Genomic DNA, 56127 nt, shown 5'->3' on the forward strand with positions numbered 1-56127 from the left:
GGTACGGGACGGGCGGACGGTGGCCGCGCGGTCCGTACCGGACGGTGTGACCGGCGCGGCCGCGGCGGGAACTTCGACGAACATCACTGCACCGCGGCGGTGGTGAGCTCTGCGATGGACTCCCGGATCTCGTCGGCACTCATCTCGTACACGGTGGGCGACACCTCCAGCGGGACCACGGTGTGCAGGACTCGGTCCCGGTAGACGTGCACCATGTTGAACCCCTGGGCGCCGTCCAGGCCGCGGAGTCCGCCCTGGTCGACGAGCAGATCCTGCGTGTAACAGGTTGCGGACGCCACCGAGACGGGGATCCCGGCGAACGTGCACGTCGTCGAATAGTGCAGGTGGCCGGCGAGGATGCCGCGGACGTCGGTGCCCGCGAGCACCGTCTCGAGCCGATGCTGATCCTGCAGTTCCACCTGCTCCATGGCAGTCAGCAGGCTCGGCACCGGGGGGTGGTGCAGCGCGAGCAGGGTACCGTGCGGCGCGGGCTCCGCGAGCACCTCGGTGAGCCACGCGAGTTGCTCGTCGCTGATCAGGCCGTGATGGAACCCGGGAACCGTGCTGTCCAGCACGATGATCCGCAGCCCGTTCACGTCGACGACTGCGTCGACCGAGTCCTGCGTGGGTTCGGCGTCGAGCAGGCCGCTCCGGAAGGCCGGGCGGGCGTCGTGATTGCCCATCACCCAGATCACCTTCGCGCCGAGACGCTCCGCGGCGGGCTCGACGATCCGGCGCAACCGCACGTACGCCTCCGGGTCGCCCATGTCGGCGAGGTCGCCGGTGAACACGATGGCCTCGGGGCGCTGCCCGGTCTTCTCGAGCCGCTCGAACAGCCGGGAGAGGTTGGCGTCGCTGTTAACGCAGTCGTGCAGCAGGTCACCGTCGGTGACGAAGTGGGTGTCGCTCAGATGCAGGATGTAGTGGTCGGGTTCGCTGTACTGGGACATGTCGGTGGTTCTCCTCGGGAAAAGTGGGTCAGGCGACGAGCGCGGCACGCAGGTCGTCGAGTTCGGCCGCGGTCATGCCGTGGGCCAGCAGGTACTCGCGGACGCCGCCGTGCGAGTCGGTGATCGACTCCAGCGTCGCGTGCATGAGTGCCGCAGGGCTGGCATTGATCACGTGGTGGTCGATACCGTCGGGAAGACCGCGGGTGCGCATCTTCTCGATCATCATGGCGGTCCAGTCCCCGGCCAGCAGGATCTCCGTCATGGCGTAGTCCGCGACGATGTCCCGTTTGTCGACGCCGACGGCCGCCAGCGTCAATGCGACGACGATCCCGGTGCGGTCCTTGCCCGCGGTGCAGTGCACGATCGTGGGGTCGTCACCCGAGGCAGCGATGGCGCGGACCGCCCTGGTCAGGCGGGCGCCGTACCGCCCGACCATCTCCCGGTACACGACGGCGAGATCGAAGTTCACGTTGTCGAGATCGAGGGTGCCCTCGTAGACGGGCAGGTGCAGAACGCGGTGTCCGACCCCGGTGAGCGCGCTGGGGGCCTCGTCGAGTTCCTGCTGTTCGCGCAGGTCGATGACCAGGGCCAGGCTTCGCTCACGGAGGGCGACGCGTGCCGCGTCGTCGAGTCGGTGCAGGGCATCCGAGCGGAACAGCTTGTTCCACTTGGTCGCGGTCCCGGGGCCGGCGGCGAAGCCGCCGAGGTCACGGAAGTTGTAGGTGCCGGTCAGGTTCAGGCGTCGATGGTTAGCCGGCGCCGGCAGGGTGCTGGTCATGATCGGTGGTCTCGTTCTTCTCGAGGAAAGGTGGCTACTTGATGAGTTCCTGCACGCGCTGCTGCGCGGCCGCCATGGTGGGCGCGGGGTCCTTGCCGTAGAAGACGGAATCCTCGATCGCCTGGCCGAGGATGTCGTCGGCCTGCACGTAGCTGTTGCCGGGGTAGGACTTCCACGGCTCGAGCCGATCGAGCTGGCTCAGGTTGGGGGCGAGAAGCGGATTGCCGTCGGCCCACGATTTCAAGGCTGCGGGGTCCTGGGTGAGGGACGGGCGCAGCGGCAGGTAACCGATCTTGCTGGAGATCTGGGTGTAGGCGTGGTCGCTCGTCATGAATTTGATGAACTCCCATGCCGCCCGCTGCTTCGCAGGGTCCTGGGAGAAGGTGAACAGTGCCGACCCGGAGTTGGTGGGCACCGCCTGCCGTCCCTCGAACGCCGGCATCGGGGCTGCGCGCAGCTCCCAGCCGCCCGTCGTCGCCGCTTTCATGAACATGCCTTGCACGGCCGACGTCTGCAACTGGATGGCGACATCGCCCTTGGCGAAGCTCTCGGCTTGCGCCGCCGAGCTGATGTTGGCGAGCACGCCGCCGTCGTACAGCTGCCGAAGCATCGCCACCGCCGACACGGCCTCGGGTTCACCGAATTCGATGGTCGCGCGGTCCTGCGACAGCACGTCGCCACCCGCCGAACGGAACAGCGCCTGCATGCACCAGTTGCCGCCCTTCACCGAGCACGACACCGACAGTGCGGGCTTGCCCGTCGCCGCGGTGACGGCCTTGGCGGCGGCGGCCACCTTCGGCCAGGTGGACAGGTCGACGTCGGCGGGCAGGCCCGCCTTGCCCAGCACGGTCGCGTTGTAGAACAGGGTGGGTGTGGAGAACACGTAGGGAATGCCGTAGGTTTCGCCGTTCCAGTCGGCGAGCGTCGCCGCCCGCGGGTGGAACGGGTGCGCGCCGGCGAAGTTCGCCTGGACGGCATCCCTGCCTGCCACAGCGTCGAGGGACTTCGCGCCGAGCTGGTTGACGGCGAAGTCGAGGGTGTCGAAGGTCAGCTGGGCGACGTCGGGCGGCGAGCCGGCCAGCATCTGGGTCTGGACGCTGCTCGCCGTGCCCGAACCCACGGTGCCGCCGCCCTGCGGCGGCTGTCCCTTCACGTGGATGTTCGGGTGCTCGGACTCGAAGTCGGCGATCAGCCCGTTGATGGTGTCGGACCACAGGCCTGCCTGTGCCAGGTTGTAGGACTCGAAGACGATGTCCACCTGCTGGTTCGGGTCGAGTTCGGGCACCGGCTGATCGCTGCCCCCTGGCCCGGCGGCAGCCCCGCCGGTGGCACAACCGACCAGGGTGGCCATGGCCACGGCCGCCACCAGGACGGCCGAGAATTTCGATCTACGCATCGCGCTGCTCCTGTTGCAGAAAGGGTGTCGGGAGTTGGGGCCCACGGCGGAGTGGCCGGTGGGCCGGGTCGATCACGTTCGAGTTACACGGAGCCCATCACGCTGACTCCGTCGCGAAAATTGCTGAGGTAGAACGACTTGTCGCGAGATCGCTGCCGAGCTCCGCTTCGGCGGACTCCGGAACCCACTCGAGACGCCGTCCGGTCGCGCGGTCGAACAGGTGCAGGTGCGCAGGGTCGGCGGTGAGGACGGCGGATCGGTGCGGGCGCAACGCGATCGGCCGCGGTGCCCGCACACAGATGGTGGACCCACCCACCTCGCAGTAGGCGACCTGCTCGCTGCCGAGGTTCTCGACGGAGCTCACGTCCACCGACAGTCGCACCGGCATGTCGGCGCCCGGGACTGCCATCCGGAGGTGTTCGGGGCGGATCCCCAGGACGATGTCGCGGCCCTCGGTCTGCCCCGGCCACAGCGACGCGTGGACGCCGTCCGTGGCGGCGACAACGGCGCCGCCGACGGTGCGGACCCGGGCGTCGATCAGGTTCATGGCCGGGCTGCCGAGGAAGCCGGCGACGAACACCGACGCCGGCCTGTCATAGACGTCCTCCGGCGTGCCGAGTTGTTCGAGGGCACCGTTGTTCAGCAGGGCGATCCGGGTCGCCATCGTCATCGCCTCCACCTGGTCGTGGGTGACGTACACGAAGGTCGCACCGAGACGCCGGTGGAGTTCGGTCAGTTCGCGGCGGGTCGCGGTCCGCAGTTTGGCGTCCAGGTTCGACAGCGGCTCGTCCATGAGAAATGCCTTGGGATTGCGGACGATGGCGCGGCCGACGGCCACGCGCTGCCGCTGTCCGCCGGACAGTTCCTTCGGCTTGCGGCCCAGGAGGTGAGCGATGTCGAGTTGCTGCGCGACAGTGTCGACGCGTTCGGCGGCGTCCGCTTTGCGCATCTTCTTCACCCGCAGCGGGAACGCGAGGTTCTTCGCGACGCTGAGATGGGGATACAGGGCGTAGTTCTGGAACACCATCGCCACGTCCCGCCTCCGCGCCGGCGCCATTGTGATGTCCTCGTCGTCGAGGAGGATCCGGCCGCTGGTGGGTTCGAGCAGGCCCGCGAGCATCCGCAGCAAGGTGGTCTTCCCGCAGCCGCTGGGCCCGAGTAGGACCAGGAAGTCGCCGTCCCGGATGTCGAGGTCGATGTTGTCGACGGCGGTGACGTTCGCAAATGTGCGACTCAGGTTCTCGATCCGAATCCTGCCCATGGCCTTCTCCCGATGAAATGCTGTTACCCGATCACGTTGAATCGGGAATTTTGGTTTCAGCGGAAGTTAGCCAGGCTAAAGTGAACGCGGGCCGAACGGGCCGCCAAGCATCGGTAATGCTTGGCGCAACGTCCGGCCGATCACGGATTGATCAGCGGCACAATCTGCTTGAACGTCGCCGCCGCCGCCTCCTCCGAACCGCCACGAGCACGGCAGACCGCGATCTGCAGCCCGATCAGGAACGCCACCTGAACCACCGGCGACATCTCGCCCGGCCCGGTCCACGGCCCGCTGCCGCCCCCGACGACCAGTCCGATGTCGGACAGCTCCACGAGTGTCGACCGGGCGTAGCTGGTCACGCCGATCACCGTGGCACCTGCCGCCCGTGCCGCCTCGGCCGGCCGCAGCGTGACCTGGTTCAGTCCGCTGCCGCTGATCGCGAGCAGCACGTCGCGCGAGGTGAGGTGCCCCGCTGTCAGCTGCTGGATTACCGCGTCGGCCGGCGCCTCTGCGGGCCGGCCGTTGGCGAGGAACCTGATCGCGACGGCCGCCGCGGACGGGCCCGAACCGCCGTTGCCCACGACGAGCACCCGGTCGGCGGACGCCAGCGCATGGACCGCCTGCTCGAAGGACTCGTCTTCGAGAGGTGCGAGTGCACCGGTGAGGTCGTTGGCAAATTCGGTGAACACGGCTCGGAGCAGCCCGGCTCCGGACTGTGCGCCCGGTTCCGCATCCGTCGTCGGCGTGTCCGCGGCACCGAGGTCACGCAACAGCAGCATCCGCAGGTGCTGGAACCCCTTGAATCCGAGGTTCTGGCACGCCCGGACCACGGTGGCGTTCGACGTCCCCGCGTGTTCCGCGACGTCGGCTGCCGACCACCACGCCACGTCCCGGGGGCGCTCCACGCACACGTCCGCCACTCGGCGCTCGCTCGGCGCGAGCTTGGGCGCGACGGCGCGGATGGCGGCCAGGGTGGCACCGACGGGCGGATCGACCAGTGACGTACTCATGCCCTTGAATAGCACACGGTGGTGAACGCCGGGAGCGACCGGACTGCGGTGCCGGCGCCGCCGAAACACGTGGGCGAAGCGCACCTCACGTCGGTGGGGGTCGCCTATCTCACACTCACGCAAGTTCAACTTTCAACTTTAGTCGTGTGAAGATCGAGTGACACGGAGGTCGCGAAGTGGAGTGGCCCCGGAAATTCCCAGGGGAGAGGACGACCATGTCCGTAGACGAAGAGCGACGTCAGGTCGAGTTGGTCGTCGACCGGCTTGCCGTGGAGCACGCCGGCGTCCCACGACACACGGTCGAGCAGATTGTGCACGACGTGCATGCGGCCTTCGACGTGGGGGTGGTGCGCGATTTCGTTCCGCTGCTGGTCGAACGGTCCGCGAAGCGGAAGATCGCCGCTCTCACCAGTTTCTGACGCACGATCTCCGCGCTGTCACGGGTGCAGCGGTGCCTGCAGGATGGCGGTGTCGTCGCCGGGTGCGCTGACGCCGAGCATGGTGGCGTCGGACATCGGAAGCGCCACGGCGAGGTTCATCGACATCTTCCGGTCGCCGCCGGCGATGAAACTTCCTGCGTTCATGCGACTTCCGTCGGGTCGTTGCAGCCAGACGTTGTACGTGCTGCCCTGGGGGAGTCCGGTGACGTCGAGGCTGATCCCGGTTCCCCAGGCGCGGTTCTCCACCCGAGCGGACGCCTCCACACCAGCGGCGGGCGCGGTGAAGGCCACCGGCTGTCCGGGCGGGGCGCTCGGGACGAGGGTGCGGAGGAAGAATCCACCGGTGAGCAGGCCGAGAGCGGTGACGGCGGCCGCGGCGACGACCGCGATCCGGCGGTGACGTTGCCGGCTGCGTTCGCGGTCGAGCGTCGCGAGGATCGTGCCGGGCAGTGCGGGGGACGGCGCCGGCGGCGGCTCGAGGAGCCGGTCGGGGTCCGCCTGCCCCAGGACCGAGGCCACCGGGGTCAGCTGGATCAACTCGGCCCGGCAATCCGGGCATCCGTCCAGGTGGGCGCGTAGCGCCACGGCTTCGTGGTCGTCGAGGCGCCCGAGCGCGTACATGCCCAGCAAGGTGTGCATCTGTCGGCAGCGATCACTGGTCACCGTGCCACCCCATTTCTTCCAGTACGAGTTTGAGCGCCTTCAGCCCGTAGTACACCCGACTGCGCACGGTGCCCACGGGGATGCCGAGTTCGGCTGCGACCTCGCTGGTGGGCCGGTCGCGCAAATGAATCTCGACGAGTACGACGCGGTGCTGTTCGGACAGTCGCCGCAGGGCCTCCTCGACCTGCAGTCCCACCAGCAACTGTTCCAGCGGGCGCTCGGGCACGGGAACGTCGGGTGGCTCGGTGTCGGCGAGCTGTGGCCGGGAGGCCCGCGCCCGGCTCGCGTCGATCACCACGTTGCGGCAGATGGCATACAGCCAGGTCCGGACGGTGGAACGCTGCGGGTCGAACCGGTCCGCGCCGCGCCAGGCGCGGAGGAACGTCTCCTGCACCACTTCCTCCGCGCGTCCCCGGTCTCCGAGTGAGCGGTAGGCGAGGGCGAACAGTTCGCCGGCGTGATCGTCGTAGACGGTCCGCAACACCGCGTTGTCGGCCAAATTCCCGACCGACTCCTCCGCCCGCTTGCGCGACATGCGTAGCCGCACGACCTCACCTCCTGCAACACCGGAAATGTCGTCGGCCCGTCCGACGTCCGCCAGGGTGTACGGACGTGAGTGCCGCGGCGTTCACCGTCGATTCTCACACCAGCGTCTTCGTGAAAGTTCGCGGCCGTCGTGAACGCGGCCGGCCGGCGGTCCGTACTCCCCGGCGTCGTCCGCGATCGGCGGGCGGAAACAGAGGAGAACGGAGATCTGATGATCGCGAAGCACACGATTATCGCGGTGGCCTGCGCGGGCGCTGCGGTTGCCCTGATGTCGGGCTGCAGCCAGGCGACCGAGGCCCCGGCCGCTGCGGCGGATGCGCCGACGACCGCTGCCCCGGACACAGCGCCGGCGACCGGCGCATCGGATGCGGCGACGACGCTCGGCGCGCGGGAGACCGCGCTCGGCACCGTGCTGACCGACGGTGACGGCTTCACGCTCTACCGCTTCGACGAGGACACAGCCGACCTGGTGCGGTGCGTGGGCCCGTGTGCCGAGATCTGGCCGCCGACGCCCGGCACACCGTCGCCCCACCCGGACGCCGTCCTGCCGGGCACGGTGGGCACCACGACGCGCCCGGACGGCGTCGAGCAGGCCACTTATGACGGTCATCCTCTCTACCGGTTCGCAAAGGACTCCGCCCCGGGGCTGACGAGCGGCGACGGGGTCAAGGGCACGTGGCACGTGGTAACGGTCGATGCCGCGCACGGGTGACGGCCACGAACCCTCCGTCGGTGGTCGTTCGGGCGCTACCGTCACCCGGCGCAGCGCCCTGATCGGTCTGGCGGCGGTCGGTGCGATCGCCGCCGTGGACGTCGGCGGGTTCCTGTTCGCCGGCGGCCGGCTGACCCCGCACACCGTCACCCCGTCGCGGTTCGTCGATCGATTCGAGCAGGTCTTCGGCCGGCACGAGGGGTTCCGGCGCAACCACGCGAAGGGGGTGAGTGCCACCGGGTGGTTCACGGCGACCGGTGCGGGGTCCGCGGTGTCCACGGCGAGCGTCTTCCGGGCCGGCGGCCGCTACCCGGTCACCGGACGGTTCTCGTTATCGGGTGGGTTGCCTACCGCTGCCGACGCCGTCGACACCGTGCGCGGTCTGGGGTTGGTGTTCCGGTTGCCCGGGGGAGAGCAGTGGCGGACCGCGATGATCGACAGTCCGGTGTTCCCCGACCGCACGCCGGACGGTTTCCGTGATCGGCTGCTCGCCTCGAAGAAGGTCCCGGGCACCGGCAAACCCGATCCGGCCGCGATGGCCTCGTTCCTGGCACGCCATCCCGAGACAGCGGCGGCGATGGACATCATCCGGCGACAGCCTCGCACTTCCGGATTCGGGGACAGCACATTTCACGGGCTCAATGCGTTCCGGTGCACCGACCGATCCGGCGCCACGGTTCCGGTGCGCTGGAGGCTGGTGCCGGAGCAGCCCGTCCGGCATCCCGGCACCGAGGAGGGCGCCGGCCGCGACTACCTGTTCGACGCCCTCCTCCGCGAGGTCACGCGAGGACCCCTGCGCTGGCGGATGATCCTCACGCTCGGGGAGGCGGGGGACCCGACGGACGATGCCACCAGACCGTGGCCGGCAGGCAGGAAGTCCCTCGACGTCGGCACGCTGACCGTCGACGCGATCGACACCGAAGCACCGGGCAACGCGCGGGACGTCAACTTCGATCCGCTGGTACTGCCGAACGGCATTGCACCGTCGGATGATCCATTGCTCAGTGCACGGTCCGCGGTCTACGCGGAATCGTTCAACCGACGGTCCGGTGAGCCGAAATCGCCGAGTCGAGTCAACGTTTCGGAGGTGCCCGATGAGCGATAGCCGGACCGAGCGGCCGACCCGGTATGCGTTCACGTCGCGGTTGCTGCACTGGACGATGGCGATCCTGGTGATCGCCCAACTCTTCCTCGGCGTCGCGATGGTGGCGTCGTTGGACGCCTACCACCTGTTGCGGACGGTGCATCAGCCGCTGGGGTTCGCGATCCTCGTCCTCGCGGTCGTGCGCATCGGCAACCGGATCCTCCACCGGCCGCCGCCGTCCGCCGGGATGCGGCCCGCCGAGCGGATGGTCGCGACCGGGTCGGAATACGTGCTCTACGGACTCCTGGTGCTGCAACCGGTCACCGGGTGGGCGATGCTGTCGGCGGGCGGGTTCCCGATCGCCCTCACCGCGCAGCTGAGTCTGCCCGCGATCGCTCCCCGCGATCCGGATCTGTACGCAGTGTTGCGGCAATCCCATACCGTGCTCGGGTACCTGCTGTTCGCCGCGTTCACCGCGCACCTGTGTGCCGTCCTGTTCCACACGTTCGTCCTGCGTGACCGGATTCTCGGCCGGATGACGATGGGGCGCCGAGCCCGGCCCACCCAGCCGCCGCAACGACAAGATCAAGAGTTCAGGGTTTCCTGAATACAGGGATCGCTGTATCRTCGGGGCATGGAGATGTTGATCCATCGCGACGCGCTGTCCCGGTTCGGCTACGCGCTGTCGGACACGACGCGCACGCAGATCCTGCTGAGCCTGCGGTCGGGGCCCGGGTATCCGTCCGAACTGGCCGAACAGATCGGGGTGTCGCGCCAGATCCTGTCGAATCACCTGGCCTGCCTGCGTGGTTGCGGCCTCGTCGTCGCGGCGCCGGAGGGGCGGCGCACGCGGTACGAACTGGCGGATCCGCGGATCGGGCGCGCGCTCGACGACCTGATCGGCCTGGTGCTGGCCGTCGATCCGTCCTGCTGCCCGGACGCCGAGACTGACGGATGCTGCTGATGGCGTCGGAACTCGGAATGCCCGCCACGCGTCCGGCTCTCACCGCGGGGCGGCGGCAGGTCCTGGGGCGGCGGATCCGGTGGTTCGTGGCCGCGACGATCAGCTACAACGTGCTCGAGGCGATCATCGCGCTGAGCGAGGGTGCGCGGGTGTCGTCGACCGCGCTGATCGGGTTCGGTCTCGACTCGGTCATCGAGGTGTCCTCCGCGGCGGCCGTCGCCTGGCAATTCGCAGGCAAGGACCCGGAATCGCGGGAGCGGGTGACGCTGCGGATCATCGCGTTCTCGTTCTTCGCGTTGGCCGCGTACGTCACGGTCGACGCCACCCGATCCCTCTTCGGCATCGGCGAGGCGGAGCACTCGGTCGTCGGGATCACGCTGGCGGCAGTCAGTCTCGCGATCATGCCGGTGCTGTCGTGGGCACAGCGGCGCGCGGGGCGCGAACTCGGTTCCCTCTCGGCCGTCGCCGATTCCAAACAGACCCTGCTGTGCACTTACCTGTCCGCCGTCCTGCTGGTCGGCCTGCTGCTCAACTCTCTGCTCGGGTGGTCCTGGGCCGACCCGATCGCCGCCCTGGTCATCGCCGCGATCGCGGTCAAGGAGGGAATCAACGCGTGGCAGGGCGAGACCTGTTGCCCGGCGCCGGTCACCACCTCCGGCGCCGGTCCTGCCTGCGACTGCTGCGACGACTGAAAGGACCCGACGACCGCGTCACTTCCCCCCGACGATGCCGCTGTCGAGGAGTTTGGCGACGTCGGAGTCGGAGCTGCCGAGGAGGTCGCGGAGGACGCTGCCGGTGTCGTCGCCGACGGCGGAGGCGGGTGCCACGGTGGCGTGGTGTCCGTCGAAGGATGCCGGGTGGCCGGAGGCGAGGTAGGTGCCGATCCGCGGCTGTTCGAGGGGGGTGAACATCGGGTTGCTTTCGAGTTCGCCGGATTTCACGAGTTCCTCGAACGTGCGGTAGCGCTCGGCGAGGACGGACGTCTTCGAGAGTGCTTCGGCCACTTCGGCCGCGGTGTGTTCGCGGAACCAGCGGGTGAACAGTGCGGTGAGGACGTCGCGGTGGGTGAAGCGATCGGCTTCGCGCGCGAAGTCGGCGTCGAGTGCGGTGGCGAGTGCCTCCACCGCGGCGGTGGTTCCGGTGACGGCAACGAGGTCGCGGAAGTGCCGCGGGGTGAGGGCCACGATCATGAACCGGGCACCGTCACTGGTGGTGAAATCCGTTCCGTACGTGCCGTAGACGGAGTTGCCGGTCCCTTGCCTGCCGGTGCCGTTGATCTGCACCTCGGTGAGGTATCCGAGGGTGCCGGCGGTGGCGAGCGCGACGTCCTCGAGCGGCAGGGAGATGCGGGTGCCCTCGCCGGTGGCGTCGCGGTGGCGGGCCGCGGCGGCGACGGCCAGCGCGGCGTACAGCCCGCACGCCACGTCCCAGGCGGGGAGGACGTGGTTGACGACCCCGGCATGATCGGCGGGACCGGTGATGGACGGGAAACCGAGCCCGGCGTTGACCGTGTAGTCGACGCCGGGGGAACCATCACGGCCACCGAGGATTTCGAGGGTGATGACGTCGGAGCGGAGAGCATGCAGTGTGTCGTGGGCGAGCCAGTCACGACCTCCCGCGTTGGTGACGAGAATTCCGCCGCCCGCGCCGGGGGCCGCGACCAGTTGCTGGACGAGCCGCTGCCCCTCGGGGTTGCGCATGTCGACGGCCACGGACCGCTTGCCGCGGTTGAGTCCGGTCCAGTAGATGCTCTCGCCGTCGCCCGTGATCGGCCAGCGGTTGTAGTCGGCGGCGCCGCCGATGGGGTCGATCCGGATGACCTCGGCCCCCAGCTGGGACAGGGTCAGTCCGCACAGGGGGGACGCGATGAAACTGGAGACCTCGACGATCCGAAGTCCGGCAAGGGGAGTGTGGGCGGTCACGAGAGATGCTCCTTGAGGGTGGAGGTCAGGCCATGAGGGCGGTGAAGCGCCAGTCGAGGACGGGGACGTCGGACGCTGTGGCGTTGTGCGCGAACACCAGTGAACGCAGATGCAGTATTCCGCCGCCGCCGGGCAACTCCTCGGCGCTCTCGATTTCGAGTTCGCTGGTGAGGGTGTCGCCCTCGTGGACGGGACCGGTGTGGTCGCAGGACTTCCAGCCCAGGACCGTGACGAGGTTCGGCAGGGCGCGCGTGGCCTGCCCGAGCGCGATGCCGATGGTGTGCCCGCCGTAGACCAGTCGTCCGTCGGCGCCGACTCGTTCGTCGTGGTGGGTTGCCGCGATGTTGAGGGTGAGGCGCGCCAGTTCGGGGGCGCTCGACACCACGTCGCCGCTGCTCCGCAGCACGGATCCGGCGAGGTCGGCCGAGAAGTGCTGCCCCGGAACCTTGTCGCGGTAGCGGGCGAGGTCCCAGCCCTCGGGGGCGGCGAACGACTGCTCCGACTGCGGCCCGATCGCGGACAGGTCGTCGGACTTGCGGACGCGGTCCTCGTCGGGGTTCGCGCTCAACGGGAGCATCGCGCAGCGGTAGAAGTCGAGGACGGTGCGGCCGTCCTGGTCGGTGGACGTCATCCGCAGAGCCGCCAGACCGGTGGGTTTGCGTCCCGGTTTCGCCGAGTTCTCCCGCAGTCCCACCACTTCGGTGCGCGTGTAGAGCGTATCGCCGAGATGCGGGAAGTGATGGAAGCGGAGGCCGCGGTAGAACAGGTTGGCCTTCACGTGGTGAGTGGCCAGCGTGGACTGTCCGATGGCGACGTCGGTGACGAGGCCGGGGTTTGCGACGGCGTCCGCGGACCCGGTGACGGCCCGGGACAGGTGCGCGTCGAGGGGCAGCCGCAGGCGGTCGCCGAGGATGGCTTGATGGGCGGCGGCGAGGCCGCTGGTGAGGGTGACGGCGGGGGCGGTGTCGAATTCCTGCCCGACCTCGAGTTCGTCGAAGTACGGGCCACCGACATACGTCTGCGTGATCGTCACTGTGCACCTACCTGGGCGAGAACGCGTCGTGCCGCGACTGCGACGGCCTCGTCGAGCATCTGCCCGTCGAGTTGCGCCGCCCCGGCGCCCGCTGCCTCGGCGGCAGCGAGTGCGTCGATCACGCGTCGCGCGTCCTCGACCGCGGTGTCGGTGGGGGTGAAGGCCGCAGCGGCGGACTCGACCTGCGCGGGATGGATGACCCATTTTCCGTCGAATCCGAGCGCGCTCGTCCACGCGGCCGAGTGGCGGAAGGCGTCGTCGTCGGCGATGCCGAGGAACGGGCCGTCGATCGCCTGGATGCCGGCGGCGCGGGCGGCGACGAGGATGCCGTCCTGGATCGCGAGCCAGTGTTCGGGGAGGGCGGTTCGGGATCGGCCGAGGGCCGCCCCGAGGTCGGCGTAGCCGATGATGACGGACTCGAGTCGGTCGACGGCGCGGGTGATGTCGGCGATGTTCTGCACGCCGACCGGGGTTTCGACGAGAGCCTGCAACCCGATGTCGGTACCGGCGAGAGCGTGATCGGCGCGGACCAGATCCTGCGCCGTCTCCACCTTGGGAACCACGATGCTCGTGAGCGCGGCGCCGAGGGAGGCGCACAGGGCGAGGTCGTCCTCCGCCCACGGCGTGGTCAGCGCGTTGATGCGGACCGCGACGGCCCGGGAGCCGTCCGATTCGAGCACGAGGCGGCGCACGAGGTCGCGGGCCTCGGCCTTCTTGGCGGAGGCGACGGCGTCTTCGAGGTCGAGGACCACCTCGTCGGCGGTCGACCGGAGCGCTTTGAGGGCCTTGCGCTCGTCGGATCCGGGGGCCACCAGAACGGCGCGCCTGCGGGTGAGGTTCTGCACGATGCTTCATTCCTAGGGTCCGGGAGCCCGGGTCGGGCTGGATATGTACGGCCAGCCTGATGCGGCTGCGCTGCTGATGCTGGCAGCGACGCAGCGGTCATGTCAAGACCGATCGTTGACTTTAGGCAGACATTGTCGGATTATGGCCGTACAAATGTTGTGGAAAGTGTGAGGTGGATTCATGGCCAAGCTGAACGAGGAAGAGGCGTACCTGGTAGAGACGGTGCGCGCGTTCATCGATCGCGACGTGAAGCCGACGGTGCAGGCGGTGGAACACGCCAACGAGTACCCCGAGAAGTGGATCGAGCAGATGAAGCAGATCGGGATCTACGGTCTGGCGGTCCCGGAGGAGTACGGCGGATCACCGGTGTCGATGCCCTGCTACGCGCAGGTGACGCAGGAACTGGCCCGCGGATGGATGAGCCTCGCCGGTGCGATGGGCGGGCACACCGTCGTCGCGAAACTGCTGTCGCTGTACGGCACGGAGGAGCAGAAGCAGCAGTACCTGCCGAAGATGGCGACCGGCGAGATCCGGGCCACCATGGCACTGACCGAGCCCGGCGGTGGCTCGGATCTGCAGGCCATGTCCACCAACGCCAAGGCGGACGGTGACGACCTGGTGATCACCGGTTCCAAGACCTGGATCTCCAACGCCCGTCGGTCGGGGCTGATCGCGTTGCTCTGCAAGACCGACCCGCAGGCGACCCCCAAGCACAGGGGCATCTCCATCGTCCTGGTCGAGCACGGCCCCGGTCTGACGGTGTCGCGGGATCTGCCGAAGCTCGGCTACAAGGGCGTCGAGACGTGTGAGCTGTCGTTCGACGGGTACCGTGCCCCCGCGTCCGCGATCCTCGGTGGCACCCCGGGCCAGGGGTTCGGCCAGATGATGAAGGGCCTGGAGACGGGACGTATCCAGGTGGCGTGCCGGGCGCTGGGTGTGGCCACGGCGGCGCTCGAGGATTCCCTCGCCTACGCGCAGCAGCGGGAGAGCTTCGGTCAGCCGATCTGGAAGCACCAGTCGATCGGCAACTACCTCGCCGACATGGCGACCAAGCTGACCGCGGCCCGGCAGCTGACCTGGCACGCGGCGGAGCAGTACGACAGCGGCGACCGGTGCGACATGGAGGCGGGCATGGCGAAGCTGTACGCGTCCGAGGTGGCGATGGACATCGCCCTCAACGCCGTCCGTATCCACGGTGGCTACGGCTATTCCACCGAGTACGACGTGGAGCGCTACTTCCGGGACGCCCCGCTGATGATCGTCGGCGAAGGCACCAACGAGATCCAGCGCAACGTCATCGTCTCGCAGTTGGTGTCGCGAGGCGGCATCTAGTCGGCAACCTGCACGTAGGATCGGTGCGCGATGAACGGTAGAGAACGAGACACGGAGCCGGCGTACCAGCTGGTGTCGAGGCAGCTCCGCGAGCACATTGCTGCGGGCAAGTACAGCGGCGGGATCAAGCTGCCCACCGAATTCGAGCTCGCGGACCAGCACGGCGTCAGCCGGCAGACCGTTCGTCGCGCATTCCAGGACCTGGTGGCCGAAGGCATCGTCTACCGGGTCCCGGGCCGGGGCACGTTCGCCGCCGAGTCCGACGGCCGATACCTGCGGCAGCTGGGGTCGATCGAGGATCTGATGAACCTGTCGACGGACACCACCATGGAGGTGGTCACGCCCCTGCGCCGCCGGGTCGACATCGAGGCGGCGAGCAGGCTCCGCCTCGACACCGACCTCGTCAACACGGTCGTGTTCCGGCGACGCCACGACGACACCCCGTTCGTGCTGACCACCGTCTATCTGCCTGACGAGATCGCCCGGTTCGTCGCCGACGCACCCGAGATGTCCGAGGGCGCCGTCAGCTCGCACACGATCATCGGCCTGCTCGAACCGCACCTGCGGAGCCCCATCACCGAGGCTGCGCAATCGATCACCGTTGCGCCGGCGCCGGCGGACGTGGCCCGAGAACTCGGCTGCTCCGAGGGCCACTCGATGCTGCGGGTGGACCGCCTCTACTCCGACTCGGACGGGCGGACCGTCGAATTGGCGGTCAGCTACTTCCTGCCCGAGCATTACACCTACCGCGTGACCCTCCGCCGCGGCGGACGCTGACCTCGCTGCTCAGTCTCGAACCGGAGGAATCCGTCTCCTGGGCTCGACGATTCACGGTCTACGTGTCGGCCGGGGCGGTGCCCGAGCCCCAGCTTCCGAACTGCTCCACCACGCCCCACAGCGGGTCGGTGGGGCCGATGTCGTACGTGCACTCGGCGGGCCGGGGGTCCGGGACGAACGCCCACAGCAGCGCCCCGGCCGCGCCCGCGTCCCGCTGCCCCTGGATCTTGGCGCCGATGTGCGTCGCCCGGTCCGTCAGGCTGGCGCACGATCCGGCGAGTTCGCCGATCTCACCCATCAGGAGCGGTTTGCCGAGCGCCGCAGCCTGTTCGAGGCGCCGCGCGAGCCCGTTCCACTGATCGCCGGGCAGCGGAACCCCGTCGGCGCCGTAATCGTGGTACTGCACGACGTCGACATACGGTGACGCCGAGACGAATTGGTACTCGTCGCCCTGGGTTCCGCACTGGCCGCCGCCGGTGAATCCCGCCGTGATCAGCGTGCGCGGATCACGGGCCCGCACCTCGGCGCCCGCGGCGTCGAAGAAGTCACGCAGCACCTGTGCCGCACCGGGCTCGCACGACCGGGTCCACCACGAGCAGTCGGCGTCGGTGCACGTGCTCGTCTCCGGCTCCCCGACGAGTTCCCACGCCGCCAGCGACGGCGATCCCCGGAATCGGTCGACGGCGGTCCGCGTCCAGTCGCGGAAGCTCATCAGCGTGCGAGGCGCACCCGGCGTCATCGTCGTCCAGCCGTCCACGTACCACTGCCTGCCCTTGAACACCCCGTCCTCGCACGCCCCGTCCTGGGGTGCGAGAACCGGGATCAGCATCTGGTCGTGCGCCTCGGCCGCCGCGAACACGGCGTCCATCGGCCCGAAGTCGAGCTGTCCGGTGAAGCGGTTGATCGCCAGCGCCTGGAAGAGGTTGAAACGGGTCAGCGAGTGCGGCGGCAGCGCGGAGAAGTAGGAGTCGAGGTCGACCATCGCGCCGCAACCCCAATTGACCGACCAGTTCGTGGCCAATTGGTAGGCGTTGAACCCGGTCGGCCACCACGGTTGCCCGTCGAGCGCGAACCCGTCGGGCGAGGCGGTGACCCTGGCCCCCGGCGCGGGAGCGGCAGCCGACACGAAGCCCCCTCCCAGCGCCGTCAGAGCGACGGTCGCGATCACCGCGGCCAGTTTCGTGATGCGCGTCACCGTCATGGATGAATAGTAGGGACCGGTCGGTACGAATGGAGGTTTGTTTCGCCCCTCGAGCGACCGTCCAGTCCCGCTGACAGGGGACGACGCCTCGAACTTCACCCCCTCGACCCGATAGTGTGCACGGCGGGGGCAAGCGCACGTCATCACCGAGAATTCGCAGAGGTTTACATTGTCGAGTCCCGAAAACGACGCCGAGCTCGCAGGCCGCGTCCAGCGCCTGCTGCAGTTCCTGCGTGAGATCGTCCGGGCTCGCACGAAGCCGGTTCTCCGCGTCGACCAGCACGAACAGGTTGAATGGCTGCATCAGGACGGCCGGACCATCCAACTCGATTCCGACGCCGCGCAGGGCGACATCGTTCTGCGGGTGCCCCTCATCGGCGTCGAGGATCCGCCGGAACTACCGACCGTCCTGGCCGGCTGGGTGGATGCGTCGGCCCGGGCCGACAGCTCGCGGTCCGACCTCGAGCTGAACGCGTCCGACGCGTACGCCGAGGACTCCGACGAGGAATACGACGTGCGCCGCGCGTACGACGTCCGGCAGGCGTTCGACGCGTACGTGCCGCGCTGGCAGGCGTGGGCGAAGGCGGATCGGGAGCGTCGCCCGCACGCCGATCTGTACCAGTCGCTGCAGCGGATGCTGCAGGAGCTGAACGCCCGCCCCGAGTCGATCGAACTCGTGCTCGCGTCCGGACTGCTGACCCTGGCCGGTGCGGGACCGGACGGCGGTGTCCAGACCCACCTGGTCACCCAGTCCGCGAGCATCCACCGCGATCCGCGGACCGGCGACCTGCTGGTGCGGCTGATCGCGGGCTCCCAACCCCGGCTCGAAGACTCCCAGTTGTTCACCGGACTGGACGTCTACGACAGCGCGCACGCGATGCCGCTGCAGAAGCAACTGCAGGACACCGTCACGTCGCCGCTGGGCGACGGCGTCCGCACACTCCTCGCGGAGTGGGCTCCGAAGTCGCTGACGGCGTACGTCGATGTGCGCGACAACGTCCGGCAACCGGCCGACGACGCGAACGGCACCGTGACGCTGTCGCCCGCCCTGGTGCTGCGCAAGCGCAGCGCGTTCGCCCTGGTCGAGTACTACGAGCAGATGATCTCCCACCTCGACGGCGACGGCGCGACCGTCCCGCTCGGGCTCGCCCAGCTCGTCGAGGCGATCGAACCGGCGGACCGGCTGTCGTGGCTCGAGCGCACCGGCGCCGCCACCTCCTCCACCCTCGCCGAGGACCCGCTCTTCCCGCTTCCGGCCAACGCCGAGCAGTCGCAGATCATCGAGCGGCTCGGCGGCGACAGCGGAGTGGTGGTCGAAGGCCCGCCCGGGACGGGCAAGACCCACACGATCGCCAACCTGGTGTCGGCGCTGCTCGCCCGCGGCCAGCGGGTGCTCGTCACGAGCGAGAAGGCGCAGGCGCTCCGCGTCCTGAGGGACAAGCTCCCGCCCGAGATGCAGGAGCTGTGCGTCTCGATCACGGACCTGTCCCGCGGCGGCTCGGACGAGCTCACCCGCAGTGTGGCGACCATCGCCGAACGGAAGTCGTCGTTCAACCCGCACAGCGAGGGCCAGAAGATCGCCGACCTCCGCGCCCAGCGGGACGAGGCCGTGCAGAAGCGGGCCGTCGTGCTCGAGCAGGTGAAGGCACTGCGCGAGTCCGAGACGTACCAGCACGACGCCGTCGCCGACGGCTACGAGGGCACCGCCGCCACCATCGTCCGCAAGGTCATGGGCCTGCAGGACGCGTTCGAGTGGCTTCCCGGACCGCTGCTCAGCGAGCAACCGCCCCTCACCGGCACCGAGGTCGAGACCCTGCGCCGGCTGTGTGTGACGGCGTCCCCCGAGCGCGCGCAGCGTGCACGTCAGACGCTTCCCGCGTTGGACTCCCTGCTGCCGAACCGGGCCGAACTCGAACGGCTCTGCTCGCGCGCGTCGACCAGCATCCCCATCGACACCCCGCAGTCGGCGCACCTGCTCGAGGTCCTCGGTGGCGTCGATCCGGAGACCGCGTACTCCATCCGCAGGCACTGCAAGGAACTGCAGGCCCGCGCGCACGACGTCCTCGACCTGGACGGCCAGTTCCAGAGCCTCGCCGACACCGTCCTGTCCGGCAGGGCCACCCATCTGTGGGGGCGCCTGGACGCGCTGCCCGCGATCGTCGAGGCGGCCGCGGCCGCCGACCGCTACATCGGTGCGCAGGACGTCCAGTGCGCCGTCATGACCCGACCCGCCCTGCAGGCGGTGGGTGCGCTCGCCGTCGCCCTCGAATCCGGCGCCGTCGAGTGGAAGGCCCGCTTCCGTCGCAGCGAGGAGCAGAAGGCCTTCGAGGAACTCGGCCTCGACGCCACCGTCGACGGCGTCCCCGCCACGACCGCCGCCACGGTGCGGCTGGTGACCGAGCACCTGCGCGCCCACGACGCCGCGCAGACCGCCGCGACCCTGCTGGCCGATCTGCGGATTCCGGTGGACATGAACGGGTCCCGTGCCGTTCAGGTCGACAGCCTCAACATGATCGTCGGCCGGGTGGCCCGCGTGCGCGCACTCCTCGTCGCCCGCGACGCGCTGGCCCGTGAACTGTTCGCGCTGTCCCCGAACGCGCCGCGGATCCGTAACCTCGCGGACGCCACCGCGGTGGCCGGGGCCGCGGAGGCCATCACCACCCGCGCCGACGTGGACAGTGCGCGTGCGGAACTCGACACCATCGTCTCGGCCGTCTCCACCGAGGTCGACGCGGGACCCTCACCCGAAGGCGCCGCTCTGGTGGCGGCGCTCGACCAGGCCGACAACGCCGCGCTCTCCGAGGCTCTCACCCGGTACGCGATCGCCCGCGTCGAACAGCAGGATCAGCGGCTGTTCGACGAGTTGTCCGACCGGCTCTCACCCGTCGCGCCGGCACTGTACGACCTCGTGCGCAGGACGGCGGCGCTCACCGAGTGGGACGAGATGAGCTGGCAGATGTCGGAGGCCTGGGCGTGGCGCCGCGCCCGCCAATGGGTCACCGAGCAGCACCGGGCCGGTCGTGAGCAGGAACTCGAAGCCGAACTCAACGCCGTCGACGCGGATCTCGCCCATCTGACGGCGCGGCTAGCGGCCGCCACCGCGTGGCGCGACTGCCTCGAACACCTGACGGCAGACCAGGTGCGGGCGCTGCAGACGTACCGTGAGCACATCTCGAGCATCGGTGCAGGCGCCGGAAAGTACGCCGAGAAGTACCGCAGCGCAGCACGATCCGCGATGGGGGAGGCGCAGGGCGCGGTGCCCGCGTGGGTGATGCCGCTGCAGCAGGTCCTCGCGTCCATCCCGCCCGTGCCGGGCAGCTTCGACGTCGTCATCGTCGACGAGGCGAGCCAGGCCGACATCACCAACCTGTTCCTGCTGTGGCTGGCGCCGCGGGTCATCGTCGTCGGCGACGACAAGCAGTGCGCCCCCGCCGACATCCCCACCAGCGGCACCCTCGACGACGTGTTCACCCGCCTGGACGCGTACCTGCCCGACCTCCCCGAGTACGTCCAGGCCACGCTCACCCCGCGGTCGAGTCTGTTCTCGATTCTGCGCACCAGCTTCGGGCAGGTCGTCCGGCTCCGTGAGCACTTCCGCTCCATGCCCGAGATCATCAACTGGTCGAGCACCCAGTTCTACGGCGAACTGCCGCTGGTCCCGGTGCGTCAGTTCGGCGCGGATCGGCTTCCGCCGCTGAAACATACGTACGTATCCGACGCTTCCGTGTCGGGCAAGGACTCGACCCTCACCAACCACGTCGAGGCCGCAGCCCTCGTCGATCAGCTCATCGAATGCCTCGTCGACCCCCGCTACGACGGCAAGACATTCGGAATCGTCGTGCTGCAGGGGCAGTCCCAGGTCGACGCCATCCGAACCGAACTCGTCAAACGCATCGGCATCGAACAGTGGGAGYAGCGACGACTGCGCGTCGGGACGCCGCCCGACTTCCAGGGCGACGAACGAAGCGTCGTCTTCCTGTCGATGGTCGTGGGACCGGAGCAGAACTTCGCACCGCTGACGGCGAACCAGTACAAGCGGCGGTTCAACGTCGCGGCGACACGCGCGCAGGACCAACTGTGGTTGTTCCACTCCGTGACCGTCGACGAACTGAAGCGGGCCGACTTACGCAACTCCCTGCTCAGCTACATGATGTCGACGTCGCCGGCGCCGGCCGACCCGATGCCGCAGGACGTCGACCGCGACGTGCGGATCCCCCCGTTCGACAACCTCCTCGAACAGCGGGTGTTCAACGACATCGCCGACCGCGGTTACCACGTCAATTCCCAAGTCGAGGTGAACAATCGGCGCATCGACCTCGTCGTCACCGGCGGCACCAGGAGGCTCGCCGTCGAATGCGACGGCGACGCCTTCTCGACCACCCCGGAACAGAGGATCGCGGACCTCGAACGCGAGCAGGAACTCAAGCGGTGCGGCTGGACGTTCTGGCGCGTCCGGGAGTCGGAGTACTACCTCGACCCGAAGGCCGCCCTGTCGAGCCTGTGGGACACGCTGGACAACCTGGGCATCGCCCCGCACGCGGTCGATCACGCGATGGCCATCGAGGCCGCCGCCACCGAACGCGCGGCGCGCGACGCGGCCGCCGCGACCGAGCGAGGGAAGCATGCGGCGCCCATAGGCGCTTCGCGCCCGTGAGTACTTGTTAACGTCCCGCGGTTAACAAGTACTCACGGGCGCGGCTGCGCACGACTGTCGCCACGGAACTCGGCGATGACGTCGTCGCCGCGCCGGACGGTGACGTCGTAGAGGCCGTTGCGCCCGAAGCGGGCCCGTTCCACCGCCTCGGCGACGAGGGTGTCGCCGAGGCGGGTGGCCGTGAGGAACCGGATGTCGGCGCGGGCGGCGACCGCGGCAGTGTCGTACCCGTTGCACGCCATCGCGAATGCGGTGTCGGCGAGGGTGAACACGAAGCCGCCGTGGGTGATGCCGTGACCGTTGACCATGGTCTCACCCACGACCATCGACGCGACCGCGTGACCGGGGCTGAGCTCGAGGATCTGGATGCCGAGCGCGCGGGACGCGTTGTCTGCCTCGAACATCTCCCGCGCGATACGGCATTCCGCGGACGCGTCGACAGTCATGGTTCTCCTACTGGTTGTAGACGGATTCTTCTTCTTGGACGTACATGGTGACGCCGCCGGTGGCGAAGTTGCGGACGTCCTTGCCCGCCTGCTTCATCTCCTCGGACTGCAACCCGGACTTCATGGTGGCGGCGTCGGGGAAGACGAGGCTCGCGACGGCGTAGTACGGCGGTGTCCCGCCGTCGAGGGCGCTGCACTTGCCCCACGTGAAGTCGGACAGGCCGGGGACCTTGCGTGCCAGCGGCATGTGGGTGTCGCGGTAGTAGGCGTCGAACGCGTCGGGGTCATCGGGCTGGCCGTAACAGACGGCGACCTTGAAGCTCATGCATCTTCTCCTTTGGCGACGAGGGTGAGAACGTCGTACGTTGCGACGGGGTCGCCGTCCTGGTTGACGACGACTGCATCCCAACGGACTTCACCGTAGTCCGCGCTGCTGCGCGGGGTGATGAGCTTCGCGGTCAGGGTGACGGTGAGGCTGTCGTCGGCCTTGACGGGGGTGAGGAACCGGAGGTTGTCGACGCCGAAGTTGGCGAGGACGGGACCGGGGTTGGGTTCGACGAACAGGCCGGCGGCGAGGGAGACCACCAGGTACCCGTGGGCGACGATGCCACCGAACAGCGGGTTGGCGGCGGCGGCCTCGGGGTCGGTGTGGGCGTAGAACGTGTCGCCGGTGAACTCGGCGAAGTGGTCGATGTCGGCGAGGGTGACCTGGCGGGGGCCGCCGACGATGGTGTCGCCGATCCGCAACTGCGCGAGGTTCTTCCGGAACGGGTGGACGCCGTCGTCGTTGCGCTGGGAGCCGGTGACCCACTTGTTCCCGACCGCGGTGAGGATGTCGGGGGTGGCCTGGACCGCGGTGCGTTGCATGTGGTGCAGGATGCCGCGGATGCCGCCGAGTTCCTCGCCGCCGCCGGCGCGTCCGGGTCCGCCGTGCACGAGGACGGGCAGCGGTGAGCCGTGGCCGGTGGATTCCTTGGCGTCGTCGCGGTTGAGGACGAGGACGCGGCCGTGGAACGGGGCGAGGCCCAGGACGATGTCGCGGGCGAGCGCGGAGTCGCGGGTGACGAGGGAGGCGACGAGGCTGCCCTTGCCGCGGGCGGCGAGTGCGATGACCTCGTCGGTGCTGTCGTATCCGATGACGGTGCTGACGGGACCGAACGCCTCGATGTCGTGGGGTTCGGTGGCGTCCTTGTCGTCGGAGCGCAGCAGGATCGGCGGCAGGAACGCGCCGGTCGCCTTGTCCGCGCCGACGACGTCGAAGTTGTCCGGGTCACCGACCACGATCTGCGCCGACTTGGTGAGTCCGCGAAGCGACTTCAGCACCTCGTCGCGCTGTTCGATGCTGGCGAGCGCACCCATCGTGACGCCTTCGGCGTCGGGGGCGCCGACGACCACGCGGGACAGCCGGGCCTGGGCGGCGGCAATGACGTCGTCCATCAGCGCGGACGGCACGAGGGCGCGCCGGATGGCGGTGCACTTCTGGCCGGCCTTCACCGTCATCTCGGTGACGAGTTGCTTGACGTAGAGGTCGAATTCTTCGCTGCCCGGTTCGACGTCGGAGCCGAGGATGGAGGCGTTGAGCGAGTCGGCCTCGGCGTTGAAGTGGACGCCCTCACCGACGACGTTCGGGTGCGCCCGCAGGGTTGCCGCGGTGTCGGCGGAGCCGGTGAACGCGACGGAGTCCTGCCCGCCGAGGTGGTCGAGCAGCCCGCGGGCGCTCCCCGACAGCAGCTGGACCGAGCCCTCGGGCAGCAGCCCGGATTCGATGATGCGACGGAACACCAGTTCGGTGAGGTACGCCGACTGGCTCGCGGGCTTCACGATCGACGGGACGCCGGCGATGAACGCGGGGGCGAGCTTCTCGAGGAAACCCCACACCGGGAAGTTGAACGCGTTGATCTGGACGGCCACGCCGCGGCGGGACGTGTAGACGTGCTGGCCGAGGAACGTGCCCTTCTTGCCGAGCTGTTCGAACGCTCCGTCGAGGTAGACGGTGTCGTTGGGGAGTTCGCGGCGGGCCTTGCTCGCGTAACTGAGGAGGGTGCCGAAGCCGCCGTCGATGTCGACGCCGGAGTCGCGTTTGGTGGCGCCGGTCGAGGTGGACAGGGCGTAGAACTCGTCCTTGCCCGCCATGAGGGTCAGGGCGAGCGCCTTGAGGGCGGCGGCGCGCTCGTGGAAGGTCAGCTTCGCCAGGGCCGGTCCGCCGACCTCGCGGGCGTAGGTCACCATCTCGCCGAGGTCGAGACCGGTCGCGGAGATGCGCGCCACCTCGGAGCCGTCGACCGCACTCAGCAGCGGGGTTCCCTCGTCCGGCGCGGTGTACCAGCGTCCGGCGGCGTAGCTTTCCAGTAACTTGCTCACGACAACTCCATTTCACCGTACGTTCGGTCGGTTAACAGAATCGTCGCTCTACCCGCTGGTTGTCAAGGGAGGATGTGAAGTTTCCCATCGCGACCTGCCCTTGCGTACCGACCGAAGATTCGGTTATTAATAGACGGCACCCCCGTGAAGGAGAAGACTGTGGCCGAAGTGTTTCTGGTGGACGGAGCCCGTACCCCGCAGGGTCGGTACGGCGGAGCGCTCGCAGGAGTGCGCCCCGACGACCTTGCTGGTCTCGTCGTGGCCGAGGCCGCCCGCCGGGCCGGAATCCCGGGCGACGCCGTCGACGAGGTGATTCTCGGTGCCGCCAACCAGGCCGGCGAGGACAACCGCGACGTCGCCCGCATGGCCGTGCTGCTCGCGGGCCTGCCCGACAGCGTTCCCGGCTACACGGTGAACCGGCTGTGCGCGAGCGGTCTGACCGCCGTCGCGTCGGCCGCGCACACCATCCGCAGCGGCGAGGCCGACATCGTGATCGCCGGCGGCGTCGAATCGATGACCCGCGCACCCTGGGTGATGGCCAAGCCCGGCACCCCGTGGGCCCGACCGGGAGAGGTGGCCGACACCTCGCTCGGCTGGCGGTTCACCAACCCGCGGTTCACCGCCGCCGACCGCGACGTGCCGGCCGGCGCCGGACCGGACGTCCGCAAGGTGACGCTGTCGATGGGCGAGACCGCCGAGGAGGTCGCCGCGCTCGAGGGCATCACCCGCGCCGAGAGCGACGCGTTCGCGCTGCGCAGCCAGGAGCGGGCGATCGCCGCCGTCGACGCCGGCCGGTTCGACCGCGAGATCGTCCCGGTGCCGCTGCGCGACGGCGAACTGACCGCCGACGAGACCCCACGACGGGGCACCACCCTGGAGAAGCTGGGCAAGCTGAAACCGGTGTTCCGTCAGGACGGCATCGTCACCGCCGGTTCGTCGTCCTCCCTCTCGGACGGCGCCGCGGCGCTCGTCATCGCGAGCGAGGCGGCGGTGGAGAAGTACGGCCTGACCGTCCGCGGCCGCATCGTCACCAGCGCCAGCGCGGGTATCGCCCCCAACGTCATGGGTCTGGGTCCGGTCCCGGCGACGCGGAAGGCGCTGGCCCGGGCGAACTGGTCGATCTCCGACCTCGGCGCCGCCGAACTCAACGAGGCCTTCGCGGCGCAGTCGCTCGGGGTGATCCGTCAGCTGAAGCTCGACGAGAGCATCGTCAACGCGGACGGCGGCGCCATCGCGCTCGGTCACCCGCTGGGCTGCTCGGGTGCGCGGATCCTGCTGACGCTGCTCGGCCGGATGGAACGCGAAGGCGCCCGCCGCGGGCTGGCCACGCTGTGCGTGGGCGTCGGCCAGGGCGTCGCGATGCTGATCGAGGCCCCGTGAACACGCTGAAGGTCGAGGACCGCGACGACCGCATGGTGGTCACGCTGCACCGTCCCGCACAGCGCAACGCGATCAATGCGGAGATGATCGCCGAACTACACCAGGTGTGCGCGGTGCTGGAGGCGACGCCGAAGCCGATGCTGCTGACCGGCGAGGGCGACCACTTCGCGGGCGGCGCCGACATCGCCGAACTGCGCGAACGCGGCCGCGACGAGGCGTTCGCCGGCATCAACCGTAATTTGTTCGATCGCATCGCGAAGCTGCCGCTGCCCACCGTCGCCGCGGTCAGCGGATACGCGCTCGGCGGCGGCGCCGAACTGTCCTACGCCTGCGACCTCCGCATCGCCACCGAGACCGCGGTCTTCGGGAACCCGGAGCCGGGGCTGGGCATCATGGCCGCGGCGGGCGCGAGTTACCGGCTGCCCGAACTGGTCGGCAAGTCCGTCGCCAAGCAGGTGCTGCTCGGCGGCCGGAACCTGGACGCCGACGCGGCGCTGCGGCACGGACTCGTGATGGACGTCGTCCCCGCCGGTGAGCACGTCGCCGCCGCCGAGAAGGCGATCGACCGCATCACCCGTTCGGCGCCGCTGGCCCTGAAGCTGACCAAGATCATCGTCGACGCACCGGGCTCGCACCCGTTCGCCGACGACATCGCCCAGGCGGTGCTGTTCGAGAGCCGCGACAAACACGACCGCATGACGGCCTTTCTGGAGAAGAAGAAATGACGAGCACAGCACCGAAGAACGTCGGAGTGGTCGGCGGCGGCCGGATGGGCGCGGGCATCGCGCAGGTCTTCGCCACCCTCGGCTCCACCGTCACCATCGCCGAGAGCGGCGACCGGCAGGCGGCCCTGCAGCGGGTGTCCGACGGACTCGACCGAGCGCACGAGCGCGGCAAGCTCGGCGACGCCGACCCCGCGACGATCCTCGGACGGGTGTCGACGGTGAAGGCGCCCGACGCGCTCCCGCCCGCCCTTGATCTGGTGGTCGAGGCGGTGCCGGAACTGGTCGACCTCAAGCTCGGCGTGCTCGCACTGGTCGAGAAGACCGTCTCGCCCGCCACCGTGATCGCTACCAACACGAGCTCGATCTCCATCGCCGAACTCGGTGCCGCGCTGAACGATCCGGCCCGCCTGATCGGGATGCACTTCTTCAACCCGGTCCCGGCGTCGACGCTCGTGGAGATCGTGCGTGCCCCCGCCACCGATGCCGGGGTGGTCGAGAAGGTCCGCGAGTGGGTGTCGCTGCTGGGTAAGACCGAGGTGCTCGTCAACGACTCCCCGGGCTTTGCAACCAGTCGGCTCGGAGTGTGCCTCGGGCTCGAGGCGATCCGGATGCTCGAGGAGGGCGTCGCCGACGCCGAGTCCATCGACCGGGCCATGGAGCTGGGATACCGGCACCCGATGGGGCCGCTGCGGTCCACCGACCTGGTCGGCCTCGACGTCCGGCTCGCGATCGCCGAGCACCTCGCGAAGACCCTCGGCGAGCGGTTCGCGCCGCCCGCCCTGCTCCGCGAGAAGGTCGCCCGCGGCGAACTCGGCCGCAAGACCGGCCAAGGCTTCTACACCTGGTCCTGAGAGGCCACCCACCACAACCAGCAGGAGGCGCATTCTCTTGAGCAGTAACGACGTGATCGGACTTTCCGTGGACGCGGGACTGGCCACCATCACCCTGCGCAGGGCGGGCGCGTCCAACGCGCTCGACCGCGCGGTGAAGGAACAGTTGCTCGCCGCGGTCGAGAAGGTGGCCGGCGACGACAGTGTGCGTGCCCTGCTGCTGGCGGCGGAGGGGAAGAACTTCTGCGTCGGCCAGGATCTGGCCGAGCACGTAACCGGCCTCGAGGCCGATCCCGCACACGCGATGGACACCGTCGCCGAGCACTACAACCCGCTGCTCCGGGCCCTGGCCGGGGTCCGGGTGCCGGTGGTCGTCGCGATCAACGGGGCGTGCGTCGGGGCGGGTCTCGGCATCGCCCTCGCCGGCGACATCCGGATCGCGGGGGAGGGCGCCAAGTTCGCCACCGCGTTCACCGGGATCGCCCTGGCCGGGGACTCCGGCCTCAGTCACACGCTCGTGGAGGCGCTCGGGGCGAGCCGCGCGACGGGGCTGATGATGCTCGGCGACCGGTTCACGGCCGCGCAGGCGCTGGACTGGGGGCTGGTGCACCGGGTGGTGCCCGACGCCGAACTCGGGGACGCGGCCGCCGCGCTGGCGCGGCAGCTCGCCGACGGTCCCACCGCCGCGTATGCGCAGGTCAAGTCGCTGGTCTCGGCGGCGTCCACGGGGCTGTCGGAGGCGCTCGAGCGGGAGCGTGCGGCCGCGGAGGCGCTCGGGCAGTCGAAGGACCACCGCAGTGCGGTCGACGCGTTCCTCGCGAAACGCACACCCACCTTCGAAGGACACTGACGTAATTCGGCTCCCGCCCTTGTGTGGGCGGGGGCGGACATGCATACTTGATACCAACCGATCATTCGGTAATAGAGGTAGGACATATGACCACGTCACACGCTTCCGATGAGCTGCAAACGCTCTTCGATGACACCATCGCCGCCGACCAGAGGGTCGAGCCCCGGGACTGGATGCCCGACGGCTACCGCAAGACGCTGATCCGGCAGATCGCGCAGCACGCGCATTCGGAGATCATCGGCATGCAGCCGGAGGGCAACTGGCTCACCCGGGCGCCGTCGCTGCGTCGCAAGGCGATCCTCATGGCGAAGGTCCAGGACGAGGCCGGGCACGGCCTGTACCTGTACTCGGCCGCGGAGACACTCGGAGCCGACCGCGCCGACCTCACCCAGAAGCTGATCGAGGGCAAGCAGAAGTACTCCTCGATCTTCAACTACCCGACGCTCACCTACGCCGACGTGGGAGTCATCGGCTGGCTGGTCGACGGCGCCGCGATCTGCAACCAGGTGCCGTTGTGCCGCAGCTCCTTCGGGCCGTACGCCCGCGCGATGATCCGGGTCTGCAAGGAGGAGTCGTTCCACCAGCGTCAGGGCTTCGAACTGCTGATGACGATGATGCGCGGCAGCGACGCCCAGCGGGAGATGGTGCAGGAGTCGGTGAACCGGTGGTGGTGGCCGGCGCTGATGATGTTCGGACCGCCGGACGACCAGTCGCCGAACTCTGAGCAGTCCATGAAGTGGCGCATCAAGCGGCACACCAACGACGAACTCCGTCAGCGGTTCGTCGACATGTCCATCCCGCAGGCCGAGGTCCTCGGCGTGACGTTCCCGGATCCGGACCTGAAGTGGAACGCCGAACGCGGCGCCCACGACTTCGGGGAGCCCGACTGGAGCGAATTCATGCAGGTGATCAAGGGCAACGGCGCTTCGAGCGTCGAGCGCGTCGCCAATCGGCGGGCAGCACACGAGAACGGGGCGTGGGTGCGGGAGGCCGCAACGGCCTTCGCCCGCCGCGAGAGCAACAAGGAGAACGCACGATGAGCACGGACGACACCGCGGTGCGCGCGGACTGGCCCCTGTACGAGGTGTTCCTGCGGGGCAAGCGCGGACTCAACCACGTCCACGTCGGATCCCTGCACGCCGCCGACGACGAGATGGCCGTCCGCCACGCGCGGGATGTCTACACCCGGCGCAACGAGGGTGTGAGCATCTGGGTGGTGCGGTCCAGTTCGATCGTGGCGTCCAGCCCGTCGGAGAAGGACCCGTACTTCGCGCCCAGCGGCGACAAGGTGTACCGGCACCCCACGTTCTACGAGATCCCCGACAACGTTCCCCACATGTGATCCGGCCCAGACCGTTTTGCAGGCCGACGAGAATTCCGAGGATGTACCGATGACCGACCACGACAACGCCTACGACGGCCTCGTCGACGAAGACAGCCACGGCCAGTGGGCTTTCGGCACCAGCTTCGACGACCCCCTGGCCGGCGTCGACACCACGGTTCCGGGTGACGTCGACCTCGCCGCCCTGGCCGGCTACTGCCTGATGCTCGGCGACGATGCGCTGATCAGCTCGCAGCGGCTCGCCGAGTGGAGCACGCGCGCACCGGAACTCGAGGAGGAGGTGGCGCTCGCGAACGTCGGCCTCGACCTGCTCGGTCAGGCGCGACTGCTGCTCGCCCGAGCGGCAGCCGCGGATGCGTCGGTGGTGCCGTTCATTTCGGACACGAGCCCGATTCCCGCCGAGGACGCGCTTGCGTTCTTCCGCGACGAGAACCGGTTCCGTAACACCCGGCTGGCCGAACTCGACAACGGCGACTTCGCGCAGACCGTCACGCGACTGCTGGTCTTCGCCACGTGGCGGCTGGCCCTGTTCGACCGCCTGCGCACCTCCCGCGACCCCGTTCTCGCGGCGGTCGCGGTGAAGGGCGTCAAGGAGCTGACCTACCACCGCGACTACGCTGCCCGATGGGTGGTGACGCTCGGTTGCGGTACGGCGGAGTCGAAGTCGCGCATGGAGGACGCCGTTGCCCGGGTGTGGCCGTACGTCGAGGAACTCTTCACCCCGACGGCCGAGGAACTTGCCCTCGCCGCTGTGGGTGTCGGCGTCGACCCGCGGGACCTCCGCGAGGAATTCGACACCGTCCTCGCCCAGGTGCTCAAGGCCGCGGAACTCACCGCCCCCACGGGCCGGACCGTCGGCACCGTCGGCGGCCGGGCCGGACGTCAGGGCCTGCACACCGAGGCCCTCGGACTGCTGCTCGCCGAGATGCAGAGCGTGGCCCGGGCCCATCCGGAAGGAGTGTGGTGACATGACCACCGCAGTGCGCAGCGACGCCCGCCGCCTCGCCGAGTCCGTCCTGGACCCGGAGATGCCGATGCTCACGCTCGCCGATCTGGGAGTGCTCCGCGACGTCGAGGAGAACGCCGACGGATCGGTGGTCGTCACGATCACCCCCACCTACTCCGGGTGCCCCGCCATGGCCACGATGCGCGACGACATCGAGCACACCCTGCAGGACGCCGGCTTCGGCAGCGTCGAGGTCCGGACCGTCCTGTCGCCGCCGTGGAGCACCGACTGGATCAGCGACGACGGCCGGCGCAAGCTGCGCGAGAACGGCTACTCGACACCGGGTCCCGCGCCGCTGCGCACGTCCGGGCCCGTCCCGCTGACCCTCACCGTCAAGCCGCGGGCCGTCACGTGCCCGGTCTGCCATTCCGCCAACACCCGTCTCGACTCGGAATTCGGGGCGACGCTGTGCAAGGCGCTGTACCGGTGCCTCGACTGCCTCGAACCCTTCGATCACGTGAAGGAAATCTGATCATGACCACAGCGGTGTCCCCGAAGCCCGGCGCGGCGTTGCGCAACAGGGCGTTCCACACGCTCACCGTCGCCGACGTCGAATCCCTCTGCGACGACGCGGTCGCGGTCACGTTCGACGTCCCCGCCGACCTCGCCGACGAGTTCGCGTTCGGCCCCGGCCAGTCGCTCACCCTGCGGCGCACGATCGACGGCGTCGAGCACCGCCGCTCGTACTCCATCTGCGCGCCTGCCGGTTCGGCGCCGCGGGTCGGTGTGCGCGAGGTGTCCGACGGCCTGTTCTCGACGTGGCTCGTCCGCGACGTCCGGCCCGGCGACCGGATCGAGGTGCAGGGCCCGAGCGGATCGTTCGTCGCCGACCCCGAGGCCGGCGGCAGGCACGTGCTGATCGCCGCCGGATCGGGCATCACCCCGATGCTGTCGATCGCCGCGTCGATGCTCGCCAACCCCGAGGCCGAAGTCGTTCTCCTGTACGGAAACCGGCGCACCCGCTCGGTGATGTTCGCCGAGGAGATTGCCGACCTCAAGGACATGTACGGGTCTCGTTTCGACATCATCCACGTCCTGTCCCGCGAGCCCCGCGAGGTGGAACTGTTCACCGGGCGCCTCGACGCCGACCGGTTGCGTGCGCTCTTCACGTCCATCGTGCCGCTCGCCGACATCGACCACTTCTGGCTCTGCGGCCCGTTCGGGATGGTCACCGACGCCGAGACGGTTCTCGGGGAACTGCAGATCGACAAGAGCCGCGTGCACCACGAACTGTTCTTCGTCGACGACGTCCCGCCGCCGATGGAGAAGCACCGCGAACCCGGTGTCACCGGGCCGAGCAGCGAGGTGACCCTCGTCCTGGACGGCCGCTCGACCACCGCGACGTTGCCGCGGGACGAGTCGATCCTCGACGCCGCCGAGAAATACCGCTCGGACCTTCCGTTCGCCTGCAAGGGCGGCGTCTGCGGAACGTGCCGCGCGAAGATCACGTGCGGTGACGTGGACATGCGCCGCAACTACGCGCTCGAGGACTACGAGGTCGACTCCGGCTTCGTGCTGACGTGCCAGACCTTCCCGGTCAGCGACAACGTGACCGTCGATTTCGACGCCTGACCCTACCCAGCCCGCCCACCCCGGAGACTAGAATGACCAGTATCGCCACCCCCTCGCAGGACATCGAGTTCGCCACGCGCGACCGGATCTCGACGCTGCAACTCGAACGTCTGCAGTGGTCACTTCTCCACGCGTACACCAACGTTCCGCATTACCGGAAGGCGTTCGACGTCGCCGGTGTGCACCCGAGCGACCTGAAGGACCTGTCCGATCTGGCGAAGTTCCCGTTCACCGCGAAGACGGACCTGCGGGCGAACTACCCGTTCGGGATGTTCGCGGTGCCGCAGGAGAAGGTCTCCCGCATCCACGCCTCCTCCGGCACCACGGGCAGGCCGACGGTGGTCGGGTACACCGCGAACGACATCAGCAACTGGGCCGACCTGATCGCCCGGAGCCTGCGGGCTGGTGGCGTGAAACCGTCCGACAAGGTGCACGTCGCGTACGGGTACGGACTGTTCACCGGCGGCCTCGGCGCGCACTACGGTGCGGAACGGCTGGGCTGCACGGTGATCCCGATGTCCGGGGGCATGACCGACCGCCAGATCCAGCTGATCGAGGACTTCGAACCCGACGCGATCATGGTGACCCCGTCGTACATGCTCACGATCGTCGACGCGATGATCAAGAAGGGCATCGACCCGTCGAAGACGTCGCTGCGGACCGGGGTGTTCGGCGCGGAGCCGTGGACCGAGGAGATGCGAACCGAACTCGAGAAGCAGCTGAACATGGACGCCGTCGACATCTACGGACTGTCCGAGGTGATGGGCCCCGGTGTGGCGATGGAATGCGTCGACACCAAGGACGGCCTGCACATCTGGGAAGACCACTTCTACCCGGAGATCATCGACCCGGTCACCGGCGACGTCCTCCCCGACGGCGAGGAGGGCGAACTCGTCTTCACCTCGCTCACCAAGGAGGCCATGCCGATCATCCGGTACCGCACCCGCGACCTCACCCGCCTGCTGCCGGGCACAGCGCGGTCGGTGCGGCGGATGCAGAAGGTCACCGGGCGCACCGACGACATGATCATCCTGCGCGGGGTGAATCTGTTCCCCACCCAGATCGAGGAACTGATCCTCACAATCTCCGCGCTGGCCCCGCAGTTCCAGTGCATCCTCGACCGCCCCGGTAGGATGGACGAACTGACCGTACGAGTCGAAGCCCGCCCTGACGCGTCCGCCACCGATCACCCCCGTTCCGCCGCCGAACTCCAGAAGCTGGTCAAGAACCGCATCGGAGTGAGCGTGAAGGTGGATGTGGTCGCCCCCGGCGCACTGGAGCGGTCGCTCGGCAAGGCACGGCGACTGATCGACAACCGCTCCGCTCTGTGAGGTGATCGAAGGTGCGTCTCGGTGGTGAACACGCGCGTCACGACGACGGCCAGTTCGAACACTGGCGGCAGGCCGTCTCCACGGCGTTCGTCCCACTCGCCGTGGTGTCCACCGCCGAGGACGGCGAGGCCAGGTTCACCGGTACCCTGCGCACCACCGCGCTCGGCGGACTGCAGCTCAGCGAGGTCGGGGGACGGGCGGTGGACGTCCGGCGGACCCGCACGTCCATCAAGCGGTCCGACCCCGGCCTGGTGAAGGTGGGCCTGCAACTGTCGGGCCGCGGCGTCATCGTCCAGGACGACCGTGAGGCCGTGCTCGGGCCCGGCGATTTCGCCGTCTACGACACCAGCAAGCCGTACGACCTGCACTTCGCCGGCGACTTCAGCATGTTCGTGCTGATGTTTCCCCGCGAACTGCTGCGCATAGCCTCGCGGGAACTGGGCACGGTGTCGGCGCGCCGCATCCGCGGTAGCACCGGGATGGGCGCGCTCGTCTCGCCGTTCCTGACGAACCTCCACCACTCCGTCGTGACCGGCACGATGCCGACGACCCCCCTCGTCGAGGACGCGGTCGTCGACCTGCTCAGTGCCGCGGTGCAGGCGGAGGCACCGGCCGACGCCACCGCTCCCGGCGCGACACTGCTGCTCCGTGTGAAGTCGTTCGTCGACGCGCACCTGCACGACCCCGCGCTCGACACCGCCACGGTGGCGTCCCACCACCACGTGTCGACGCGGCACCTGCAGAAGATGTTCGAGGCGGACGGGCACACAGTGGCCGGGTGGATCCGTCACCGCAGGCTCGAGAAGTGCCGCCGCGATCTCAAGGACGTCCGCTTCCGTGGCGAGAGCATCGGAACCATCTGTGCCCGGTACGGTCTCGTCAACTCTTCGCACTTCTCGCGGCTGTTCAAGGACACGTACGGCGTGTCGCCGCGAGCCTTCCGCGAACAGGAACTCCTGTCGATCAGCGTGTGAGGTCGGCGCCGGCTCCCCCACGTGAGTGGGAAAGCGTGCCGGAACACACTTTCCCACTCACGTGCGGAGGGCGACTCGCTCGTCCGTGAGCGTTGTCAGAGCACGGATTCCAGCCAGGCGGCCGTCTCGAACAGGCGCTGCTCGGCGCCGGGGCGCCCGATCAGCTGCAATCCGAGGGGGAGGCCTGCGCTGTCGCGCTTGCCGGGGATGGTGACCACGGGCAGGCCCATCGCCTGCCACGGTCGGCTCAGCACGGGCGTCCCCGTAGCGTCGTGGCCGCGGGGAGCGGCGCCGAGTGCGGCGGGTCCGAGGACGGCCTCGTCCTCGTCCAGCGCCGCGAGCAGCAACTGCCGGATTTCGGTGATTCCGGACAGGGCGGCGCGGTACTGAGCCTCGGTGCTCTGGGCTCCCGCGGTGAACAATTCGACGAGGGGTGCACTGATCATGTCGGGCTGCGCCGCCTCGACGGCGCGTTCCCGGGCGGCGTCGTATGCCATCACCGTGTGGTGGTGTTCCGTCAGCGCCACGACGGCCGCGGCGGCATCCATCTCACGGCATCGAACGCCCGCGGTCTGCGCGGCACTCGCGGTGGTCCTGAGCGCCGCCGTCATGTCCGGGGACACCTCGCCGAGTTCGAACCCACTCCACAGGCGGAGCCGGCGCGGCGCGGAAGGCTCGAGAGCGGGCGCCCGGGTGCCGTCGCGCAGCGCCGTCCACGCGAAGTGCAGATCGGACACCGTGCGTGCCAGCAGCCCCACCGTGTCGAGACGGGGACTCAATCCGGTGATGCCGGCGGTCGGGAGTTCGCCGTGGGCGGTGACGAAACCCGCGACTCCGCAGAACGCCGCCGGCCGGGTCAGCGATCCCGCGGTCTGCGTGCCGAACGCCAGCGGCACCATGCCCGCGGCCACCGCTGCCGCCGAACCGCTCGACGACCCGCCGGGGGTGTGATCCACGGCGCGCGGATTGCGGGTCGGGCCGGGCTTGAAATACCCGAACTCGGTGGTCACGGTCTTGCCGACCGGGAGCGCACCGAGTGCGCGCGCACGCGCCACACAGTCGGCGTCCGTCGACGCGGGTTCCGCGCTCCGCAGCTCACTGCCGCAGCGCGTCGGCATGCCGGCGACGTCGATCAGATCCTTGACGCCGACGGGAACACCCCACAGCGCGCCGCCCGGGCCGCTGGATTGGATTCGGGCGGCCGCAGTCCGCACCGCGTCGGCATCGAGGTGAGCCCAGGCGTGGATCGTCGGATCCAGGTCCGCGATCTTCGCGAGTGCCGCATCCGCCACGTCGACCGGCGTCGTCGAACCCGCCGACAGCTGTTCGACCAGGTCCCGAAGTGGTGACCGTAGTTCCGTCTTCATCGTGTCGCCGCCATCGTGTCGTCGTTCTCCGTCTCGGTCTGTCCGGTGAGCGCCCGGGTGCGCATCACCGAGAAGAGGCGGTCGGCCCGTGCCTTGGTCTCCCCGGACGGCGCCGACATCAGTGCGACGACGACGGACACCGCCAGCGAGAGGGGCGCCACGGCGAGTGCCGGGTTCGAGAATCCGAGGATGGAGTCCGGCCCCTGGACGACCGGGCTGAGCAGGATGACGGTGATCGACAGCACCAGCCCGACGACGATGCCGGAGATGACGGCACGTGCCGTCATGCGCTTCCAATACATGGTCAGCAGCAGCGCGGGCAGGTTCGCGCACGCGGCGATGGACATTCCCAGCGACGCGAGGAACGCGACATTCTGCTTCTGCGCCGCGAACGCGATGGCGACACCGATGACGCAGGTCGCCACGGTCGCCACCCGGGCCGCGCGGTGCTGAGCCTTCGCCGATACCGATCCGTTCCGGATCACCTGCCCGTACAGATCGTGTGCGATCGCACCCGATGTCGCGATCACCAGTCCGGACAGTGCGGCCAGAATGGTCACGAACGCCACGGCCGCGACGAACGCCAGCAGCACTCCGCCGCCGACGGTTTCYGCGAGCTGCGCGACCGCGAGGTTGCCGCCGCGGTTCTCGGACTTGATCACCTCGACCCCGACCAGCTTGGCGGCGCCGTAGCCGAGCACGGGAACGAGGAGGTAGAAGGCGAAGAAGATCCAGATCGCCGTGTAGGCGGACGTTCTCGCCTGCCTCGCGTCCGGGACGGTGAGGAATCGGATCATGACGTGCGGCAGGCCGAGCACGCCGAGAACGAGCCCGACTGTCTGCGACAACTGATCGAACGACGCCGCGCCCGACGTGCGCTGCGGTGCGACGAACGACTGACCGAATTCGGCGAGCGCGGTGCTGAACGGGCCGAAGGGGTTGAAGTCGAAGCGCACCAGCACGAGAACGAACAGCACGACGGCACACACCATGAGCAGACCGGTCTTGATGATCTGGATCCAGCTGGTGGCGAGCATCCCGCCGACGAGCGTGTATGCGGTGGTGAGTGTTCCGATGATCAGCACGGCCACCGCGTAGTCGAGGTCGAACAGCAGCGACACCAGCAGTGCGGCACCGACCAACTGCGACACGAGGTAGACCACGCTGATCACCACCGTGCTGAGCGCCATCATCGAGCGCACGTCCTTGCCGGGGAAGCGGGTGGCGAGGACATCCGCCAGCGTGAAGCGGCCGAGGTTGCGCAGCGGTTCGGCGATCAGCAGCATCGCGAGAACGAACGCGACGGGCACGAAGACCGCGAGATAGAACCCGTTGAAACCGGTCAGGGCGATCGCACCGGTGACACCGAGAAACGAGGCGGCAGAGATGAAGTCGCCGGCGATCGCGACACCGTTCTGGCGACCGGTGAGACTGCCGCCGGCGACGTAGTGATCGGCCGCCGACTTGTTCCGCTTGGACGCCCACGCGGTGATCATCAGGGTGACGGCGACGAGCGCCGCGAAGAGTGACGCAGAGACGAGGTTCACGGCGCGTTATCCTTTCGTCCGCGATGCGGTTCGGGCGTCGAGTTCGGCGGCACGCGCCATGTAGTACCGGGCCACGACGATGGCGACGGCGAATTGCGCGACTGCGTAGAGCCACGCCACGGTGACACCGCTGAACACGACGCCGTCCAGCAGTGAGGTGAACCCGCCGAGGATCGGCAGGGGCAGGAACAGGGCGAGGACCAGGGCGCTGAGACGAAACGTCAGGGCGGCACGGGTATCTGCGAGCTCCTGCAGGTCGGAATCCTGCGGGAGCCCTTCTCGAGGTGGCGAGGTGTCCATGTCTATCTACCTCCAGCTGCGGTGGGAACGAGGGCGGGTGTCACGGTGATCGGATCGGACCATTCGTCGTAGAACAGCCAGTCGGGGGACTCGACCGGGACCGACAATCGGTGGAACTTGCGCTGGAAGTAGACGAGGCTGTCGCCCTGTTCGCGTGTGCGGACGCGATCGAGTTCGATGAACATCACCGAATGCGATCCCATTGTCTTGATGTCGGCGATCCGGCCCGCGAGCACCACATGGGCGGCGCGCAGGATCGGGACACCGTCGCCGGTGTCCTCCTCCCAGATGTCCCACTGGAAGCGGTCAGCCATCGCTACTTTCGTCGCGCCCGCGAAATGCATGGCCAGCTCTTCGTCGTCGCCGGCGAGCACGTTGATGCCAACCCGGCCATTTTCCCGGAATACGTTGTGCATCGCGCTGTTCTGATTCACGCACACGAGCGCCGTAGGAGGGGAGTCGGTCACCGAGCAGACCGCGGTGACGGTCATTCCGCAGCGCCCGGCGGGGCCGTCGGTCGTCACGACGTTGACCGCGGCGGGCAGATTCGCCATGGCGGTGCGGAAATTCAGTTGCATGGGTGTGAGTTCGGGCATTTTCAGCCTCCGTGAGTCGGAACGGGAAGTCGTGTCACCACGTGGCGCCGGCGATCCTGCAAAGAAGGATATGACGCGCTCGTGCGCTGGAACATTGGCGGCGACGCTACTTTCTCGCAGGAAGTCGCGTATCCGGGTAGGGGATTTCTTCAGTTGCCTATCGCTTCCGTTACGGTCGGTGTTGACTGGACGGGGAAGCAAGCCATCTGTGCGAGGCAGGATTCGATGGAGCAGCAAGAAACACGGGTTTACATCGTCGACGACGATCAGGAGTTGTGCGCGTCGCTTGCGTGGCTACTCGATTCGGTCAACATCACGTCGGAGTACTACTTCTCGGTGCAGTCGTTCCTCGAGGAGTACCGCCGCGACATCCCGGCCTGCCTCGTCCTGGACGTCCGGATGCCGGAAGTCGGGGGATTCCAGCTCCAGGAGACACTCCTCGCCGACGAATCCCCGATTCCGATCATCTTCGTGTCGGCGCACGGCGACATCAAGATGTCGGTGCGGGCACTGCAGCGGGGTGCGCTGACGTTCATCGAGAAGCCCTACGATCCGCAGCACATGCTCGACGTGATCCAGGATGCGCTCCGGGTCGCGCGGCAACGATTCGGCGAGCGTCGCAACCGAACGGAATTGCAGGGTCGGATAGACGCGCTGACGGTGCGGGAGCGGGAAATTCTCGCACTCGTGCTCGACGGGTTGCCGAGCAAGAACATCGCCAAAGAGCTGGGTATCAGCGTGAAGACGGTCGACGTGCATCGCACGCGTATCAAGGAAAAGACCGGAGCAGAAAGCATTGCGGTTCTCGTGCGCGACATTCTGCAGGCCGGACTTTCCGTGACCTGAAAGTGTTCAGGGAAGCTCGACGACGAGTCGCGCGGATTTCGCGCGCGACACACACGCGGCGATTCTGTCTCCCGCCTTTCTCTCACTCTTGGTGAGGCAATTGTCCCGGTGGTCGGGCTCGCCCTCGAGCACGTCCATGACGCACGTGCCGCAGATCCCTTCCCGGCACGAGGTGTCGATCTCGATGTCGTTCTCTTCGAGTACGTCGGCGATGGATTTTCCGGCCGGCACTTCGAACACCTCGCCCGTGTCGAGTTCCACCTCGAACGCCGTATCCGACTCGGTCGCGGCAGGCGTCGCCGCCTCGAAGTGTTCGAAGTGGACCGCGTCCTCGCCGACCGCAGGTTCGGCCAGCAGGCGCACCCGATCCATGAAACCTTCGGGGCCGCACGTGTAGACGTGGGTGGCGGCGGACGCGTCCGCCAGGATCTTCTCGAGCGCCGAGAACTGGTCGTCCCGCGTGAGACCGAAGTGCTGGTGCACGTCCTGCCGGAAATCCGCATTCTCCAGCAGGTCGACGAACGCGGCCTGCGCCCTCGTGCGCGCGAAATAGTGCAGGTCGAATCGCTGTCCTTGCCGATGCAACGCGAACGCCAGACTCAGCATCGGCGTCAGCCCGATCCCCGCTGCGACGAGGATGTGCCGATCGGCACCCTCGGCGAGCGTGAGCAGTGTCCGCGGCCCGCTGATCCGCAACTCGCTGCCAGTCGTCACGTGATCGTGCAGCGCGGCCGAGGCGCCGCGCGGACCGGTCTCGCGTTTGACGGCGACGACATACGATTCGGACTCGTGCGGCGGGCTGCACAGCGAGTACTGGGTGAGGACCTCGGTGGGTCCGAGGATGTCGATGTGGGCGCCCGCAGGGTACGGGTCGAACCGTGAACCGTCCGTCCGGACCAGCCGGAACGACTTGATGTCCGGCGTTTCCTCGACGATTTCCGCGACAGTGACAGTGAACATGCTCATGGTGATTCTTCCTCCGGTGCTGCGACCCGTCGCCCTCGAGCGGGGGTCAGCGCATGTACAGGCCGCCGTTGACGTCCCAGCAGGCTCCGGTCACCGACGCGGCGGCCGGGGACGCGAGGAGGGCGACCGTCTCGGCGATGAATTCGGGCGACCCCAGTGTGCCCACGGGAATGGTGGTGAGAATGGCCGCGAGTTTGTCCGCGGGCACTGTCTCGCGCACCACGGGCAGGTCCAGCGGTCCCGGCGACACCGCGTTGACGGTGACACCCGACGGTGCGAGTTCCCGGGCGAAGACCTTGGTCAGCGTTCCGACGCCGCCCTTCGCGGCCGCGTAGTGGGCCCCGGTTGCCGTGCCGCCGTTCTGGCCGGCGAGCGAGGCGATGTTGACGATGCGGCCGTAGCCGCGTTCGGCGAAGTGGCTTCCGAACACCTGGCAGCCGAGGAACGCGCCGTTGAGGTTGATCTCGACGATGTCCGAGAATTCCTCCGGCGCAATGTCCATCAACGAGCCGGTCTGGGAACGGCCGGCATTGTTGACGAGAACGTCCGCCCCACCCCAGACGTCGACGACCCGGTCGCACAGGGACTCGAAGTCGGACTTCTTCCGAACGTCGAGGACGGCGGCGACGGCGGTGTTCCCGGAGGAATCCAGCGCCACCGCAGTCTCTTTCGCGGCGGCCTCGTCGATGTCCGCGACCAGTACGCGATATCCGCGGTCGTGCAACAGGCGGGCGATGGCGGCGCCGAGTCCGCGTCCGGCGCCGGTGACTACTGCGACGTGATCCATGTCGAACTCCTATTTCTGGAGGGAAAGGTCAGAGGAGGTAGCCGGAGGCGTTGACCGCGCCCTGCGAGTTGACGAGCCGGATGACCTTCAGGTCCAGCCGTGGGCCGTCCTCGGTGTAGCGGATGCGGTGCGTGACGTCGGCCGCGAGGGTCTGCTGGTCGTCGCGTTTGAAGCCCACGAGGATCTGTGCGGACCTCAGCGTGATCGAGTCGTCGGTGCGGTCCTCGACGGTGAAGCGGGAGACGGTGCGGACGGTGCGGGCCGCGGCGAGCGCGGACATCGAGTAGCCGGAGGTCAGGCGTTCGATCCGCATGCGCCGCATCCGGGTGTCGTCGTTGACCATGTTCAGCGATCCGTCGAAGTCGTCGGTGTCGGGGTCGATGGGTATGACGTACCGGCCTTCGTCGGTCCAGAGTGCGTCCCAGGTCTGGTAGTCCTTGGCGTCGAGCAGGGCCGCTTCGTGCCAGACGAGTTCGATGGCCTGCAGTACCCGGGTGTCGGACAGTGCGATCGTCAGGAGGTCAGTGCTCATCGGTCATCATCCTCTTCCACATTGCGTAGGCTTCGCGCATTCCGGTTTCGTCGGTGACGTGCGAGGTGCGGTGCCCGTCGCTGTCGAGTGCTTCACGATTGAGACCGCGGTTCACCATGATCGGCATTCCGGGTGCGCCGCGGGAGCCGCGCTGAACCCGGTCCCAGGCCTCGGAGTCGTCTGGGCTGCCGAACCCGAACGGGCCTTGGAAATGTTCGTGGATGCGGAGACGTTCGCGGTTGACGATCTCGGGTCCGCCGTCCATGCCGAGGGCGATGTGCCGGATCTCGGTCTCGTCGACCGCGATCGGGCGCAGTACCCGGAAGAACKACATCGACATCGCGACGTTGGGGAAGATGTTGAGGTTGAACCCGGCGCCGTGCATGGAGCGGACGATGCGGCGGACCTGGTCGGCGGGCATCGTCTTCGACAGCTCTTCGACGATGTGGTCGAAGCGGGCCTGAATCTTCTCGGTGCCGTCGTGGTCGAGGTCGACGTGCTCCGGGACCATGATGGCGACGCTGTGGCCGTTGCCGAGCGCGTGCGTGACGGCGTTGTCGTCGGTCATGAAGGAGAGCATGTCGGCGGTTTCGGCGTCGACGGACGACATCCAGGATCGGTGCACGATGGGGAAGTGGTAGCCGTCGGTGGTGTTCTCCAACTGGATCTTCCAGTTGCCGCGGAAGCGGAAGCAGTGCTCGCCCTGGGTCTTGATCGGGTAGCCGGCGCCCTGCTTCATGAACAGGTCGATCCACACTTTCGCGTCACCGAGGAAGTCGTCGAGGGGCTCGACGTCGGGGTTGAAGCTGGCGAAGATCATTCCCGCGTACGACTCCACTCGCAGGCTCTGCAGCGGGAGGTCCTTCTTGTCGAGGTCCTCGTCGTAGCCGTCGGGGTAGGGGATCCCGCGCAGCCGCCCGTCGAGGGCGTACGACCAGCTGTGATACGGGCAGGTGAACCCGTTGGCCTTGCCCTTGGGGACCTCGCAGACGCTGGCCCCGCGGTGGCGGCACCGGTTGAGCAGAACGTTGAAGTTGCCCTTGCGGTCGCGGTTGACGATCACGGGCTGCCTGCCGATGGTCGCCATCTTGTAGCTTCCGGCCTCGGGAATCTCGCTCTCGTGGGCGACCCACACCCAGGTGCGGTAGAAGATTCGCTCGAGTTCGGCCTCGAACATGTCGGGGTCGGTGTACAGCGATCCGTCCACGCGGTCGTCGGTGGCGAGGTCCGCGAAGTTGGTTTCCGTGAAACCGGTGTCTGTGGGATCCAGCGAAGTGGTCATCACATTCTCTTTCCATTCGATTCGAGCAGTCGCGGAGCCTCGTCGAGGCGGGTGGCGAACAGCTTCTCGGTCGTGAAGTGGCTGATCCGGGCGGTGCCGTCCCGGACTTCGCACTCGGCGGTGATGCGGGCGACGAGCAGTTCGGCCGATTCGTCCTCGTACCGCGACAGCTGTTGCATGACCCACCGCCCCTGCGCTGTGGGTGCGTCCACGTCGATCTGCTCGTTGCCGAGCAGGTGCRCATTTCTCCGGAAATGAGAGTTCGGTGGGAGGTACGCGGTGAGCATTCCGACGATCTCCCGGCGGCCCTGCCGCCTGCCGAATTTGTGCGCGTAGTCGCTGCCGACGCCTTCCCACACCGCGTCGGCGGTGAAGAGGGAGCCGAGTTCCTCGGCCGAGAACTGCACGGACGGAACGTCACACAGTTCCATGTAGCGGCACATCACCCGGTGAACGGCCTCGCGCCTCTCGATGCGCTCGGTCGCGCTCGCACGGTGCATGTCGCTCACACGCCGAGGTCGACGTCTTCGCGGACGGTGAGCGCGCGGCCGATGCGGGCTTCGATCTTCGCGTAACGCCACAGCGTGTACTCCCCGACCGTGGTGGTGCGGAAGAGGTTGCAGACGTCCTTGACGGTCTGCTGGGTGTCGACGTCGGCGAGGATGTAGCAGGTCCACGGCCARCCGTCCGACGGTCCCACCATGTGGCTGTCGTCGTCGATGTCCCCGATCAGCCGGACGCCGGGCGTCTCGGCCAGCGCGTCCATCATCCCGGAGAACGCCTTCCACACCAGGCCGCCCTGGCCGGTCGGGAGGTCGAAGAAGTTCTGGTTGATGCCGATGCAGAACAGCACTCTCAGTGGTGCGGTCATGGTTGTACTCCTGAAAGGTCGGTGGTCGGGGTGCGGACGATGCTCAGATGAAGCCGGGGAACGGCGGGATATCCATGAGCACCGCACCGGCGCTGTCGTAGATGCCGTCGCCGAGGAAGGCGTGCTGCGGCGGGACCAGGGCCTCGCGCATGTACCGCTGCATGGCGTTGCCGTCGTAGATGGCGCCGGTGCCCGACAACTGGAAGGCGGTGTGCACGGCGGACGCACCCGCCTTGGCGACGTGGGTCGAGGACAAGCGAAGAAGTGCCGCAAGCTTTTCCGGGACGGGATCGCCGGCGACCACCGTGGCGTACGCCTCGTCGGTGACCTCGTAGAAGAAGGCGCGCGCGGACCGCAGCGTCGCCTCCGCCTTGGCCAGGTCGATGCGGTAGTAGGCGCGGTCGGCGAGTTTGGGCGCTCCGGTGATCCCGGTGCGTCCCGCGCCGACCTTGATCGCGTAGTCGAGCGCCGCGCGTCCCACTCCGAGATTGACGACGGCCAGCACCTGGGCGGCGTACGCGATGGAGGGATAGCGGTAGAGGGGTTCGTCGACGGTGGGGGTTCCGCCCCGGATGAACGTCCAGTCCTCGGGCACGACGACGCCGTCGACCTTCAGTTCGTGGCTGCCGGTTCCCGAGAGACCGACCACGTCCCAGTTCTCGACGATCTCGACGTCCTTCGGCCACAGCAGGGCGGTGCGTGGCTTCCCCGCGGTGGAGTCGCCGCCGCGGATGCCCACACCGAGGATGTCGGCGCCCTTGCATCCGCTGGCGAACTTCCACTGCCCGGTGATCTTCAGGCCTCCCGGCACCTGTTCGACGGGCTGCACCGGAAACAGGCCGCCGGCGAAGACGAGGTCGGGGCTGTCCTTGTACAACTCGGCCTGCGTCGCGAGGGGCAGCGCCGCAAGGTAGACGAGGGCGGAGCCGAAACTCGCGACCCAGCCCGCCGACGCGTCCACCGCGGAGATTCGTTCGATCATCCGCAGAAACTCGCTCGGGGGCAGTGCGTCGCCGCCGAATCGGCGGGGGGTCGCCGCGCGGTAGATGCCGACCTGCTTGAACTCGTCGATCATGTCGCGAGGCACGAACTTCTGTGTGGCGAACTCTTCCCGCCGCAWTGCGACGTGCTCGAGGACGTCCTCGAACGACAGCGTCCCGTTCGCGGCGGTGTCCGTCGTGTCGAGGGTCGGTGCGGTGGTGGTCATCAAATACTCCGATCGACGCGAAGTAGAAGGGGTGTGGCGTGTTTCGTGTCGAGTTTCACGCTATTGCGGTGGCGGGCATCACTCAATCGGTGCTTCCTCCCGCACACGTGCAGAGATGTCGCCTCGGAGTAAAGGATTTCCCTATCGTGTCCGCGGTCTGCACGCTCAGTAGACTCGACGTGAGCCCAAGGAGGCCGCATTGTCCGATCTCGCGCCGTCCGACTACGAACAACTCGTCGAGTCGCTCCGCTACTGCGTCCTGGTCCATGATGCGGCGACCAAGGACATCCTCTGGGCCAACAGGGCTGCGTCGGAACTACTCGAGTTCACGGTCGAGGAGCTCAAACCGCTCAAGGCCCCCGACATGAGTTCCCCGGCGAAGCGCTACCGCCGGTCGGTGGGACGGCGGTGGCTGCAGGAGGCCGTCGACAACGGGGCGGCGGTCACCGAATGGGCGTATCGCGCGAAGAGCGGGCGAGAGGTCCTGACGGAGGCGATCGCGATCCGGGTCGAGCTGTGCTCCCGGACCGTGGTGATGGTGCAGTTCCGCGACATCGAGCAGGAAACGTCGATGCGCCGCGACCTCACGCGCACCGAGGCCGATCTCAGCCGCACCGAGGCCCGCCTGGCCGCGTTCCTGCGGAACATGGCCGAGGGCATCCTGGTCCTCGACGACGACAGCCGCATCACGTATGCGAGCGAGGCGGCGTCGGAACTCCTGAAGGTCCCGGTGGCATCGCTTGTCGGCGAACGCTTCACGGAGTTCTGCCGGGCGGGGCAGTCACGGGAGAGCGTGCGCCGGGCCCTGGACCTGACCACCGCCGACGGGGGTTCCCAGAGCCTGCGCTACGAGGTGGAATTGATGTCCGAGGAGCGCCGGTGGCACGCGGGAAGCTGCCAGCACATCGCGATCGAGAATGATCTGAGCGGGCACCTGCTGCTCTTCCACGACGTCACCGAGCACGTCCGCACCGAACAGGAGCACGAACGGGACTCGCAGTACCTCAACTATCTGGCCCGCTACAACGCGATGGGCGACATGGCCATGGCCATCGCGCACGAGTTGGCCCAGCCGCTCGCGGCCGCCACCAACTTCATCGCTGGAACGCAGAGCCGCCTCGGTGACGGGCACAGCAGTCACGACGAGGTGAGCTGGGGCCTCGGGGAGGCGCGCAAGCAGATCGACCGGGCCAATCAGATCGTCCGGAGCCTGCGCGAATACGTGACACAACTCGAGGAGTCCCAGCAGATCGTCGACCTCAACGACATCGTGGACGAATGTGCGTATTTCGTCGACATCCGCGCGCGGCAGAAGGGTGTTCACGTCGAGTACCTCCGGGCGCACGACACGGTTGCCGTCGTGTGCGAACGTGTGCTCACCGGGCAGGTCATCCTGAACCTGTGTTTCAACGCCATCGACGAGATGGCGGAATGGCCGGCAGCCGACCGCATCGTGACGGTACGCACGGACGTCACCGAGACGGAGGGCGTCGTGAGCGTCGAGGACCACGGCAAGGGTCTCTCGCACGTCCCGGACGGCCGAATCTTCGACGGCGCGTTCACGTCGAAGTCCACGGGCCACGGAATCGGACTTGCGCTGAGCCACCGCATCATCACCCGCCAGGGCGGGACGATCACCGCACGCGAGAACGATCCGCACGGGGCGGTCTTCACGTTCACGCTGCCGGTCGACCCGAACCGCTGAGCGACCAACACTCACAGGGTAAAGGTTTCTTGGATTCCGTTGAGCACGATCCGGTTCTAGCGTTATGGGAAAACCACCGCGGCCCCGGAGGTACCTCGTGGACTATTCGCATCACCACCGCACATTCCTGACCTGTTACGCCGACACCCACCGCTACGGCTGGCATCACGTCGACCTGTTCGTGCACGACGAGCACGGCAACGAAGTGAACTGGGTGCACTGGCAGGTGAGGGAGGACGGACCGGACGGCGCCGACGTAGCCACCGCGCGCGTCGAGCCGAACCTGCGGCGGACCACCGATTGGCAACGCGGAATCAGCGCCGACGGAAGCGAGTACTGGATCGCGGAGGCGGCCTGGGCGCAGTGACGTGCCCGGACGCCGAACGGCCGGTTCGCCCACAGCAGTGGTGAACCGGCCGTTCGGATGTAGCGGTGTCGGGCCTACGCGACACTCTCCGTCACGCGCTCGAACACGACCTTCCCACCCAGCACGGTCGTGACGACCTGCATCGCGGGTATGTCGTGCGGATCGATGGTCTCGAGGTCGCCGTCGAGGATGCACAGGTCGGCCACCTTGCCGACCTCGAGTGATCCCTTCCAGTCCTCGGCGAAATCCTGCCAGGCCGCATTGATCGTATAGGTCCGGACGGCGTCGGCGAGCCCGATGGTCTGGTCGGGTCCGCTCACCGCGCCACTGGCCTTGCTTTCCCGCAGGATCATCGTCGAGATGCCCTGGCGCCAATCGGGTGGTGTGACCGGTGCGTCGGAACTGCTCATCAGGTGCACCCCGGATTCGACGGCGCTGCGGTACGGCCACTCGTAGGCGGCGCGTTCGGTCCCGACCACCCCCACCTCGAGGTCGGCGATCGTCCACTTGATCGTCGGGTTCATGTTGACGCCGATATCGTTCTCGGCCAGTCGCTTCAGGGTGGCTTCGCTGATGAAGTCGCCGTGGATCAGGTAGTGCCGGGCATCGTCGCGGGGGTGCGCGATCTGTGCGGCGATGATCGCCTCGGCGACGGTGTCGATGGCACGGTCGCCGGTGACGTGCACACCGATCTGGTAGCCGGCTTCGTGACCGATGCGGACCATTTCGGTCACCTCGTACACCTGCCGCTCGTCGGTGTCGCCGCCGACGCACAGGGAGCCGCAGCCGCCGCCGACATACTCCTCGTGCATCCACGCAGTCTTGCTCGGCGGGATGCCGTCGGCGAACACCTTCACCCCGAGAACCCGGAACATCCGCGGGTCCACCGTGTCCGGGACCTCGATGTCGGCGAGGTTCTTCCCGAAATCCTCGGCGGAACCGGACATTCCGGTGGGCAGGAGGAGCAGGTTGACGCGGGCGCCTAGTTCTCCGCGGCGGGCGAGGTCGGCGTACACCGACAGGCCCTCGGCGCCCATCGCACCGCCGGCGAGGGCTTCGCCGCCGGGGCCGATCGCGGGGTCGGTGAAGCTGGTGATCCCTTCGCTCTGCAGGATCGAGATCGCCGAGCGGAGTGCTTCCTCCCGGCGCTCCCGGGTGAGGGTCGGCAGAACCCGCTGCACGAGGGCCTGCGCTCCCTCCATGACGATGCCGGTCAGCAGGCCGTCCTCGCCGGTGGGCATGAGGCTGCCGGGCGGCAACGGGATCGTCTCGTCCACCGCGGCGAGGGCAAGCGCCGCGCTGTTCACCCACGATGTGTGCCGGGAGAAGTCCTGCAGGAACACGGGATTGTTCGGGGACACCTCGTCGAGGTCCCAACGGGTCGGTGTCCGCCCGTCCTCGGTGAGGCATTCGTCGAGATAGCCGTCGTCCCAGCCCGTTCCAATGATCCAGGCGCCGTCCTCGGCTGCCGAGGCGGCCTCCCGCACGAGTTCGCGGACGTCGGCGATCGACCGGACGGCCGGGAACGACACGTCGAGCGACAGCGGCGGCGTGTCGAGTCCGTAGGCGATGGCGTGCAGGTGCGAATCGTTGATTCCTGGGAGGATCGTCCTCCCATCGAGATCCGTGACCACCGTGTCCGGTCCGATCAGGGTTTCGATCTCGGCGTCGGTGCCCACCGCGTGGACGAGTCCGTCGCGGACCGCGAGGGCGGTGGCGATCGTGAAGTCCTCGTCGACGGTGAAGACCTTGCCGCGGGTGTAGACGGCATCGGCGTAACTCATCGGTTCCTCCAGGGTGCTGTCGGTGGGAGGGCGGTCAGACGGCCATCGGGGCCATGCCCAGGATCATCAGTGCGGAACCCGCCGCCGCGGTCTTGACGCCGGAACGGCGCTCGCGGCGCGGGGTGGAGCGGAAGAGATACAGGGTCAGCAGTGCCCAGCACACGAGCACCACGAGGGGAAGCCAGCCGGTCGAGATTCCTGCGCCACCGTGATGGTGGCCGGAGGGTGCCGGCGCCGACGCCGCCGGAGCGGGAGCGGACATCGGCGCCAGGAGCAGCAGCACCCCCATCGCCGTGAGGTCGACCGCGCAGGGAACGGCGGTCCGGCGGTGCATGGTCTCGCCGGTGACGAACACGGCGAGGGCGATGAGGACGGCGCCCCCCAGCAGGTGAATTCCCGCCGGCACACCGGGGATCATCATCGCGATCATGGACAGCGCCATCGCACCGTGCGCAATCTGGACCCGGCAGTCCGTTCCGTGTGCCCGCCACATCGGGACGAGGGCCCCGACCGCTCCGATGAACATCGCCGCATGCACGGCAGGGATCTCGAACATCGTCGGACTCAGATCGTCGGGGTGAGTTCGCGGCTCTGTCCGACATATGCCCGGCTCTGCCGGGTGACCCGGGCGACGACCAGTCCGGCGACGAAGAACAGTGCGATCACGGCGAGCAGGATGTCCGCGAGCAGTTCCGACCCGCCGATCAGGGTGGTGAAGTTGTCGAGCACCAACCAGGTGACGGCCACCAGACCCACGCATCCGAGCACGGGGGCGATGCGGGTGTGCCAGAGTCGGGTGTCCAGCCGGGTGCGGGCGAAGAACGCGATGATCGCGACGCTGGTGAGCACCATCAGCACCAGGATGCTCACGGTGGCCAGACCCGCCATCCAGGTGAACAGTTGCAGCACCGGGTCCGCGCCGGCGAGTGCGAACACCCCGACGACCACCGTCGCGGAGATCGTCTGGGCGATCGAGCCGACGTGCGGGGAACCGTGCTTGGGGTGGGTGCGGGCCAGTGCCCGCGGGGCCGCACCCTTGCGGGCGAGGGCGAACACGTACCGGGAGATGGCGTTGTGGAACGCCAGCAGCGCGGCGAACAGACTCGTGACGAGCATGATCGCCATGACGTCGGCGGCGGGTCCGCCCAGGAACTGCGCGGCGGCGGCGAACGTCAGCCCGGCAGGGTCGGCGGCGGCCGCGTCGGACACGTTGTCGCTGCCGAACGCGAGCACCACGGCCCAGCTGGCCAGGGCGTACACCAGTCCGATGACGATGACGGCGGCGTACGTCGCGATCGGGATCGTGCGCCGGGGGTTGCGGGCCTCCTCGCCGTAGATCGCGGTGGCCTCGAATCCGATGAACGACGCGATCGCGAACATCAAAGCGACACCCGGTGATCCGCTGAAGAACGACGTCGGGGTGAACGACGCGAAGTCGATGCCCGCGGCTCCGCCCTTCACCAGGACGCCGAACGACAGCGCGAGGATGATGCCGATTTCGAGGACGAGGAGAACGCCGAGCACCTTGGCGCCCAGATCGATGCTGCGGTACCCGAGCACGGCCACCAGCGCGATGAGGACGAGCGCCCACATCCACCAGGGCAGGTCGGGTCCGCCGTACTGGACGACGAGGCCCTGAATGGTCGCGGCGGCCAGGCCGTAGACGGCGGCCTGGATGGCGGTGTAGGTCAGCAGAGCGAGACCGGCGGCCCCGAGTCCGCAGGATTCGCCGAGACCCTTGGCGACGTAGGCGTAGAACGCGCCGGTGTCGACCATGTGGCTGCTCATCGCCGCGTATCCGACGCTGAAGACGAGCAGGACCAGCGCGGCGATGAGGTAGGCGGTCGGGGCGCCCGCGCCGTTGCCGATCGCGATCATGACGGGCAGGGCGCCGCCGATCGCCGTGAGGGGAGCGGCGGCGGCGATGACGAGGAAGACGATCCCGACGACGCCGATGGATCCGCGCAGCTTGCCGGGTCCGGAACCCGTGGTGGTGTCAGACATGAGTGCCTCCGTCCGAGTGGCAGCTGCTGCTGCCTCCGGTCGAGCAGTGCTTCGACGTCGTGCGGGGCACATCGAGAGAGGGGTTGCGGTCGAAGAAACCGTTGGGCTTCAACGTGAATCCGGTGTAGTCGACGGGCATGATCGGCCAGTCCTCCGGGCGCGGGAAGTGGGTGAGGCCGAACGTGTGCCACACGACGAGGTCCTCGTTCTCCAGATCGCGGTCGCCGGCCACGAAGCTGGGCAGTCCTGCGCCGCCGGCGTGCTGGTTCACGAAATCGCCTGCCGCGTACCGTTCCTTCTCGTCGAACTGGGTGACCCACAGGTGCTTGGTGGCGAACGTCGCCCGCGCAGCGATCGAGGAGTCGTCGTCGGCCAGCAGGATCGGCTGCCCCTCCGGGTGCAGTGCGTACGCCACCGGCTTGCCCAGACGGTTCAGCTTGTTCGGGTTGCTGATGTGCCACACGCGTCCGACGCTGTTGTCCGCGAGGCGCTGAGCCTCGGATTCCTTCGTCAGCGGTGTGCGCTCGAGGGTGAACGCATTGCCGTGCAGGTTCCCGGGGCCCATCTTCACCCGCTTGGTCTGCACTTCCTCGACGGAGTTGCGGTCGCCGTCGATCATCATGTCGAGGCGGGCGCTGAACAGGTGCTGGTGGTACGGGGCGCCGAGACCGGGGGCGATCTCGGAGGCGTACGGGTAGTCGCCGCCCGGGTGTCCCGACGTGAAGACGACGCCGGTGGCCTTGACCTCGAACTCGATGGTGCCGTCGAGGTAGAGGTACCAGAAGAAGCCGTAGTCGTAGTTGCCGATCGTGGTGAAGAAGGAGACGACCAGGCGGCGCTGGCGGCGCGTCTCGGCCGAGCCGGCCCACAGGTCGGTGTGCTTCCACAGCACGCCGAAGTCTTCCTCGTGCATGCACACCGCGTTCTTCAGCGTCTTGGGGCTGCCGAACTCGTCGGCGATGACGGCGTCGAAGTAGGTGATGTCGCCGACGCAGTCGCAGCCGAGTTCGAGGGCGTTCGCGTAGCGACCGACCATGTACTCGCCGGTGTCGAAGTAGTTCTGCCACGACCGGACCGGCGAGGGGTCGCCGTAGGGCACGACCATCTCGGCGATGGACGCGCGGTGGATGATCGGGCGAACCCGGTCGCCGTCGGCGAATCCGAGCTGATGGAGGACAAGTCCCTCGCGGGCGTCGAAGCCGACGCGGAACGACCACTTCTCCCAGTCGACGCGGTTGCCGTCGACGACGAAGCTGGGGCCCTCGGGCTGGGTGATCTCGATCGGCTTCTGGGTGGTGCGCAGCGGGCCGGTGACGGCGAGGTCGTCGAAGTTGCCCGACTCCTCGGGGATCGGGACGGCGCCGAGGTCGAGGACGTCGGTGACGGTCCGGTTCATGACGTCGACGAAGCCGACGAGCCCGTCGATCGGGTGAGCCCAGGCGTGGTCCTTCGGGTGGTCCTGGCGGAACGCGAGCCCGCGGAGGATCCGCTTGCCGGTCTCGCCGGGGTAGTCGAAGACGCCGGCCGAGAGGGGAGCGACCCGGACGTCGGCGACGTCGAGTCCGCGCGTGGCAAGTGCGGCGAGCCAGCGTTCGTCGGCGGACAATACCTGCTCGACGAGTTCGAATTCCTCGTCCAGGACCGGCATCTGACCGTCCCGGGTGGCGTCGAGGGTGACCGAGCTGATCACCGACCGCCGGGTCACGGACACCACGACATCCACGGCGTTCGGGGACGAGATGTCGTGCAGCAGAACGCGGAATCGGCGATCGGTCTCGTTGGTCTCGGCCGGGTACAGGGTCGACTTGTCCGGTTCCTCGAGGCCGACGTAGACGAATCTCGTCTGCTCGGTCAGCGCGTCGGCGGCCTCGAGGATCTCGCGGAGCGATGCGATCTCTTCGACGGTCGGCAGCGACAGCGGGTGGTCGATACGCGCAGGGGAAAGGGTGGGCATGTCGCGATCCTTTGGTTCTACGGGTGTTGAATAAAAAGCTTAGTGACGTACGTTACAGCCGAGGTGCCCTCGTGTAAACAGTGAGTTTCCGACCCGGACATACTGGGCGTCCGGTCAAAGGTGCGCTAACGGATTCCGCAGCAACGGAATTGGACGAGCGTACGAAAACTCAGAGCGTGGTGACGAACCGCTCGAGCATCTCCAACTGACGCTCCGACGACGTCTCGCCCGGCGTGAGGACACCCAGAATCTGCATGCCCATCATCATGTTGAGCAGTTGCTCCACCACGATGGTGACGTCGATGTCGCCGACGGTGCCCTCCTCGCGGGCCTGCTCGAGGAAGATCGCCATCTGCGCGCGCCAGCGGTCCATCGTCCGCCGGTTGGTCGCGGCCATCTGCTCGTCGTACATGGCCCGCGGCCACAGGGAGGCGGCGATCCGGGCCTCGAGGAGCTTCTCCTCGTTGATCGGCATCACCTCGCGGCACAGGATGCGCAGGGCGTCGAGGCCGGTCGCGTCGCCGAGCGCCTCGGTGATCCGGCGATCGGTGGCCTCGGAGATGTGCTCGTACGACGTCCGGAGGATCTCGTCCTTGCCGGCGAAGTAGTGGCTCAGGGCGCCGTTGGTGTACCCGGCCTCGGTGGCGATGTCGCGCATGTTCGCGGCCTCGATACCGCGGGCGGCGATCAGCCGCCAGGCGGCGGCGGTGATGCTTCGCCGACGCTCGTCGTGATCCACGAGCTTAGGCACGACGTGTACCTGCTCCACCAGCGATCATGCGACCACGGTATCAATGAGCTCCGCCGAGATTGAGCACGACCACTCCGGAGACGACGAGACCCAGTCCGAAGATCTTCGTCGCGGTCAGCGGTTCACCGAGGAATGCGGCCCCGATCGCGACGATCGCCGCCGTCCCGAGCCCCGACCACATGGCGTAGGCGATCCCGACCGGCACCGTCTTGACCGCCTGCGACAGGAACAGGAACGCGACGACGTACCCGGCCAGGCACCCGACCGTCGGCCACAGCCGGGTGAAACCCTCGGTGGACTTCAGCAGGCTCGTGCCGAACACCTCGGCGGCGATCGCGGCGAGCAGGAACACGTACGGCATGGGGACAGGGAACCATGCCGGGAGCGGTGAGGCGTGCAGCGCCCCACCGCTCCCGACGGTGCCGTCTACGAGTACATGATGACGCCGCGGACGTTCTCGGCCTTCCGCATGGCCTCGTAGCCGTCGTTGATCTGGTCGAGTGTGTATGTCCTCGTGATCATCTCGTCGAGCTTCAGCTGACCCTCCATGTACAGGCGGAGCAGATGAGGGATGTCGAACCGGATGTTCGCGTTGCCGAACCACGCCCCCTTGAGTGTCTTGCGCATCGCCGTCAGATCGAACAGGTTCAGGTCGACGTCGTTCTGCGTGACGTCGCCGACCGACACGTGGACGCACGTGCCGCCCTTCGCCACCAGGCTCATCGCCGGAGCGATGATGCGGCCACTCGCATTCGCGACGGTGATGAGCACCTTGTCGGCCAACTGGCCCCACGTCAGGTCCTGGAGGAGGGGGAGCGCCTCGTCGATGCTCGCCGCGGTGTGGGTCGCGCCGAAGATCTTGGCCTGCTCCCGCTTGAACTCCGAGGGGTCGACGACCACGACGTGCCGGGCACCGGCGAGCGCCGCGCCCTGAACCGCCCCGCACCCGACGCCGCCCATGCCGATCACCACGACGGTCTCACCGGCCTGGACGCCGGCGGCGTACACCGACGACCCCCAGCCGGTCGTGACGCCGCAGCCGACCAGCGCCGCCTTGTCGAGCGGGATGTCCTTCGTGATCTTGACGCACGAGGCCTCGTTGACCACCGTGTACGGCGAGAACGTCCCGATCAGGCACTGGATGGCAGCGTCCTTGCCGCGAACGTGGTGCCGCGCCGTGCCGTCCGAGATCTGCCATCCTTCGAGCAGGTGAGCACCCAGGTCGCAGATGCTGGACTGTCCAGTCGCGCACTGCCGGCACCGCCCGCACGCGGGGATGAATCCGAGTGCGACGTGATCGCCCTTCTCGACGCTGGTGACCCCCGGCCCGACCTCGAGCACGACACCGGCGCCCTCGTGCCCACCGATGAACGGGTAGTACTCGAGCGGCAGGCTGCCGTCCCGGACGTGTTCGTCCGAATGGCACATCCCCGACGCCGCCAACTGCAGCAGCACCTCCCCGTGCTTCGGCGGGTCGAGTTCCAGTTCTTCGATCTGCCACGGCTGACCGGGCTCCCACAACACAGCGGCCTGGGTCTTCATGTTTCCTGCTCCTGTCCGACGACGTCGATGGTGTACGGGATCAGAGAATGATGGTGACGACCTTCTCCTCGGTGTTGGCTTCGATTCCGGCCCAGCCGAGTTCGCGTCCGGTGCCACTGGTCTTCATGCCGCCCCAGGGCAGGGCGGGATCGATGGGTGCCCAGCCGTTCACCGCCACCGCTCCGGCCCGGACCTTGCCGGCGAGGGTGTGGGCGTGGGAGACGTCGCGCGTCCAGATCGAGGCGGCGAGCCCGTAGTCGGTGGCGTTGGCGATCGCGATCGCCTCGTCGGTGGTGTCGAACGCGATGACGGTGCCGACGGGTCCGAAGATCTCCTCCCGCGCGATCTTCATGTCGTTGTTCGCGTCCGCGAAGATGGTCGGCTGGACGAAGAACCCGTCCCCGTCCGGGCGGCCACCGCCGGCGGCGACGCGGGCGCCCTCGCTGCGTCCGGCCGCGATGTAGTCGAGGACGGTGTCGCGCTGCTTCGCGTTGACCAGGGCGCCCATCGTGGTGGCCGGGTCGAACGGGTCGCCGAGGACCTGGGCGGACGCGGCGGCGGCGAGACCGTCGACGACCTGCGAGTACAGCGACCGGTGCACCAGGATGCGGGTGCCCGCGGCGCAGACCTCGCCCTGGTTGAAGAACAGTCCCATGGCGGTGCCGTTGATGGCGGCCTCGAGGTCGGCGTCCGGGAGGATGATCTGCGGGGACTTGCCGCCCAGTTCGAGGGTGGTGCGCTTGAACGTGTCGGCGGCGCGCTTGGCGATGATCCGGCCGACGCGGGGGCTGCCTGTGAAGCTGATCTTGTCGACGCCGGGGTGGGCGGCGAGTGCGTCGCCGGCGATCTCGCCGAGGCCGGGCACGACGTTGACGGTGCCCGCGGGCAGTCCGGCCTCCTCGAGGAGCGTCGCGAGGTGCAGGATCGACAGCGGTGCGTCCTCCGGTGGCTTCACCACCAGGGTGTTCCCGGCGGCCAGCGCCGGGGCGATCTTCCACGCCGAGATCATCAGCGGGGTGTTCCACGGGACGATCGCGCCGATCACGCCGACCGGTTCACGGACGGTGTACGAGTGGGTGGGCTGACCGAAGTAGCCGGCGGTCGGGATGGACTGGCCGGTGATCTTGTCGGCCCAGCCGGCGAAGTGCCGGAACGTGCCCGCGGCCATCGGGATGTCGAGCATCGTGGGCTGGCCGACGGGCTTGCCGACGTCGAGGGCCTCGAGCCGGGCGAGGATCTCGCCGTCGCGCTCGATGAGATCGGCGACCTTGTTCAGGATCCGTCCGCGGGCGGCACCGGGCAGCGATCCCCATTCACCGTTCAGCTGGGTGCG

56 protein-coding genes (1 of these 56 only partly in view) are annotated in these 56127 nt (G+C 68.3%); 23 read left to right on the forward strand and 33 right to left on the reverse strand.

Going from position 1 to position 56127, the window contains the following annotated elements; genetic code table 11:
- Positions 1-83: 83 nt before the first annotated feature.
- The 5 genes from AC1DWT_RS12355 to AC1DWT_RS12375 all read right to left on the reverse strand — a co-directional run bounded on the left by AC1DWT_RS12355 (position 84) and on the right by AC1DWT_RS12375 (position 5395).
- Positions 84-950, reverse strand: a complete 867-nt coding sequence (locus AC1DWT_RS12355) for a phosphodiesterase (protein WP_477920730.1) — start codon at positions 948-950, stop codon at positions 84-86.
- Positions 951-978: 28 nt separating this feature from the next.
- Complete coding sequence (locus tag AC1DWT_RS12360) at positions 979-1728, reverse strand: tyrosine-protein phosphatase (protein ID WP_477920732.1); 750 nt, start codon at positions 1726-1728, stop codon at positions 979-981.
- A gap of 34 nt (positions 1729-1762) precedes the next feature.
- Positions 1763-3124, reverse strand: a complete 1362-nt coding sequence (locus tag AC1DWT_RS12365) for an extracellular solute-binding protein (RefSeq protein ID WP_477920734.1) — start codon at positions 3122-3124, stop codon at positions 1763-1765.
- A gap of 97 nt (positions 3125-3221) precedes the next feature.
- Positions 3222-4385, reverse strand: a complete 1164-nt coding sequence (locus AC1DWT_RS12370; RefSeq protein ID WP_095862059.1) for an ABC transporter ATP-binding protein — start codon at positions 4383-4385, stop codon at positions 3222-3224.
- A gap of 140 nt (positions 4386-4525) precedes the next feature.
- A complete protein-coding gene (locus AC1DWT_RS12375; protein WP_095862689.1) occupies positions 4526-5395 on the reverse strand; it encodes a MurR/RpiR family transcriptional regulator in 870 nt (289 codons plus the stop codon).
- A gap of 215 nt (positions 5396-5610) precedes the next feature.
- On the opposite strand from AC1DWT_RS12375, the gene AC1DWT_RS12380 reads away from it, so the two are divergent.
- Positions 5611-5814 carry a three-helix bundle dimerization domain-containing protein gene (locus tag AC1DWT_RS12380; RefSeq protein ID WP_095862060.1) on the forward strand — a complete coding sequence of 68 codons (204 nt, stop codon included), beginning with the start codon at positions 5611-5613 and terminating at the stop codon, positions 5812-5814.
- 18 nt (positions 5815-5832) lie between these two features.
- Here the strand turns inward: AC1DWT_RS12380 and AC1DWT_RS12385 are convergent, their stop codons facing one another.
- Positions 5833-6498: a zf-HC2 domain-containing protein gene (locus AC1DWT_RS12385; RefSeq protein ID WP_477920738.1), complete on the reverse strand. Its 666-nt coding sequence runs from the start codon at positions 6496-6498 to the stop codon at positions 5833-5835.
- Positions 6488-7045 (reverse strand): sigma-70 family RNA polymerase sigma factor, encoded by a 558-nt coding sequence (locus tag AC1DWT_RS12390; RefSeq protein ID WP_072937052.1) that lies wholly within the window; start codon positions 7043-7045, stop codon positions 6488-6490. Before AC1DWT_RS12390 ends, AC1DWT_RS12385 begins: the two co-directional genes overlap by 11 nt.
- 210 nt (positions 7046-7255) lie before the next feature.
- On the opposite strand from AC1DWT_RS12390, the gene AC1DWT_RS12395 reads away from it, so the two are divergent.
- The 5 genes from AC1DWT_RS12395 to AC1DWT_RS12415 are packed head-to-tail and all read left to right on the forward strand — an operon-like array spanning position 7256 to position 10496.
- The gene (locus AC1DWT_RS12395) at positions 7256-7756 is read left to right on the forward strand and encodes a COG4315 family predicted lipoprotein (RefSeq protein ID WP_477920740.1); all 501 of its coding nucleotides are present in this window, start codon (positions 7256-7258) and stop codon (positions 7754-7756) included.
- On the forward strand, positions 7740-8861 hold the full coding sequence (locus tag AC1DWT_RS12400) for a catalase family peroxidase (RefSeq protein ID WP_477920742.1): 1122 nt from the start codon (positions 7740-7742) through the stop codon (positions 8859-8861). Before AC1DWT_RS12395 ends, AC1DWT_RS12400 begins: the two co-directional genes overlap by 17 nt.
- Positions 8851-9447, forward strand: a complete 597-nt coding sequence (locus AC1DWT_RS12405) for a cytochrome b (RefSeq protein WP_095862062.1) — start codon at positions 8851-8853, stop codon at positions 9445-9447. Before AC1DWT_RS12400 ends, AC1DWT_RS12405 begins: the two co-directional genes overlap by 11 nt.
- A 27-nt stretch (positions 9448-9474) precedes the next feature.
- Positions 9475-9804, forward strand: coding sequence for an ArsR/SmtB family transcription factor (locus AC1DWT_RS12410; RefSeq protein ID WP_095862063.1), 330 nt, complete (start codon positions 9475-9477; stop codon positions 9802-9804).
- Positions 9804-10496 carry a cation efflux transmembrane domain-containing protein gene (locus AC1DWT_RS12415; protein ID WP_387486928.1) on the forward strand — a complete coding sequence of 231 codons (693 nt, stop codon included), beginning with the start codon at positions 9804-9806 and terminating at the stop codon, positions 10494-10496. The genes AC1DWT_RS12410 and AC1DWT_RS12415 overlap by 1 nt, the downstream gene beginning before the upstream one ends.
- An 18-nt stretch (positions 10497-10514) precedes the next feature.
- On the opposite strand, the gene AC1DWT_RS12420 is transcribed toward AC1DWT_RS12415, so the two are convergent.
- From AC1DWT_RS12420 to AC1DWT_RS12430, 3 genes are read right to left on the reverse strand one after another with little or no spacing between them, the layout of a single operon-like run.
- A complete protein-coding gene (locus tag AC1DWT_RS12420) occupies positions 10515-11726 on the reverse strand; it encodes a CoA transferase (RefSeq protein WP_095862064.1) in 1212 nt (403 codons plus the stop codon).
- A gap of 25 nt (positions 11727-11751) precedes the next feature.
- Positions 11752-12759 carry a MaoC family dehydratase gene (locus AC1DWT_RS12425; RefSeq protein WP_072936976.1) on the reverse strand — a complete coding sequence of 336 codons (1008 nt, stop codon included), beginning with the start codon at positions 12757-12759 and terminating at the stop codon, positions 11752-11754.
- Entirely contained in the window at positions 12756-13604 is an 849-nt protein-coding gene (locus AC1DWT_RS12430; protein ID WP_072936977.1) for an HpcH/HpaI aldolase/citrate lyase family protein, read from the reverse strand. The genes AC1DWT_RS12425 and AC1DWT_RS12430 overlap by 4 nt, the downstream gene beginning before the upstream one ends.
- Before the next feature lie 181 nt (positions 13605-13785).
- On the opposite strand from AC1DWT_RS12430, the gene AC1DWT_RS12435 reads away from it, so the two are divergent.
- Positions 13786-14937: an acyl-CoA dehydrogenase family protein gene (locus AC1DWT_RS12435; protein WP_477920747.1), complete on the forward strand. Its 1152-nt coding sequence runs from the start codon at positions 13786-13788 to the stop codon at positions 14935-14937.
- Positions 14938-14967: 30 nt separating this feature from the next.
- Positions 14968-15714: a GntR family transcriptional regulator gene (locus AC1DWT_RS12440; protein ID WP_072936979.1), complete on the forward strand. Its 747-nt coding sequence runs from the start codon at positions 14968-14970 to the stop codon at positions 15712-15714.
- 58 nt (positions 15715-15772) lie between these two features.
- Here the strand turns inward: AC1DWT_RS12440 and AC1DWT_RS12445 are convergent, their stop codons facing one another.
- Entirely contained in the window at positions 15773-16915 is a 1143-nt protein-coding gene (locus AC1DWT_RS12445) for a beta-mannosidase (RefSeq protein ID WP_072936980.1), read from the reverse strand.
- Positions 16916-17084: 169 nt separating this feature from the next.
- Between AC1DWT_RS12445 and AC1DWT_RS12450 the strand changes: the two genes are divergently transcribed.
- Entirely contained in the window at positions 17085-21569 is a 4485-nt protein-coding gene (locus tag AC1DWT_RS12450; RefSeq protein WP_477920750.1) for an AAA domain-containing protein, read from the forward strand.
- 32 nt (positions 21570-21601) lie between these two features.
- Here the strand turns inward: AC1DWT_RS12450 and paaI are convergent, their stop codons facing one another.
- The 3 genes from paaI to paaZ are packed head-to-tail and all read right to left on the reverse strand — an operon-like array spanning position 21602 to position 24376.
- The gene (gene paaI / locus AC1DWT_RS12455) at positions 21602-22015 is read right to left on the reverse strand and encodes a hydroxyphenylacetyl-CoA thioesterase PaaI (RefSeq protein WP_095862068.1); all 414 of its coding nucleotides are present in this window, start codon (positions 22013-22015) and stop codon (positions 21602-21604) included.
- Between the two features lie 7 nt (positions 22016-22022).
- Positions 22023-22340: an EthD family reductase gene (locus tag AC1DWT_RS12460; RefSeq protein ID WP_095862069.1), complete on the reverse strand. Its 318-nt coding sequence runs from the start codon at positions 22338-22340 to the stop codon at positions 22023-22025.
- A complete protein-coding gene (paaZ, locus tag AC1DWT_RS12465) occupies positions 22337-24376 on the reverse strand; it encodes a phenylacetic acid degradation bifunctional protein PaaZ (RefSeq protein ID WP_072936984.1) in 2040 nt (679 codons plus the stop codon). Before paaZ ends, AC1DWT_RS12460 begins: the two co-directional genes overlap by 4 nt.
- A gap of 159 nt (positions 24377-24535) precedes the next feature.
- Between paaZ and AC1DWT_RS12470 the strand changes: the two genes are divergently transcribed.
- The 11 genes from AC1DWT_RS12470 (at position 24536) to AC1DWT_RS12520 (ending at position 34386) form a co-directional block, all read left to right on the forward strand.
- Positions 24536-25756: a thiolase family protein gene (locus tag AC1DWT_RS12470; protein WP_477920754.1), complete on the forward strand. Its 1221-nt coding sequence runs from the start codon at positions 24536-24538 to the stop codon at positions 25754-25756.
- A complete protein-coding gene (locus AC1DWT_RS12475; protein ID WP_477920756.1) occupies positions 25753-26481 on the forward strand; it encodes an enoyl-CoA hydratase/isomerase family protein in 729 nt (242 codons plus the stop codon). Before AC1DWT_RS12470 ends, AC1DWT_RS12475 begins: the two co-directional genes overlap by 4 nt.
- Positions 26478-27332 (forward strand): 3-hydroxyacyl-CoA dehydrogenase family protein, encoded by an 855-nt coding sequence (locus AC1DWT_RS12480; protein WP_095862071.1) that lies wholly within the window; start codon positions 26478-26480, stop codon positions 27330-27332. The genes AC1DWT_RS12475 and AC1DWT_RS12480 overlap by 4 nt, the downstream gene beginning before the upstream one ends.
- Before the next feature lie 37 nt (positions 27333-27369).
- Complete coding sequence (locus tag AC1DWT_RS12485; RefSeq protein WP_477920758.1) at positions 27370-28161, forward strand: enoyl-CoA hydratase-related protein; 792 nt, start codon at positions 27370-27372, stop codon at positions 28159-28161.
- Positions 28162-28247: 86 nt separating this feature from the next.
- Positions 28248-29201, forward strand: a complete 954-nt coding sequence (gene paaA, locus AC1DWT_RS12490) for a 1,2-phenylacetyl-CoA epoxidase subunit PaaA (RefSeq protein ID WP_072936988.1) — start codon at positions 28248-28250, stop codon at positions 29199-29201.
- Positions 29198-29503 carry a 1,2-phenylacetyl-CoA epoxidase subunit PaaB gene (gene paaB / locus AC1DWT_RS12495; RefSeq protein ID WP_072936989.1) on the forward strand — a complete coding sequence of 102 codons (306 nt, stop codon included), beginning with the start codon at positions 29198-29200 and terminating at the stop codon, positions 29501-29503. The genes paaA and paaB overlap by 4 nt, the downstream gene beginning before the upstream one ends.
- Before the next feature lie 49 nt (positions 29504-29552).
- Positions 29553-30470, forward strand: coding sequence for a 1,2-phenylacetyl-CoA epoxidase subunit PaaC (gene paaC / locus AC1DWT_RS12500; protein WP_378676859.1), 918 nt, complete (start codon positions 29553-29555; stop codon positions 30468-30470).
- A 1-nt stretch (position 30471) separates the two neighbouring features.
- Positions 30472-30981: a 1,2-phenylacetyl-CoA epoxidase subunit PaaD gene (gene paaD / locus AC1DWT_RS12505; protein WP_095862073.1), complete on the forward strand. Its 510-nt coding sequence runs from the start codon at positions 30472-30474 to the stop codon at positions 30979-30981.
- 2 nt (positions 30982-30983) lie between these two features.
- Entirely contained in the window at positions 30984-32081 is a 1098-nt protein-coding gene (gene paaE, locus AC1DWT_RS12510; protein ID WP_206013640.1) for a 1,2-phenylacetyl-CoA epoxidase subunit PaaE, read from the forward strand.
- Positions 32082-32113: 32 nt separating this feature from the next.
- The gene (gene paaK, locus AC1DWT_RS12515) at positions 32114-33412 is read left to right on the forward strand and encodes a phenylacetate--CoA ligase PaaK (protein ID WP_477920762.1); all 1299 of its coding nucleotides are present in this window, start codon (positions 32114-32116) and stop codon (positions 33410-33412) included.
- 11 nt (positions 33413-33423) lie between these two features.
- Positions 33424-34386, forward strand: a complete 963-nt coding sequence (locus AC1DWT_RS12520; RefSeq protein WP_072936994.1) for an AraC-like ligand-binding domain-containing protein — start codon at positions 33424-33426, stop codon at positions 34384-34386.
- Positions 34387-34481: 95 nt separating this feature from the next.
- Here the strand turns inward: AC1DWT_RS12520 and AC1DWT_RS12525 are convergent, their stop codons facing one another.
- From AC1DWT_RS12525 to AC1DWT_RS12540, 4 genes are read right to left on the reverse strand one after another with little or no spacing between them, the layout of a single operon-like run.
- Complete coding sequence (locus AC1DWT_RS12525) at positions 34482-35753, reverse strand: amidase (RefSeq protein ID WP_477920765.1); 1272 nt, start codon at positions 35751-35753, stop codon at positions 34482-34484.
- Positions 35750-37300 (reverse strand): solute symporter family protein, encoded by a 1551-nt coding sequence (locus AC1DWT_RS12530; RefSeq protein ID WP_378676284.1) that lies wholly within the window; start codon positions 37298-37300, stop codon positions 35750-35752. The genes AC1DWT_RS12525 and AC1DWT_RS12530 overlap by 4 nt, the downstream gene beginning before the upstream one ends.
- Positions 37301-37306: 6 nt before the next feature.
- Positions 37307-37600: a DUF485 domain-containing protein gene (locus AC1DWT_RS12535; RefSeq protein ID WP_072936997.1), complete on the reverse strand. Its 294-nt coding sequence runs from the start codon at positions 37598-37600 to the stop codon at positions 37307-37309.
- 2 nt (positions 37601-37602) lie between these two features.
- Positions 37603-38196, reverse strand: a complete 594-nt coding sequence (locus AC1DWT_RS12540; RefSeq protein WP_072936998.1) for a flavin reductase — start codon at positions 38194-38196, stop codon at positions 37603-37605.
- Between the two features lie 225 nt (positions 38197-38421).
- On the opposite strand from AC1DWT_RS12540, the gene AC1DWT_RS12545 reads away from it, so the two are divergent.
- Complete coding sequence (locus AC1DWT_RS12545) at positions 38422-39042, forward strand: response regulator transcription factor (protein ID WP_072936999.1); 621 nt, start codon at positions 38422-38424, stop codon at positions 39040-39042.
- 6 nt (positions 39043-39048) lie between these two features.
- Here AC1DWT_RS12545 and AC1DWT_RS12550 read toward each other — a convergent pair whose 3' ends face one another.
- Genes AC1DWT_RS12550 through AC1DWT_RS12580 form a run of 7 tightly spaced genes read right to left on the reverse strand, consistent with a single transcriptional unit; the run spans position 39049 to position 44687 of the window.
- Positions 39049-40008: a PDR/VanB family oxidoreductase gene (locus AC1DWT_RS12550; protein ID WP_095862077.1), complete on the reverse strand. Its 960-nt coding sequence runs from the start codon at positions 40006-40008 to the stop codon at positions 39049-39051.
- Positions 40009-40054: 46 nt separating this feature from the next.
- On the reverse strand, positions 40055-40795 hold the full coding sequence (locus tag AC1DWT_RS12555) for an SDR family NAD(P)-dependent oxidoreductase (RefSeq protein ID WP_072937001.1): 741 nt from the start codon (positions 40793-40795) through the stop codon (positions 40055-40057).
- Positions 40796-40823: 28 nt separating this feature from the next.
- Positions 40824-41327: an aromatic-ring-hydroxylating dioxygenase subunit beta gene (locus AC1DWT_RS12560; RefSeq protein ID WP_095862078.1), complete on the reverse strand. Its 504-nt coding sequence runs from the start codon at positions 41325-41327 to the stop codon at positions 40824-40826.
- Positions 41317-42609, reverse strand: coding sequence for an aromatic ring-hydroxylating oxygenase subunit alpha (locus AC1DWT_RS12565; RefSeq protein ID WP_477920769.1), 1293 nt, complete (start codon positions 42607-42609; stop codon positions 41317-41319). Before AC1DWT_RS12565 ends, AC1DWT_RS12560 begins: the two co-directional genes overlap by 11 nt.
- Positions 42609-43109 carry a nuclear transport factor 2 family protein gene (locus AC1DWT_RS12570; protein ID WP_477920891.1) on the reverse strand — a complete coding sequence of 167 codons (501 nt, stop codon included), beginning with the start codon at positions 43107-43109 and terminating at the stop codon, positions 42609-42611. The genes AC1DWT_RS12565 and AC1DWT_RS12570 overlap by 1 nt, the downstream gene beginning before the upstream one ends.
- A gap of 5 nt (positions 43110-43114) precedes the next feature.
- The gene (locus AC1DWT_RS12575) at positions 43115-43480 is read right to left on the reverse strand and encodes a hypothetical protein (protein ID WP_477920771.1); all 366 of its coding nucleotides are present in this window, start codon (positions 43478-43480) and stop codon (positions 43115-43117) included.
- 43 nt (positions 43481-43523) lie between these two features.
- Positions 43524-44687 (reverse strand): acyl-CoA dehydrogenase family protein, encoded by a 1164-nt coding sequence (locus AC1DWT_RS12580; RefSeq protein ID WP_477920773.1) that lies wholly within the window; start codon positions 44685-44687, stop codon positions 43524-43526.
- 199 nt (positions 44688-44886) lie between these two features.
- Here AC1DWT_RS12580 and AC1DWT_RS12585 point away from each other — a divergent pair, with 199 nt between their 5' ends.
- Together AC1DWT_RS12585 and AC1DWT_RS12590 are read left to right on the forward strand one after the other, a co-directional pair.
- Positions 44887-46392, forward strand: coding sequence for an ATP-binding protein (locus AC1DWT_RS12585; protein ID WP_477920775.1), 1506 nt, complete (start codon positions 44887-44889; stop codon positions 46390-46392).
- 97 nt (positions 46393-46489) lie between these two features.
- Positions 46490-46759 carry a hypothetical protein gene (locus AC1DWT_RS12590; protein WP_083395744.1) on the forward strand — a complete coding sequence of 90 codons (270 nt, stop codon included), beginning with the start codon at positions 46490-46492 and terminating at the stop codon, positions 46757-46759.
- Between the two features lie 74 nt (positions 46760-46833).
- Here AC1DWT_RS12590 and AC1DWT_RS12595 read toward each other — a convergent pair whose 3' ends face one another.
- The 8 genes from AC1DWT_RS12595 to styD form a co-directional block, all read right to left on the reverse strand.
- Positions 46834-48543, reverse strand: coding sequence for an amidohydrolase (locus AC1DWT_RS12595; RefSeq protein ID WP_477920777.1), 1710 nt, complete (start codon positions 48541-48543; stop codon positions 46834-46836).
- Positions 48544-48577: 34 nt separating this feature from the next.
- Positions 48578-49099, reverse strand: coding sequence for a DUF5134 domain-containing protein (locus AC1DWT_RS12600; protein ID WP_095862083.1), 522 nt, complete (start codon positions 49097-49099; stop codon positions 48578-48580).
- Between the two features lie 8 nt (positions 49100-49107).
- Complete coding sequence (locus AC1DWT_RS12605) at positions 49108-50547, reverse strand: APC family permease (protein WP_095862084.1); 1440 nt, start codon at positions 50545-50547, stop codon at positions 49108-49110.
- A complete protein-coding gene (locus AC1DWT_RS12610; RefSeq protein ID WP_095862085.1) occupies positions 50540-52501 on the reverse strand; it encodes a primary-amine oxidase in 1962 nt (653 codons plus the stop codon). Before AC1DWT_RS12610 ends, AC1DWT_RS12605 begins: the two co-directional genes overlap by 8 nt.
- A 169-nt stretch (positions 52502-52670) precedes the next feature.
- Positions 52671-53240 (reverse strand): TetR/AcrR family transcriptional regulator, encoded by a 570-nt coding sequence (locus AC1DWT_RS12615; protein ID WP_072937011.1) that lies wholly within the window; start codon positions 53238-53240, stop codon positions 52671-52673.
- Between the two features lie 52 nt (positions 53241-53292).
- Positions 53293-53613, reverse strand: coding sequence for a DMT family transporter (locus AC1DWT_RS12620; RefSeq protein ID WP_072937012.1), 321 nt, complete (start codon positions 53611-53613; stop codon positions 53293-53295).
- Positions 53614-53678: 65 nt separating this feature from the next.
- Entirely contained in the window at positions 53679-54794 is a 1116-nt protein-coding gene (locus tag AC1DWT_RS12625) for an NDMA-dependent alcohol dehydrogenase (protein WP_009475608.1), read from the reverse strand.
- Positions 54795-54834: 40 nt separating this feature from the next.
- Positions 54835-56127: the 3' portion of a phenylacetaldehyde dehydrogenase StyD gene (gene styD, locus AC1DWT_RS12630; protein WP_072937013.1), read on the reverse strand. 195 nt of this gene lie beyond the right edge of the window; 1293 of the gene's 1488 nt are visible here — the last part of the coding sequence; its start codon lies off the right edge, out of view; its stop codon occupies positions 54835-54837.

The organism is Rhodococcus sp. P4_B6, from assembly GCF_056402215.1.

What these genes read in the sequence shown, in the direction of transcription:
- paaI (WP_095862068.1), bottom strand. Translation starts at nt 22,015, where the DNA reads ATGACTGTCGACGCGTCCGCGGAATGCCGTATCGCGCGGGAGATGTTC.
- AC1DWT_RS12600 (WP_095862083.1), bottom strand. Translation starts at nt 49,099, where the DNA reads ATGTTCGAGATCCCTGCCGTGCATGCGGCGATGTTCATCGGAGCGGTC.
- AC1DWT_RS12545 (WP_072936999.1), top strand. Translation starts at nt 38,422, where the DNA reads ATGGAGCAGCAAGAAACACGGGTTTACATCGTCGACGACGATCAGGAG.
- paaE (WP_206013640.1), top strand. Translation starts at nt 30,984, where the DNA reads ATGACCACAGCGGTGTCCCCGAAGCCCGGCGCGGCGTTGCGCAACAGG.
- AC1DWT_RS12415 (WP_387486928.1), top strand. Translation starts at nt 9,804, where the DNA reads ATGGCGTCGGAACTCGGAATGCCCGCCACGCGTCCGGCTCTCACCGCG.
- paaC (WP_378676859.1), top strand. Translation starts at nt 29,553, where the DNA reads ATGACCGACCACGACAACGCCTACGACGGCCTCGTCGACGAAGACAGC.
- AC1DWT_RS12610 (WP_095862085.1), bottom strand. Translation starts at nt 52,501, where the DNA reads ATGCCCACCCTTTCCCCTGCGCGTATCGACCACCCGCTGTCGCTGCCG.
- AC1DWT_RS12555 (WP_072937001.1), bottom strand. Translation starts at nt 40,795, where the DNA reads ATGGATCACGTCGCAGTAGTCACCGGCGCCGGACGCGGACTCGGCGCC.
- AC1DWT_RS12440 (WP_072936979.1), top strand. Translation starts at nt 14,968, where the DNA reads ATGAACGGTAGAGAACGAGACACGGAGCCGGCGTACCAGCTGGTGTCG.
- AC1DWT_RS12535 (WP_072936997.1), bottom strand. Translation starts at nt 37,600, where the DNA reads ATGGACACCTCGCCACCTCGAGAAGGGCTCCCGCAGGATTCCGACCTG.
- AC1DWT_RS12550 (WP_095862077.1), bottom strand. Translation starts at nt 40,008, where the DNA reads ATGAGCATGTTCACTGTCACTGTCGCGGAAATCGTCGAGGAAACGCCG.
- AC1DWT_RS12370 (WP_095862059.1), bottom strand. Translation starts at nt 4,385, where the DNA reads ATGGGCAGGATTCGGATCGAGAACCTGAGTCGCACATTTGCGAACGTC.
- AC1DWT_RS12540 (WP_072936998.1), bottom strand. Translation starts at nt 38,196, where the DNA reads ATGCCCGAACTCACACCCATGCAACTGAATTTCCGCACCGCCATGGCG.
- AC1DWT_RS12400 (WP_477920742.1), top strand. Translation starts at nt 7,740, where the DNA reads ATGCCGCGCACGGGTGACGGCCACGAACCCTCCGTCGGTGGTCGTTCG.
- AC1DWT_RS12410 (WP_095862063.1), top strand. Translation starts at nt 9,475, where the DNA reads ATGGAGATGTTGATCCATCGCGACGCGCTGTCCCGGTTCGGCTACGCG.
- paaA (WP_072936988.1), top strand. Translation starts at nt 28,248, where the DNA reads ATGACCACGTCACACGCTTCCGATGAGCTGCAAACGCTCTTCGATGAC.
- AC1DWT_RS12480 (WP_095862071.1), top strand. Translation starts at nt 26,478, where the DNA reads ATGACGAGCACAGCACCGAAGAACGTCGGAGTGGTCGGCGGCGGCCGG.
- paaB (WP_072936989.1), top strand. Translation starts at nt 29,198, where the DNA reads ATGAGCACGGACGACACCGCGGTGCGCGCGGACTGGCCCCTGTACGAG.
- paaD (WP_095862073.1), top strand. Translation starts at nt 30,472, where the DNA reads ATGACCACCGCAGTGCGCAGCGACGCCCGCCGCCTCGCCGAGTCCGTC.
- paaK (WP_477920762.1), top strand. Translation starts at nt 32,114, where the DNA reads ATGACCAGTATCGCCACCCCCTCGCAGGACATCGAGTTCGCCACGCGC.
- AC1DWT_RS12365 (WP_477920734.1), bottom strand. Translation starts at nt 3,124, where the DNA reads ATGCGTAGATCGAAATTCTCGGCCGTCCTGGTGGCGGCCGTGGCCATG.
- AC1DWT_RS12560 (WP_095862078.1), bottom strand. Translation starts at nt 41,327, where the DNA reads ATGAGCACTGACCTCCTGACGATCGCACTGTCCGACACCCGGGTACTG.
- AC1DWT_RS12445 (WP_072936980.1), bottom strand. Translation starts at nt 16,915, where the DNA reads ATGACGGTGACGCGCATCACGAAACTGGCCGCGGTGATCGCGACCGTC.
- AC1DWT_RS12525 (WP_477920765.1), bottom strand. Translation starts at nt 35,753, where the DNA reads ATGAAGACGGAACTACGGTCACCACTTCGGGACCTGGTCGAACAGCTG.
- AC1DWT_RS12355 (WP_477920730.1), bottom strand. Translation starts at nt 950, where the DNA reads ATGTCCCAGTACAGCGAACCCGACCACTACATCCTGCATCTGAGCGAC.
- AC1DWT_RS12460 (WP_095862069.1), bottom strand. Translation starts at nt 22,340, where the DNA reads ATGAGCTTCAAGGTCGCCGTCTGTTACGGCCAGCCCGATGACCCCGAC.
- AC1DWT_RS12625 (WP_009475608.1), bottom strand. Translation starts at nt 54,794, where the DNA reads ATGAAGACCCAGGCCGCTGTGTTGTGGGAGCCCGGTCAGCCGTGGCAG.
- AC1DWT_RS12375 (WP_095862689.1), bottom strand. Translation starts at nt 5,395, where the DNA reads ATGAGTACGTCACTGGTCGATCCGCCCGTCGGTGCCACCCTGGCCGCC.
- AC1DWT_RS12620 (WP_072937012.1), bottom strand. Translation starts at nt 53,613, where the DNA reads ATGCCGTACGTGTTCCTGCTCGCCGCGATCGCCGCCGAGGTGTTCGGC.
- AC1DWT_RS12595 (WP_477920777.1), bottom strand. Translation starts at nt 48,543, where the DNA reads ATGAGTTACGCCGATGCCGTCTACACCCGCGGCAAGGTCTTCACCGTC.
- AC1DWT_RS12380 (WP_095862060.1), top strand. Translation starts at nt 5,611, where the DNA reads ATGTCCGTAGACGAAGAGCGACGTCAGGTCGAGTTGGTCGTCGACCGG.
- AC1DWT_RS12405 (WP_095862062.1), top strand. Translation starts at nt 8,851, where the DNA reads ATGAGCGATAGCCGGACCGAGCGGCCGACCCGGTATGCGTTCACGTCG.
- AC1DWT_RS12605 (WP_095862084.1), bottom strand. Translation starts at nt 50,547, where the DNA reads ATGTCTGACACCACCACGGGTTCCGGACCCGGCAAGCTGCGCGGATCC.
- AC1DWT_RS12360 (WP_477920732.1), bottom strand. Translation starts at nt 1,728, where the DNA reads ATGACCAGCACCCTGCCGGCGCCGGCTAACCATCGACGCCTGAACCTG.
- AC1DWT_RS12435 (WP_477920747.1), top strand. Translation starts at nt 13,786, where the DNA reads ATGGCCAAGCTGAACGAGGAAGAGGCGTACCTGGTAGAGACGGTGCGC.
- AC1DWT_RS12395 (WP_477920740.1), top strand. Translation starts at nt 7,256, where the DNA reads ATGATCGCGAAGCACACGATTATCGCGGTGGCCTGCGCGGGCGCTGCG.